The organism is Bradyrhizobium sp. (assembly GCF_028868675.1).
Lineage (GTDB): Bacteria > Pseudomonadota > Alphaproteobacteria > Rhizobiales > Xanthobacteraceae > Bradyrhizobium.
The window spans coordinates 1-53,126 of record NZ_JAGWUA010000006.1 but is presented as its reverse complement, the minus strand read 5'-3'; the positions used below and the strand labels follow the sequence as shown (position 1 = coordinate 53,126).

The following is a 53,126-nucleotide window of genomic DNA, read 5'->3' as shown; positions in this document are numbered from 1 at the left end:
GGTCGATGGGCATGCCGACCGCGTTCCAGGTGGCGCCGTTGTTCATCGCCGGCGGCGTGGTGCCGCCTTACTACCTGCTGCTGATCGGCGTCGCGCTGGCGGCCGCCGTCGTGCTCGGCATCGGTTTGTCGCGTACGCGGATCGGCAAGGTGATCCGCGCCGCCGCCCAGAATCCCGGCATGGTCTCGGCGCTCGGCGTCGACACCGGCCTGATCTACGGCGGCGTGTTCGCGCTCGGCGGCATGCTCGCGGGACTGGCCGGCGCGCTCGCCGCACCCGTGCGTTCGCTCACCCCCGGCATGGGATTTTCGGTGCTGATCGAATCCTTCATCGTCACCGTGATCGGAGGCATGGGCTCGATCCTCGGCGCGCTGATCGGTGCGCTCTTGCTCGGCCTGATCAGATCCTTCGGCTCGCTCGGATTTCCCCTGTTCACCGAAGGCCTGATGTATCTCTTCATGGTGGTCGTGCTGGTCTTGCGGCCCTCCGGCCTGTTCGGCAAGGAGGTGGCATGACCGAGCTTCAGGCCGGACGCGCCGGAGCACTGGCGCCCACGGGCGCGGCGCGGGCATGGGGTGCGCGCTATCTCGACGTTCTGGTCGCACTGCTCGCCTTCGTCGTGCTGGCGAGCCTGCCGCTGTTCACCGGCAGCAAGGCGCTGCTCGATTTCGTCATCCGCTGCTCGGCCTACGGCCTGTTTGCGACCTCGCTCAACCTGCTGGTCGGCTATACCGGCTTGACCTCGTTCGGCCACGGCATGTTCTTCGGCCTCGGCGCCTACGGTTTCGGGCTGATCATGCAGCGGCTCGCCGTGCCCATTCCGGTCGCCTTCGTGACGACGCTGGCCATCACCGCGGTGATCGCAACGGTCATCGGCGCGATCTGCGTGCGGCTGAAGGATATCTATTTCGCCTTCGTCACGCTCGCCTTCCAGATGCTGATCCACTCGACCATCCTGTCCTGGGCGTCGTTCACCGGCGGCGACCAGGGCCTGCGCGGCGGCATTCCGCGCCCCGCCTTCCTCGGCATCGACCTGTCCAACCACATCCATCTCTACGTCGCGGCCTGCGCGCTGCTGGTCCTCGGCCTGCTCGCGATGCGCCAGATCGCGCAGTCGCCGTTCGGCTATACGCTGCGCATGATCCGCGACAATGCGGGGCGCGCGAGCTTCCTCGGCATCGACGTCTGGCGCGCCAAGCTCACGATCTTCGTATTGGCGGCGCTGTTCGCGTCGATGGGCGGCATGGTGATGGCGTTGTTCGTGTCCGGCGCATACCCCGAGTTCGCCTACTGGACGATCTCGGGCGAGGCCATCTTCATCAACATGCTCGGTGGCGTCTCGACCTTCCTGGGGCCGATGGTCGGCACCGTGCTGCTGCTGCTGCTCAACGACACCGTGACGCGGTTCACCGAGTACCACGGCATCGTGCTCGGCGTCGTGATCCTGTTCTTCGCGCTGGGCCTGCGCAAGGGACTGCTGGACTTCGCCGTCGAATGGGTCGCGCACCGGCGTGACGCGGGCGAGGGGCGGGACTAGCCATGCTCGAGATCCGCAACCTCCAGAAATCCTTCGGCGGGGTGAAGGCGACCAATGACGTGTCGCTGGCGTTCTCCGACGGCTCGCTCACGGCGGTGATCGGCCCCAACGGAGCGGGCAAGAGCACCTTCTTCAACCTGATCACCGGCGCGCTGACCCCGGATGCGGGCGCGGTGCTGCTCGACGGCGTCGATCTTGCCGGCCGCTCGCCGCCGGAGATCGTGCGCCACGGCATCGGCCGCGCCTTCCAGGTCGCGAGCATCTTTCCCTCGCTGACGGTGCAGGAGACCATGCTGGCGGCGGTCGCCGCCGACCAGCGCAAGGCGTCTGTCCTGCACCGGCGCTTTCCGCTGGCCGAGACCCGCGGCCATGCCGAGCATGTGATGGAGCTGCTCGGCCTGTCCGCCAAGCGCGACCGCACGGCGGCGACGCTGTCGCATGGCGACCAGAAGCTGCTCGACATCGCGCTCGCGCTGGTGCTCGAGCCAAAAGTGCTGCTGCTCGACGAGCCCACCGCCGGCATGGGCCCGGAGGAGCGCTGGCGCATGATCGACAAGGTGCGCGAGCTTTGGGAAACGCAGAAGATCACCGTCGTCTTCATCGAGCACGACATGGACATCGTGTTCAAGATCGCGCCCAAGATCGTCGTGCTGTGCTACGGCCGCATTCTCGCAACCGGCACGCCGGAGGAGATACGCAACAACTCCGCCGTGATCGATGCCTATCTCGGCACCGAGCATGCGGGGGCGGCATGAGCACGCAGCCGATCATCGAGGTCGCCGACCTCGACGTCTACTACGGCACGAGCCAGATCCTGTTTGGCGTCGCGCTGTCGGTGCGGCAGGGCGAGACCATGGCGCTCTTGGGCCGCAATGGCGCCGGCAAGTCGACCACGCTGAAGGCGATCATGGGGCTGGCGCCGCCGAAGCGCGGCACCGTCAGCCTGCGCGGCGCTGTCATCTCCGGCTGGAAGCCGCATGCGATCGCGCGCGCGGGTCTCGGCTTCGTGCCCGAGGACCGGCAGATCTTCCCCGAGCACACGGTGGAGGACAATCTGGTGATCGGGCAAAAGAAGGGACCCGACGGCCAGGACGAATGGTCGATCAGGCGCATCTACGACGTCTTTCCGCTGCTCGAGCCGCTGCGCCAGCGTATCGCGGGGCGCCTCTCCGGCGGCGAGCAGCAGATGCTGGCGATCGCGCGAACGCTGATGGGCAATCCCGCGCTATTGCTGCTGGACGAGCCGAGCGAAGGGCTCGCGCCGATCATCGTGCAGCGGATCGGGGAACTCTTGCGGCAGCTGCGCAGCATCGGATCGACCGTGCTGATCGCCGAGCAGAACATGCACTTTTGCCTGGGCCTGGCGAGCCACGCCACCGTGATCGACAAGGGCCAGATCGTGTACGCCGCCGGAATCGACGAGCTGAAGGCCAACGAGGCGATCCGCCGCCGTTACCTGGCGCTGTAGTTCGCCGCTGTTGCCGCTTGCGATCGGCCCCGGCTTCACCCATCAAAGCCATGTGCTAGGGTCGACACCGACCGGCGCAATGAAATGGAGAGACGGCCATGACGACACTGACGGCGAGGGAGGTTCTGCCCGCGGACGGAACGGCGGGCACGCTGGCGGGGCGGGTCTGGCTGCCGCAGGTGCAGGGCCCCGCCGTGGTCGCGGTGCGCGGTGACGGCGTGTTCGACGTCAGCGGCCGTTTCCCGACCGTCAGCGCGCTCTGCGAGGAGGAGAATCCGGCGCAGGCCTTGCGCGCGACCAAGGGCGAGCGGATCGGCGATCTCGAGGCAATCGCGGCCAACACGCCGCCCGATCGCCGCGACCGGCAAAGGCCCTGGCTGCTCGCACCCGTCGACCTGCAGGCGTTGAAGGCCGCCGGCGTGACCTTTGCCGTCTCCATGCTGGAACGCGTGATCGAGGAGCGCGCGCGCGGCAATCCGGCTTCCGCGGAAACGATCCGGAAGGAGGTCACGCGCCTCGTCGGCGACGATCTGTCGCGGCTGAAGCCCGGCTCGGCGGAGGCGATGCGGCTGAAGCAGGTGCTGATCGAGCAGCAGGCCTGGAGCCAGTATCTCGAGGTCGGTATCGGCCCCGACGCCGAGGTCTTCACCAAGGCGCCGGTGCTGTCCTCGGTCGGCACCGGCATGGATGCCGGCCTGCATCCGAAATCGACCTGGAACAATCCGGAGCCGGAGCTCGTGCTGTTCGTCTCCAGTCGCGGCCGGATCGTCGGGGCCGCGCTCGGCAACGACGTCAACCTGCGCGACTTCGAAGGGCGCTCGGCGCTGCTTCTTTCGAAGGCCAAGGACAACAACGCCTCCTGCGCCATCGGCCCGCTGCTGCGCCTGTTCGACGACGGCTTCACGCTCGAGCACGCGCGCAGGATGGAGATCAGCCTCAACGTGAAGGGGCCGGACGGTTTCGTCCTCAACGGCCATTCCTCGATCGGCCGGATCAGCCGCGACCCGACCGATCTGGTCGAGCAGACCATCGGGCCCGTGCACCAATATCCCGACGGCTTCGTGCTGTTCCTCGGCACCATGTTCGCGCCGGTCGAGGACCGCGATACGAAGGGACAGGGCTTTACCCACAAGCGCGACGACGTCGTCACGATCTCGGCGCCGCAGCTCGGCCGGCTGGTCAACCGCGTGCGTTCCAGCGATGAATGCGAACCCTGGACCTTCGGCATCGGCGCGCTGATGAAAAACCTGGCACAGCGAAAACTGCTGTGACGGGGTCGCAAACGATGCCGGCGGCGACTGCGGCCATGCGTCTGCGGAAATGGACAGGCCGTCGGCGCGCTGGCAGGCTGCGCGTAGCGTCGATGGCGAGCCGGTTCCCGAAATGAGCGACGATCCCTGTCTTCTCACGGCCGTTGAACTGCGTGGCCGCATCGTCCGCAAGGAGGTGTCGCCGGTCGAGGTGACGCGCGCCGTGCTCGCGCGGGCCGAGGCGCTGCAGCCGAAATTGAACTGCTTCATCACGCTGTGCGGCGACGAGGCCATGGCCGCGGCGCAATCCGCCGAGCGGAAAATGATGGCCGGCGAGCCGCTCGGCCTGCTGCACGGCATTCCCGTCACCGTCAAGGACATCGTCAACACGAAAGGCATCAAGACGACCTTCGGCGCGGTTCCCTACAAGGACAATGTGCCGGACCAGGACGCCGTGGCGGTCGCCCGCCTGCGCGCGCAGGGCGCGATCCTGATCGGCAAGACCACCACGCCCGAATTCGGCAGCAAGTGCCTAACCGACTCGCCGCTGTTCGGCCGCACCCGCAACGCCTGGGACGCGACGCGGTCCTCCGGCGGCTCCAGCGGCGGGGCGGCGGTGGCGGTGGCAAGCGGCATCGCGCCTCTGGCGATCGCGACCGACGGCGGCGGTTCGACGCGAATCCCCGCCGCCTGCAACGGCGTCGTCGGGTTGAAGCAGAGCAACGGCGTCATCCCGCACAGCCAGGTGCAGGACGCCTTCGGCAACCAGACCTATGTGACGCCGACGACGCGCAACGTTGCCGATACCGCGCTGATGATGCAGGCGCTCGCCGGCGAGGATGCCTCCGACCCCTGGTCGATCGGCGTTCCCGTACCGGATTTCGTCGAAGCCGCCGCGCCGCGCGGCGATCTGCGCGGGCAGACCATCCTCTACTGCCTGTCGCCGCCGGGACGGCCGGTCTCCGCCGACGTGGCCGGCGCCTTCAGGGCGAGCCTCGACCGGCTGGCGGGCCTTGGCGCTGAGCTGGAGGAATTTTCCGGCGAGGGTCTTGACGTCGAGCCGATCTGGCGCGCCATCAACCACACCGTCTGGCGCACGCGCTTCGAGAAGCTGGTCGCGGAGCATAGGGACGAGCTGAGCGAGACCTTCGTCAGGCAGATCGCGCTCGCGACCAGGGTGACGGGCGTCGACTACCAGCAGGCGATGTTCGACCGCACGGCGCTGTTCCGCCGCGTGCAGGCGCTGCTCGCGCGCGGCAACCTCCTGGCCATGCCGACCCTGACGCGGACCGCGCTGCCGATCGACCAGGACCTCTTCGGCAGCATCGAGATCGACGGCCGGAACTACGACAGCGTCCGGCCGCACTGGTTTCCCTGGACCATGCCGTTCAACATGACCGGCCATCCCGCCATCAGCCTGCCCTGCGGCTTCGGCCGCGACGGATTGCCGATCGGGCTGCAACTCGTCGGCCGCTTCCGTGCCGATGCGGAGCTGTTGCGGGTGAGCGCGCTGTTCGAGTCGTCCTGCGATCTGTTGTCCCGTCGGCCGGCATGAGGAGCGGAGGCGTGCGGCAGGGGGCTTGCGTCGGGACGCGGGACGTGTTGATCGTGCCGCGAGGTCGGTCCAACGATCAATACGAGGCCGAATCCGAGCCAGAGCGCACGGCATGAGCGTGTTCCTCCTGCGGAGGCTTTTGACCCTGGCGGCGACGCTGGTCGGCGCGTCCCTGATCATTTTCCTCGTGCTCGATGCCTTGCCCGGCAACGCGGCGCAGATGCTGATGGGCGCCGACGCCTCGCCGGACGCCGTGCGCGCACTCACCGTCAAGCTCGGGCTCGACCAGCCGCTGACCTATCGCTACATGCTGTGGCTCAAGGGCATGGCGGTCGGCGATCTCGGCAGCTCCTATGTCTACGGCACGCCGGTCGCCGGCCTCATCGCGGAGCGGCTGGTGCTGACCATTCCGCTCGCGATCATGTCGATGCTCATCACGGTGGTGCTGGCGCTCGCCGCCGGCATCTACACCGCCGCCAATCACAACCGGCTCGGCGACGTCGGCGTGATGTCGCTGACTCAAATCGGCATTGCGCTGCCGAACTTCTGGTTCGCCATTCTCCTGATCCTGCTGTTCTCGGTGAAGCTGCAATGGCTGTCGGCGGGCGGCTTCGCCGGCTGGGACGACGGCATCTGGGCGGGCGTCAGGTCGCTGCTGCTGCCGGCGATCTCACTCGCGGTGGTGCAGGCCGCGATCCTAGCCCGCGTCACCCGCTCGGCGGTGCTGGAGGTGCTGCGCGAGGATTTTGTCCGCACCGCGCGCGCCAAGGGGCTCGGCAAGCGCGAGGTGCTCTGGAGCCACGTGCTGCGCAACGCGATGATCCCTGTCATGACGGTGATGGGCCTGCAATTCGCCAACCTGCTCGCCGGCACCATCGTGATCGAGAACGTGTTCTATCTGCCGGGCCTCGGCCGGCTGATCTTCCAGTCGATCGCCAACCGCGACCTGATCGTGGTCCGCAACTGCGTGATGCTGCTCGCGGCCATGGTGGTGGTCGTCAACTTCGCGGTCGACGTGCTCTATGCCTTCATCGATCCCCGCATCAAGGTCCACGACCTGTGAGCGATCCCTTGACCGCAGCCGTCGGGGGACCGGCGATCGCGCCGCCGTCGCGGCCCGCGACCAGCTTCTGGCCGCGCGCGTTGCGCCATCGCAGTTTCGTGCTCGGCGGCGCGCTCGTGCTTTTGGTGATCGGTTCGGCGCTGCTGTCGCTGGTCTGGACTCCCTGGTCGGCCTACGAGATCGACATCGCCGCCAAACTGAAGCCACCGTCGACGTCGCACTGGCTCGGCACCGACGCCTTCGGCCGCGACATCGTCTCGCTGCTCCTGGTCGGCGCGCGCTCGACCATCCTGGTCGGTATCATCGCGGTCGGCATCGGGCTGACCTTCGGCGTCTGCCTCGGGCTGATCGCGGCTGCGCGAAGAGGCTGGACCGAAGAGATCATCATGCGGCTGACGGATTTCACCTTCGCCTTTCCCGCCGTGCTGTCCGCGATCATGCTCGCCGCCGTCGTCGGCCCGGGCATGGTGACCTCGATCACCGCCATCGGCATCTTCCAGATCCCGATCTTCGTCCGCGTCACGCGCGGCTCGGCGAACGCGATCTGGGCGCGGGAGTTCGTACTGGCCGCGCGAGCGGCGGGGAAGGGCGGCTTCCGCATCACCATCGAGCACGTGTTGCCGAACGTCCTGTCGGTCCTGATCGTGCAGGCGACGATCCAGTTCGCGCTCGCGATCCTGGCGGAGGCGGCGCTGTCCTATCTCGGGCTCGGAACCCAGCCGCCGCAGCCCTCCTGGGGCCGCATGCTGAACGACGCGCAGACGCTGCTGTTCCAGTCGCCGATGCTCGCGGTCTATCCGGGCGTGGCGATCGCAATCGCCGTGCTCGGCCTCAACCTGCTCGGCGACGGATTGCGCGACCTGCTCGATCCCCGATTGGCGCGGGAGCGGTGAGCATGAGCGCGCCCCTGATCGAGGTCGAAAACCTCGGCGTCCGACTCAACACCAGCCGCGGCCCCGCGCAGGCCGTGCGCGGCGTCAGCTTTGCGTTGAAGCGCGGCGAGACGTTGGGGCTGGTCGGCGAATCCGGCTGCGGCAAGTCGGTCACCGCGCTCGCCCTGATGGGCCTCTTGCCGGACAGCGCCGTCGTCAGCGGCAGCGTCCGGCTCGACGGCCGCGAACTCGTCACCCTGCCCGATGCCGACTATTGCAGGCTGCGCGGCAATCGCATCAGCATGATCTTCCAGGAGCCGATGACCGCGCTCAATCCGATGCACACCATCGGACACCAGGTCGCCGAGCCGCTGCGGCGGCACAAGGACCGCTCGGCGGGAGAGGCGCGGCGCGAGGCCATCGCGTTGCTCGACCGCGTCGGGCTTCCCGACGCGGCGCGGCGGGTCGACGCCTATCCGCACCAGTTCTCCGGCGGCCAGCGCCAGCGCATCACCATCGCCATGGCGCTCGCCTGCGAGCCGGACCTCCTGATCGCCGACGAGCCGACCACCGCGCTCGACGTCACCATTCAGGGCCAGATCCTCGACCTCATCGCCGATCTCGTCGCGGAGCGCGGCATGTCGATGATCCTGATCTCGCACGATCTCGGCGTCATCGCCGAGAACGTCCGGCGCATGATGGTGATGTATGGCGGCACGGTGGTGGAGAGCGGGCCCAGCGATGAGGTGTTCCGGCGCATGGGCCATCCCTACACCCAGGGCCTGTTCCGCGCCCGGCCGCGGCTCGGCGCGCGCAAGGGCACGCGGCTGAAGACGATCGCCGGCACCGTGCCGGAGTTGGCGGATCTGCCTCATGGCTGCGTCTTTGCCGACCGCTGCCCACTGGTCGAGGAGCGTTGCCGCGCTGCGCTTCCCCCGCTGGTCGAGGTCGGTTCCGGGCACGGGGTTCGCTGCATCCGCACCGATGTCTCGATGGCGGAAGGAAGCGTTCCGGCATGACACCCGAGCAGCCGATTCTGGAGGTGACCGATCTCGCGCAGCGCTATCGGCTGCCGCGCGAGAGCCTGTTCCGCTCCGCGGGCGAGGTGCGCGCGCTCAACGGCGTCAGCGTCCGGATCGAGGCGGGCAAGAGCCTCGGCGTGGTCGGCGAATCCGGCTCGGGCAAATCGACTTTTGCGCGCCTCGTGATGGCGCTGGAGCGGCCGACGTCGGGGTCGGTGTCGCTTCTCGGTCGCGATCTCAACCGGATCGACGCGGCCGAGTTGCGCCGCGCCCGGCGCGATTTCCAGATGGTGTTCCAGGACCCCTACGGCTCGCTCGATCCGCGCCAGACCATCGCGCGCATCGTCGCCGAGCCGCTCACCGCGCTCGAGCATATCGACCGCGCCACGCTGCGCACGCGTGTCGCCGCCGTGCTGCGGCAGGTCGGCTTGCGCGACACCGACATGGACAAGTATCCGCACGAATTCTCCGGCGGCCAGCGCCAGCGCGTCGCGATCGCCCGCGCGCTCATCACCCAGCCCAGGCTGATCGTGGCCGACGAGCCGGTGTCCGCGCTCGACGTCTCCGTGCAGGCGCAGGTCTTGAACCTGATGCAGGACCTGCAGGAGCAGTTCGGCCTGAGCTACATCCTGATCAGCCACGATCTCGCGGTGGTGGATTATCTCTGCGACGAGGTCGCGGTGATGTACCTCGGGCAGATCGTCGAGCAGGGGCGGCCCGAGGATCTGTTCGAGCGCTGCGCCCATCCCTATACGCGCGCGCTGCTGGAGGCGGTGCCGCGCGCCCGGCCGGGCGGGGTGCGCCGCCGCCGGGGAGCCCAGCCGATCGCCTCGCAATCGGCCGCCGCGACCGGCTGCCCCTATGCATCGCGCTGTCCCCTGACCGACCAGCATTGCCGCGAAGCTGCGCCTGAGCTACGCAGGGTCGGCGAGACCCATCTCGCCGCCTGCCACAAGGTGGAGGCGGTGATGTCGCAGCCCGCCTCGTCGGCGGAGGGCGGTTAGCGTCTCGTGTCGGATTGGCCTAGACTGACAACGTGAATGGCCGGGGAGAAATGCGCATGTTCAAGAAACTCATCATCATCGCGGTCGCCGCCGCCTTTGCGTCGGCGCCGCTTCCGGCGCTGGCGCAGGGCAAGAAGGACAGCGTCGTCATGGGCATGACGCTGGAGCCGCCGGGGCTCGATCCGACCGTGGCGGCCGCCGCAGCGATTGCGGAAGTCACGCTCTACAACATCTACGAGACGCTCACCAAGATCAACGAGGACGGCACGGTCTCGCCCTTGCTGGCCGAGAGCTGGACGGCGGCGCCCGACCTGAAGACCTATACGTTCAAGCTGCGCAAGGGCGTGAAATTCCAGAACGGCGAGCCCTTCAATTCCGCCGCGGTAAAATTCTCGTTCGAGCGCAACGCGGTGGCGACCTCGACCAACAAGGACAAGAGCCTGTTCCAGAGCTTCGAGTCGATCGCGACGCCGGACGCCGACACCGTCGTCATTGCGCTGAAATATTCCGAGCCGAACTTCCCGTTCCTGATGGGGCAGGCGAGCGCGTCGATCGTCGAGCCGAAGAGCGCGCCGACCGACGCCACCCAGCCCATCGGCACCGGCCCGTATCAGCTCGGCGCCTGGGCCAAGGGCTCCTCGATCACGCTGAACAAGTGGGCCGACTACCGCAACGCCTCCGCGATCAAGCTCTCCAAGGTGACGATCCGCTTCATCTCCGATCCGGCCGCGCAGGTCGCGGCGCTGCTGTCGGGCGACGTCGATGCGTTTCCGCGCGTCACGGCCGCCCGCAGCCTCGCTCAGTTCAAGGCGGATGCGCGCTTTGCCGTGCTGATCGGCGGCTCCAAGGCCAAGACCATCGTCGGCATCAACGAGAAGAGGAAGCCGCTCGACGACGTGCGGGTGCGTCGCGCGATCCTGGCCGCGATCGACCGCAAGGCGATGATCGACGGCGCCGTCGACGGCTTCGGCACGCCGATCGGCAGCTTCTATACCCCGGGCTCGCTCGGCTATGTCGACACCACCGGCATCAACCCCTACGATCCCGAGAAGGCCAAGAAACTCCTGGCGGAAGCCGGCGTCACCACGCCGCTCGAATTGTCGCTGAAGCTGCCGCCGCCGCCCTACGCACGGCAGGGCGGCGAGATTCTCGCGGCCCAGCTCGCCAAGGTCGGTATCGTCGCCAAGATCGAGAACGTCGAATGGGCGCAATGGCTGTCGCAGGTCTTCGCGCCCAACGGCCCGCACAATTACGATCTCACCATCGTCTCCCATGTCGAACCGTTCGACCTCGTGAAGCTGACCGAGCCGGACTACTATCTCGGCTACCAGTCGCCCGCGTTCAACGATCTCTACAAGAAGATCATGTCGACGCCCGACGAGGCCGGCCGCGCGAAGCTGCTCGGCGAGGCCCAGAAGATGCTGGCGACCGACGCGGTGGCGGGCTTCCTGTTCCAGCCGCAATGGATCACCATCGCCAACAAGAAGCTGAAGGGCGTCTGGCAGCAGGTCCCGCAGTTCGAGAACGATTTTTCGGCCTGGTCGTGGGAATAGTGGTCGAGTGACAGCGTAGGGTGGGCAAAGGCGCGAACGCGCCGTGCCCACCTCTTCTGCGAGCGTTGAAGCAAGATGGTGGGCACGCTTTCGCTTTGCCCACCCTGCAATAAGTGCTGAGTGGCCATGCTACGTCGAAGCCCCGAACAGCCGGCGCACGGCCGGCAGCCATTCGCCGGTCATGGTGAATTCGAGGCCGAGCCGCGCGCCGCAGGCGATCGAGAGCATCGCGATCGGGGCCGACACCGCGAGGGTGGAGAACGCGGACAGACCCTGTCCGATGGTGCATCCCATCGACATGATGCCGCCGATGCCCATCAGCAGCGCACCGGTCATGTGGCGCTTCAGTTCGCGCGCGTCGTCGCAGGCCTCCCAGCGGAAGCCGCGTGCGAGCATGGCTGAGGCAAGCGAGCCGGCAACGACGCCGGCGACCGAGCCGATGCCGAAATTCAGCCGCGCGCCGGAGAAGGTGGCGATATAGAGGATGGCGTCGCCGAGCGGGGCGACGAAGCTCAGCGACGAGACGCGGACCGGATCGAACTCGTCGTCCGCAAGCCAGCCGGTGGCGAACCAGCCGAACGCGATCGCCGCGCCGACCGCAAGGCCGGAGGCGAACAGCCTCGGCGAGCGGATCAGCTTGCCGTCGGCGAGCGCCCACCACGCCAGTGCGGCGGCGATGGAGATGGCGAGGGCCGCGCCGAAACCGGGGCCGAGCAGCGACGTCAGCGTCTGGTTGGTGCCTTCGGGCAGCCGCAGCGACAGCGGCTCGATCAGCAGCACGCGCAGCATTCCGGTGATGCCGCGCATGGTCGCCAGCGCCGAGATACCGAGCACGAGGAAGACGACGATCGCGCGCAAGTCTCCGCCGCCGATGCGCACCAGCGTGCCGAAGCCGCAGGTGCCCACCAGCGCCATGCCGACGCCGAACATCAGCCCGCCGACGACGGCGCCGCCGAGCCCGATCGACGGCGTCAGATAGATCGACCGCGACAGGTCGACGATGCCGAACCGGGCCAGCGCCTGCGTTGCCAGCAGCGCCACCGCCGCGGCCAGTGCGAAGGATTTCAGGCGGCGAAAGTCCGATCCGAAGAACGCATCCTCGAGCATCGCAAGCGTGCAGAATCGGCCGGCCCGGCCGGCGACGCCGAGCAGGGCGCCGGCGGTAAGCCCGCACGCAAACGCGATGGTCGAAGGACTCAGCATTCCTCCCGGATGGGCTCGTTCCGTCTGGCGGGCAATGTGCGCCGGCGCGGCGCGAAAATCCAGTGCCGCAGCCTCACCTGCGGCGGCGACGGACCGGCTCGCAGAACACGTCGTAGATGGCGGTCAGGATCTTGCGCACCTCTTCGTTGGCGAGGCTGTAATAGATCGCCTTGCCGTCGCGGCGCGTCGTGACGAGGCGATCGAGCCGCAGCCGCGCGAGCTGCTGCGAGACCGTCGACTGCCGTTCGCCCAGGAACTGCTCGAGCTCGGTCACCGACTTCTCGCCCTCGGCGAGGATGCAGAGCAGCAGCAGGCGCGATTCGTGCGAGAGCGCCTTCAGCATGTCGCTGGCCTCGCGCGCCTTCTCGATCATCTGCTCGAGCTCGGCGGAGCCTTCGATCTCTTTCAGTTTCGGCAGTGACATTGCTCTGCAATCCCTGTGGTCACGACCGGCCGGACGCCGGTCCCGCGTTGGTCAGGATCCGGCCCAGGAGGCCGAAGAAGAAGGCGTCCCCCGGATAGCCGCGAATACGCCCGATCTCGCGTCCGTCGTCTAGCACGACGAACGTCGGTGTGAAGGCGCCCGGATCGATTCCGGCGAGGTCGGCGGGCAGGGGGCGGCCCAAATCGACACGGCGCAACGGCGCGGCCTGGCTCTCGTCGGTCTTGCCGTAGATCGGCGCGACCTCGGCGTCGAAACGCGCGCACCAGACGCAGCCGGCGCGCTCGAACATCACGAGCTCGGCGGCGGAAGCGGTCGTTGCGAGCAGCGCGAAAATCGCGGCAGCGGCGAGATGGATGGTGAACCGGGTCATCACGGCAAGGCTTCTGGTGGACTTCCTTCTGGACTTCTCGACCTCTTTATATCATTAAATTCGGATATGTGCTAGGGATGAGGGCGCGGGAATGGGTCTGGACGTCACGCTCGGGGCGGCCTTCGTCGCCGGTCTGTTGTCCTTTCTCTCGCCCTGCATCCTGCCCCTGGTGCCGCCTTTCCTCTGCTACATGGCCGGCGTTTCGGTCACGGAGCTGTCGGCCGACCGGCCGGAGCTGCGGCCGCGCGTGCTGGTCGCGGCGCTGGCCTTCGTCGCCGGCTTCTCGCTCGTCTTCGTCGCGCTCGGCACGACCGCATCGCTGGCGGGCCGCTTCATCACCGCGCATCTGTCGGCGCTCGGCACGGTCGCGGGCGTCCTGATCATCGTCATGGGCCTGCACTTTCTCGGCCTGATCCGGATTCCGCTGCTCTACCGGAGCGCAACCGTGCAGGTCGAGAACCGGCCGGCGGGGCTGGCGGGCGCCTTCGTCATGGGGCTCGCCTTCGCGTTCGGCTGGACGCCCTGCGCGGGCCCCATCCTCGCCGCGGTGCTGTTGATGGCGGGATCCGAAGACACGGCGGGCCGGGGCGCGCTCTTGCTGCTGGCCTATTCGGCCGGCACCGGCATTCCCTTCCTGATCGCGGCCGCCTTCACCGGCCGTTTCGTCGCGATGCTTGGCCGGGCGCGTCGGCATCTCGGCCTCGTCGAGAAGACCATGGGCGCGTTCCTGGTCGCGACCGGGCTGGCGTTCCTCGCCGGCCTGATGCCGTCAGTCTCGCAGTGGCTGCTGGAGCGCCTCCCCGGACTGACCAGCATCGGCTGATGCTAGCCGAAGCGGAAGTCGAGCAACTGCGCGTAGGACTGCAGCTCGATCAGATAGCGATGTACCAGCGGGGCGTCGCCGGCCATCGCCGCATGCGCGATCTCGCCTGCGCTGGCGGTCGCGCCGTCGATCAGCCGGCGGAATTCGGGCTGCGCGGAGATCTCGGCGCTCGCCCAATCGTTGCAGCGCTGCAGCCGGTCGCGAAACGCGGCGGCGGCGGAAACGGTGTCTTCGGCGCGTGCGCCGGCCGGCTGCTCGCCAAAGCCCGTCGCAGCCGCGCGCAGCCTCTCCATCGCGGGCGCGATCTCGAAGACGCAGTCGCCGAGATCGTAGAGTCCCGATTTGCGCCGGAGATCATGGAACGATTTGCGGACCGCGAAGAGGTCGCGGCCCGCCGCGACGTTGTCGCCGCCGCCGAGCGCGTCATTTATGCCCTTGAGCTGCGCGCGGCCCCTGGCGAGAAAATCCTGCAGCGCCGCCGGCGCGTAAGGGGGCAGGGGAGCGGCAGTTGCGCCGTCTTGCAGCGCCTGCCACGCGGTCTGCGCCTCCTCGGTCTCCATCTGGGCGAGCGCGATGTTGCCGGTGCGGGCGTAGCTTGCCGCCGTGCGCAGATTGGCCATGACCGACTGGACGGCGGACGGGAAATCAACGGGCTTTCCGGCCTCGGCGCCGAGGCCGGCTCCCGTTGCGACGAGCCATGCCAGCAGAGCGATGATGCAGCGCAAGATGGGAAATCCTTGTCACATTCGAGCATTTGAATATCATCATCAAATGACCGACACGCAAGCTTCTCGAATGCATGCCCCGCTGTTCTCGCGTCGCGGCTTCCTCGCGCTCACGTCGGGGGCTGCGGTCGTCGCAGCGGGCGGCGAAGCGCGTGCCGAGCCTGCGCCCGGCGAGGACGGCCTCTACCACGAACCCTGGTTCCTGCAGAGTTTTCTCGACTTGCGCGAGGATCTGGAGAGCGCGGCCGCGAGCGGCAAGCGCCTCGTCATCATGTGGGAGCTGCGCGGCTGCCCCTATTGCCGCGAGACCCATCTGGTGAACTTTGCCGACGAAGCGATCGCGAGCTACATCCGCGACAATTTCGAGGTGCTGCAGCTCAACCTGATCGGCTCCCGCAAGGTTACGGATTTCGACAAGCAGGAATTGTCGGAGAAGGACCTCGCCCAGAAGTACGGAATCCGCTTCACCCCGACGTTCCAGTTCTTTCCGCCGCAGGCTGCCGGCATCGAGGCGAAAGAGCCGATGGCGCGGGAGGTTACCCGCGCGCCCGGCTATCTCAAGCCGCAGCATTTCCTGGCGATGTTCCGCTTCGTGCGCGAGCGCGCCTATGAGCGCGGCTCGTTCCGGGAATTCCTCGCCACCAGCGGCTAGGTGACAGCGGTTCGCGAATTTCGCTTGACGCCGCCTTTTACATCAACATATCATGATAACTGAATTTGATGGTCCGTGAGTCCATCAGCGAGAAGGCGGGCGTCACCCCGCCATGAAGGGTAGGGAACATGCAGCGCTCGCGCGTCGCCGCGTTGGCATTGTGTCTGTGGGCGGCAGCCGCCTCCGCGCAGGAGCCGATCAAGCTCGATGTCGTCAACGACTCCCTGCCGAAATCGCTGACCGGCGCGCCCGGCAATGCGGGCGCCGGCAAGAAGGTGTTCCTGACGCGCACGCTCGGCAATTGCCTGGCCTGCCACCAGGTCACCAGCCTGAAGTCCGAGGAATTCCACGGCGAGTTCGGCCCGTCGCTCGACGGCGTCGCCGGCCGCTACAGCGAGGCGCAGCTTCGCCTCATCGTCGCCGACCCCAAGCGCATCTTCGCCGACACCGTGATGCCCGCGTTCTACCGGAACGACGGCTTGAGCCGGGTGCGCCCCGAATTCGTCGGCAAGACGATCCTGACGGCCGCGCAGGTCGAGGACGTCGTCGCTTATCTCAAGACGCTGAACTGACAGCGAGGAGGACAGGAATGAAAGCCATCAATCGACGGCAGGCATTCGCGCTCGGGGGCGGCTTCGTCATGCTGACCCTGATGCCGATGGCGGCCGATGCGCAAGTCACCAACGACGCCGCCAAGTGGATCGAGAAATTCACCGGCGGCAAGGCGCCGGTGAAGGGCAAGATCTCGCTCGACCTGCCGGAGATCGCGGAGAACGGCAACACAGTGCCGCTGTCGCTCAGCGTCGAGAGCCCGATGACGGAGCAGGCCTACGTCAAGGAGGTCATGATCCTCGCCGACGGCAACCCGAACGCCGGCGTCGCGACGCTGATGTTCACGCCGCTCTCGGGCAAGGCCGAGGCCTCGATCCGGATCCGGCTCGCGGCCACCCAGAACGTGGTGGCGATCGCGAAGATGAGCGACGGCAGCCTGTTCACGGAGCAGAAGACCGTGAAGGTCACCATCGGCGGCTGCGGCGGCTAGGAAGCGAGAGGAGAAACATCATGGCAGACAAACCGCGCATCAAGCTTCCCAAGGAAGCGGCCAAGGGCGACGTCATCCAGATCAAGACCCTGGTCTCGCACGTCATGGAATCCGGCCAGCGCAAGGACGCGCAGGGCAAGGCCATTCCGCGCAAGATCATCAACAAGTTCGCCTGCGAGTTCAACGGCAAACCGCTGTTCGCCTGCGCGCTGGAGCCCGCGATCTCCGCCAATCCCTACATCCAGTTCAATGCGAAGGTGGATGAGGCCGGAACGTTCAAGTTCTCCTGGACCGACGATGACGGCACGGTGATCACGGCCGAAGAGAAGATCGCGCTCAAGGCATGATGCCGCTGGGGCTTCGAGGGAGTGGTCGGATGACGTCTCGTTACGTTGGCCTGTTCGCCGTCGCCGCGGCGGCAATCGTCCTGACCGGCGCGGGCATTTCTGCGCAGGAGGCCGAACGCAAGGGCATTCCTGCGCCGCCCGGCCACGTCTTCAAGACCATCATCTCCGGCTACGAGTTCCGCAGCAAGGAGACGCGCGCGCTGCAGGACGACGACCTGGAGAATCCGGGCTTCCTCGCGGTGGAGCGCGCCGCCGACGCCTGGAAGAAGGTCGAGGGCAGCGAGGGCAAGTCCTGCGCGAGCTGCCACGGCGAGGCGGAGACGACCATGAAGGGCGTCGGCGCCGCCATGCCCAAATGGGACGACAGGCTGAAGAAGCCGGTCAATCTCGAGCAGCGCATCAACATCTGCCGCACCGAGAAGATGAAGGCGGAGCCCTGGGCGTTCAAGTCGCAGGCGCTGACCGACATGACCGCCTTCGTGCGCTTCCAGTCGCGCGGCATGCCGGTGGCGGTGAAGACCGACGGGCCGATGTCGCCGTGGTTCGAGCGCGGCAAGCAGATCTACTATACCCGGGTCGGCCAGCTCGATCTCGCCTGCGCCTCCTGCCACGAGCGCAACAACGGCAAGTTCATGCGCGCCGACTTCCTGAGCCAGGGCCAGACCAACGGCTTCCCGACCTACCGTTTGCGCGACCAGCGCCTGGTGCCGCTGCACGAACGCTTCGAGGGCTGCATGTTCGACGTGCGCGCCGAGCCCTACAAGCCGCTGTCGGACGAGTTCCTCGCGCTCGAGGTCTACGTCGCCTGGCGCGGCATCGGGCTGCCGGTCGAGACGCCCTCCGTGCGCAACTGAACGACGGTCTTGAGGAGAGCAGCGCATGATCTCGCGCCGTGAATTCATTCAGGTTGCCGCGGCGACCGCCGCGCTCACGGCCGGCCCCGGTGCCGGCCTGTCGCGGGCCTTCGCCCAGCAGCGCCTGAGCGAGAAGGAATTGCTGGCCTTCGAGCCGCTCGGCAACGTCACGCTGGTGCATGTCACCGACATCCACGGCCAGCTGATGCCGCTCTATTTCCGCGAACCCTCGACCAATCTCGGCGTCGGCGAGGCCAAGGGGCTGCCGCCGCACGTCACCGCGAAGGAGTTCCTCGCCCGCTTCGGCGTCGCGCCGGGCTCGTCGGCGGCCTACGCACTGACCTCTGAGGATTTCGAGGCGCTGGCAAAAACCTACGGCAAGATCGGCGGGCTCGATCGCGCCGCCACCGTGATCAAGGCGATCCGCGCCGAGCGCGGCGACAAGGTCGCGCTGCTCGACGGCGGCGACACCTGGCAGGGCTCGTGGTCGTCGCTGAAGACGCGCGGCCAGGACATGATCGACTGCATGGCCCTGCTCAAGCCCGACGCCATGACCGGCCACTGGGAATTCACCTACGGCACCGAGCGCGTCAAGCAGGCGATCGAAGGTCTCGGCTTCCCCTTCCTTGGCCTCAACATCCGCGACACCGAATGGAACGAGGCGGCGTTCGAGGCCTCCACCACGATCGAGCGCGGCGGCGTCAAGATCGCGGTGCTCGGTCAGGCCTTTCCCTATACGCCGGTCGCCAATCCGCGCTGGATGATCCCGAACTGGTCGTTCGGCGTGCGCGAGGAGGACGTCCAGGCGCAGGTCGACAAGGCGCGCAAGGGCGGCGCGCAGCTCGTCGTGCTGCTGTCGCACAACGGTTTTGACGTCGACCGCAAGCTGGCCTCCCGCGTCAGGGGCATCGACGTCATCCTGACCGGCCATACCCATGACGCGCTGCCCGAGGCTGTCAAGGTCGGCAAGACGCTGCTGATCGCGTCGGGCTCGTCCGGAAAATTCGTGTCCCGGCTCGATCTCGACGTCCGCGACGGCGAGGTCAAGGCGTTCCGGTACAAGCTGATCCCGCTGTTCTCCGACATCATCACGCCGGATGCGGAGATGGCCGCGAAGATCGCCGAGGTGCGCAAGCCATTTGCTGCCGATCTCTCGCGCGTGCTCGGCAAGACCGACTCGCTGCTCTACCGGCGCGGCAATTTCAACGGCACCTTCGACGATCTGATCTGCCAGGCGCTGCTGACCGAGCGCGATGCCGAGATCGCGCTGTCGCCGGGCTTCCGCTGGGGCACCAGCGTGCTGCCGGGCCAGGACATCACCTTCGAGGACGTCACCAACGCCACCGCCATCACCTACCCGGCCGTCTACCGCATGGGCATGACGGGCGCACGGCTGAAGGAGATCATCGAGGACGTCGCCGACAACCTCTTCAACGTCGATCCCTACTATCAGCAGGGCGGCGACATGGTGCGGATCGGCGGGCTGTCCTACGCGATCGACATCGCCAGGCCGCAAGGCAGCCGCATCTCCGACATGCAGCTCGCCAGGACCGGCGCGCCGATCGACCCGAACAGGGAATACCAGGTGGCCGGCTGGGCCAGCGTCAACGAGGGCACGGAGGGGCCGCCGATCTGGGACGTCGTTGCGAACTATTTGACGCGGCAGAAGACGGTTCGGCTCGAGCCGAACCGCGCCGTCAAGGTGACCGGAGCGTGAGAGCGATGTCGAAGATGGACGAGCAAGGCCAGTCCCGCCGCAACTTCCTCGCCGCAGGCGCAGGCGTTGCCGCGACGATGCTGGCAAGGCCGGCGGGGGCCGGCGGCAATCCCGCGAACCAGCCGCCCAACGTGCCGGAATGGACCAGGGCGCTCGGCGAGGGCGTCGCGGTGCGGCCCTACGGCAAGCCCTCGAAATTCGAGAAGGACGTCGTCCGCCGCGACGTCGAATGGCTGACCGCCTCGCGCGAATCGTCCGTCAGCTTCACGCCGCTGCACGAGCTCGAAGGCATCATCACGCCCAACGGCCTCTGCTTCGAGCGCCATCACGGCGGCATCGCCGAGATCGACCCGGCCGACCATCGCCTGATGATCCATGGCCTGGTCGAGCGTCCGCTGATCCTGACGCTGGAGGAGCTGAAGCGCTATCCGCGCGTCAACCGGATCCACTTCATGGAGTGCGCGGCCAATTCCGGCATGGAATGGCGCGGCGCCCAGCTCAACGGCTGCCAGTTCACCCACGGCATGATCCATTGCGTGCAGTACACCGGCGTGTCGCTGCGCACGCTGCTCGAGGAGGCCGGCGTCAAGACCAACGGCAAGTGGCTGCTGGTCGAAGGCGCGGACGCCGCCGCGATGGATCGCAGCCTGCCGATCGAGAAGGCGCTCGACGACTGCATCATCGCCTACAAGATGAACGGCGAGGCGCTCTATCCCGAGCAGGGCTATCCGATGCGGCTGGTCGTTCCGGGCTGGCAGGGCAATCTCTGGGTCAAGTGGCTGCGCCGCATCAAGGTCGGCGACCAGCCCTGGCATACCCGCGAGGAGACCTCGAAATACACCGACCTCCTGCCGAGCGGAAAGGCGCGCCGCTTCACCTGGGCGATGGACGCCAAATCCGTGATCACGAGCCCGAGTCCGCAGGCGCCGATCAGGCACGGCAAGGGCTTTACCATCATCTCGGGGCTCGCCTGGAGCGGCAACGGCAAGGTCAAGCGCGTCGACGTCTCGCTCGACGGCGGCCGCAACTGGCGGCCGGCGCGGCTCGACGGGCCCGTGCTCGACAAGGCGCTGGCGCGCTTCTACTACGAGTTCGACTGGAATGGCGAGCCGCTCCTGCTGCAATCGCGCGTGCAGGACGAGACCGGCTACGTGCAGCCGAGCAAGGCCGAGCTCCGCAAGATCCGCGGCGTCAATTCCATCTATCACAACAATGGCATCCAGACCTGGCACGTGCAGGCCAATGGTGAGGTCGAGAATGTCGAAGTTGCCTAAGCTCGTCGCCGCGGCGCTGCTCGCCGGCGCGATCGCCTCCCCGGCGCTGGCGCAGAGCAAGCCGGACGCCAAAACGGAGGCAAAGTCCGCTCCGCGCTACGACATCGGCCGCGCCCCGACGGCGGAGGAGATCCGCGGCTGGGACATCGACGTGCGTCCGGACGGCCAGGGCCTGCCCGAGGGCAAGGGCACGGTCGCGCAGGGCGAAAAGCTGTTCATGGACAATTGTGCATCCTGCCACGGCGAGTTCGGCGAGGGCAACGGCCGCTGGCCCGTGCTCGCCGGCGGCAAGGGCTCGCTGACCTCCGACAACCCGGTGAAGACGGTCGGCTCCTACTGGCCCTATGCCTCGACCGTGTTCGACTACGTCCGCCACGCCATGCCCTACGGCAACGCGGAGGCCTTCAAGGTCGACGAATATTACGCGCTGGTCGCCTACGTCCTCTATCTCAACGACGTCATCACCGACCAGGATTTCGAGCTGAACAACAAGAATCTCGCCGCGATCAAGATGCCGAACGAGCAGGGTTTCGTCATGGACGACCGCGCCGCCGCGGAGAAATCGTTCTGGCAGAAGGATCCCTGCATGAAGAATTGCATCGCGCCGGTGAAGATCACCGCCCGTGCCGCCGCCATCGACGTGACGCCGGAAGACAAGGACAAGAAATCGCGGGGCGTGGAGTGAACCGCGGCGGGGCAAGCCGCCGCGCATTGCTTAGGGCTTGTGCGGCCGCCGGCTTGCTCGTCGCGGCGTTCGCGATCCCGGCCTTCGCCGCCGATCCGCACCGCCTGGTGCTGCAGATCAGCGATGACGAGCCCGCCAAGATGCGCGCCGTGCTCGATGTCGCGGCCAACGTCTCGCGGCACTATTCGGGGCAGGGCGAGGACGTCGAGATCGTCGTGATCGCCTTCAACGGCGGCCTCGACATGCTGCTCGACGACCGCTCCCCGGTGAAGGAGCGCATGACCAATTTCCTGAAATCGATGCCCAATGTGAGCTTCATCGCCTGCGGCAATACGCTGGAGACGCTTGGCGTGAAGGAGGGCAGGCGGCCGCCGCTGATCGAGGGCGTCAACGTCACCCAGGTCGGCGTCGCCGCCCTGATGGAATTTGCGGAAAAGCACTGGACGATCGTTCGTCCCTAGGGAGATGGCGACTGATGCGATGGTTGGTGGGACTTTCGATCCTGCTCGCGTTGGCCGGAACGGCTGCCGCTGCCGAGCAGGACATCGAGCTGTCGGTCGGCGGCCGCACGGTTCTCGCCACGCTGCGCACGCCGGCGTCGATGCAGGCCGACACGCCGCTGGTCGTGATGACCCACGGCACGCTGGCGCACAAGGACATGGACGTGATCCGGACGCTGGCGCAGGCGCTGGCCGAGCGCGGCATCGCCTCGCTCGCCCACACGCTGGCGCTCGGGCAGGACCGCCGCAAGGGCATGTACGACTGCGCGACCCGCCACGACTACGTCACCGATGACGCCGCAGCCGAAATCGATGCCTGGGTGCGACACGCAAAGGGCCTGTCGCGGCGCATCTACGCCTTCGGCCATTCGCGCGGCGGCAACCAGGTAGCGCGTTATCTGGCGGCGAACGGCGGCGCGGTCGCGGCCGCCGTACTGCTTGCGCCGGTCACCGCCACGGCCGAAGCGAGCCTTCGCGCGTCCTATGCCGCAACCTACGGCAGGCCGCTCGAGCCGTTGCTGGAGCAGGCGACCAGGGCCGTTGCGGCCGGGCGCGGCGGCGAATGGATGACCGTGCCCGGTTTCATCTACTGCCGCGACGCCACGGTGACGGCGCGCGCCTTTGCCTCGTTCTACGCGGCCGATCCCGGCCAGGACACCGTGGCGCTGGTGGCGCAACTGAAGATGCCCGTGCTCGTGCTGGCGGGAACGAAGGACACGGTCGTGCCTGATGTGGCGACGTCCTTCGCGAAGCTCGCGGGCGCGAGCGGCGGCCGGGTGCAGCTCGACACCATCGAGGACGCCGACCATTTCTTCCGCGACCTCTTTGCCGAGGACGCGGCCGATCGCATCGCCGAATTCATCAAGCAGACACGATAGGAGGAGACATGCAGCGTCGATCCATGCTTCGCGCGGGCCTTGCCGGACTGTTGGGGGCGTTCGGCGCAGGCGGCGCCGCTGCGGCCGCCGAACCGGCCGCGCGCCAGCGCGTCGTCTATCACCTCGCGGATGCCGATCGTGTCGTCTTCGTGCTCGGCAATCTGCAGAACCACGTCGATGGCGTCGGCGGACCCGGCAAGGCCGACATCAGGCTCGTCGTTCACGGCCCGGCGCTGCGTGCGTTCCATGCGCTCGCCGCCCAGGATCACACCGTGGCGGCGATGCAGAAGCTGGCGCAGGAAGGCGTCGGCTTCGACGCCTGCGCCAACACCATGAAGGCGCAGGGCGTCAAGCTCGACGACCTCATCCCCGGCTTCGTGGTGGCCGAGAAGGGCGGCGTGGTGCGGATTGCGGAGCTGCAGCAGCAGGGCTTTGCGTACTTGCGGCCCTGAGCCGTGCGCGGCCTTGATCTGGCTCATGGGGCGGAATCGCGACGTCGCTAGACTTGCCGGCTCTGACGAAAACTGAGCGCGCCGTGCTGACATCGGTCATCGATCTCCTGGGTGAAGACCGGCTCTCCTGGCTCGGCGGCCTCGTGGTCGGCGGCCTCTTCGGCTTCTTCGCCCAGAGGAGCCGGTTCTGCCTGCGCGCCGCCGCGGTCGAATTCTCGCGCGGCGAGGGCGGGCCGCGCCTTGCGGTCTGGCTGCTGACCTTCGCCGCGGCGCTCGTCGGCACGCAGGCGCTCGTCGCGATCCGCTGGCTGGATGTCTCCGAGGCGCGCCAGCTCGCGCAGCAGGGCAGCATTTCCGGCGCCATGATCGGCGGCGTGATGTTCGGCTGCGGCATGATCCTTGCCCGCGGCTGCGCGAGCCGGCTGCTCGTGCTGTCGGCCAACGGAAACCTGCGCGCGCTCTTGTCCGGTCTCGTCTTCGCGGTGACGGCGCAGGCCGCCTGGCACGGCCTGCTGTCGCCCGCGCGCGAATGGCTGACCAATCTGTGGCTGGTCGACGGCGGACCGTCGCGCGACATCATGGCGGTGTTCGGCGGCGGCACGCCGGAGAAGCTCGCCTTCGGCGGCCTGTGGCTGATCGCGGGCCTCGCCTTCGCCTTTCGCAGCCGCCTGCCGCGGCGCCTGATCCTGTCGGCGCTCGCGACGGGAGCGGCCGTCGTCGCCGGCTGGCTCTTCACCTATCAGCTGTCGCAGTCGTCCTTCGCCCCGGTGACGCTGAAGAGCCTGACCTTTTCCGGCCCGTCGGCCGAATTGCTGATGCTGGTGCTCAACTCCTCGCAGATCAGGCTCGGCTTCGACCTCGGCATCATTCCCGGCGTGTTCCTCGGCTCGTTCGTCGCCGCGGCGCTCGCGCACGAACTGAAGCTCGAGGGATTTTCCGACGGCCTCGGCATGCGCCGCTACCTGTTGGGTGCGGTGCTGATGGGCTTTGGCGCCATGCTCGCCGGCGGCTGCGCGGTGGGCGCCGGCGTCACCGGCGCCTCCGTGTTCGCGCTGACGGCCTGGCTCGTGCTCGGCGGCATGTGGCTGGGCGCGGGCCTGACCGATCTGCTCGTCGACCGCGCCGGCGCGGCGCAGCCGGACGCCCGCCCGGCCGCGTCGAAGGCGTGAGCTGATATCCGGTGACCGCCATCAGGCGAGTGCGGCCACGATCTGCTTCTTCCGCCGATACGCCATGAAGCCGAGGCCGCAGAAGCCGAGCATCATCATTGCCCAGGTCGAGGGCTCGGGGACCCCTGCGACAGAGGCGAAAACTTCGCTGACGCCGGCGCCGTACGCGTTGGTGCCAGTAGCAGAGCCGAAAGAGTATTCGACGTACAATGCCGAGAGAGGCGCCGTCGTGACGAGGGTGGAATTGCCGCCGCTGAACGATGAATTCGGGTTGAGCAACGTTCCGACGGACGTGAAGTGAACGCCATCCAGCGACGTGGCTACCGAGAACAGCCCTGGAATTCGATCGGTCGCGCTGAAGGTGGCACCGAAGCTGACGAGCGTGCTGATGCTGCCCAACCTGATGATGAGAGAGGCGACGCTGTCGTTATCGTCGAAGATGAAGCGCTCGTCGCCGTTGGCAAGCCACGGGATCGGGGTCGTCGTCAGCAGATTGTCTTGCGCCGTGGTCAAGCCACCGTTCACGAAACCGCCGCAGCACGGTGAACTGCTGGAGAAGATCTGGGATGTTGCGCTCACGAAGCTTGCCCCGTCGCTTGAGAGTGCGACGTTGACGGTGGAAGCCTGCGCGACACCGACGCTCAAAGCGACAGCCAGAACAACACTGCCCAGGATGGATGGGATCCTCAAAGCGCATCTCCTCTGATCTTCGTCAAAAAACCACAGGGGTTGGCCTGCCAAGGCAATATTCGCGAGGGCGACGAATCATCCGATTTGTCGATGGAACCCGTACCGTCGGCGGTGGCGAAGGCGCCAAAACCATCCCGGTCCCATTGCGTGAGCGCGTCGTCGGTTGCGGACTCATCGCGCGCCGCGGTCGTTATTCGGATTTGTGGAATGTGCCATCATGCCCCTGATTTGCCCGACGAGTCAAGTCATATTTCGACAAAAAAGAAATTCGTGTCGCGTCAGATGCTTGCCCACTGTGCATGGGGTTGAACCGCGTGTTTCGAATCCGGCCCGCCGCCTGTTTGACAATGGGCGGATAGGCTATAGATCAGGCCCGAGAGCTCAGCCCCAGCATCGCCCCGCGGGAAAGTCTGCAAAATCAACATGTTGGACCGCCGTTTTTCCGTCGCGCCGATGATGGACTGGACCGACCGGCACTGCCGTGTGTTCCACCGCCATCTGACCCGGCGCGCGCTGCTCTACACGGAGATGCTGACCACCGGCGCCGTCATCCATGGCGACCGCGCGCGGCTGCTCGGCTTCGACGCGCGCGAGCATCCGCTGGCGCTGCAGCTCGGCGGCTCGGAGCCCGCCGAACTCGCGGAGGCCGCGCGGATCGGCGAAGGCTTCGGCTATGACGAGATCAATCTCAATGTCGGCTGTCCGTCCGACCGGGTGAGGGATGGCCGCTTCGGCGCCTGCCTGATGGCGGAGCCGGAGCTGGTCGCCGATTGCGTCGCGGCGATGAAGCGCGCGGTGCGCATCCCCGTCACCGTGAAGTGCCGCATCGGCATCGACGACCAGGATCCGGAGCTCGCGCTCGACCGGCTTGCGCGCGCGGTGGTCGCCGCCGGTTCGGACGCGTTGATCGTGCATGCGCGAAAGGCCTGGCTCGACGGGCTGTCGCCGAAGGAGAACCGCGACATCCCGCCGCTCGACCATGATCGCGTCTACCGCCTCAAGCGCGCGATGCCGAACGTGCCCGTCATCATCAACGGCGGCATCCTCGGCATCGAGGAGGCGAGGGCGCATCTCGTGCATGTCGATGGCGCCATGCTCGGCCGGGCCGCATATCAGGAGCCGTGGCGGCTGCTCGCCGTCGACCCCGACATCTTCGGCGAGGTAGCGCCGCAGGCCACCATGCAGCAGGCGCTCGAGGCGATGACGCCCTATATCGCCGATCAGCTTGCGCGCGGCACGCGGCTGCACGCGATCACCCGGCATTTCGTCGGCGCGTTCCATGCCGTTCCCGGCGCGCGCGCCTTTCGCCGTCATCTCGCCGAGCACGGCGTGCGGACTGGCGCCGGCCTCGATGTGCTGCGCGAGGCGATCGCGCGGGTCGGCAGCCGCGCGCCGGCAGAGGCTGCGGCCTGAGGGTTTTACGGATAGCCGTGCAGCATCAGCCGGTCGGCGCGGACTTCCCAGCGCTCGAGGCGATCGAGGAAGCTCATGCCGAGCAGATTGGTCTTCATCGTGCCGTGCGGCACCACCAGCGCCGGCACCGAGCGTTCGACCAGCGAGCCGATCGCGAGACGGTCGAGCGTCAGCCTGGCCGCCTTGGTGCGGCCGCCGGCGGTCTCCACGTCGACGTCATAGGCGAGCAGCTCCAGCGGCAGGCCGGCGGCCTTCGCGGTCTCGTAGGTGAGCACCACCGAGGTCGCGCCGGTGTCGACCACCATCGGCGCTCTCACGCCGTTGATCCTGGCCTGCAGCGAGAACTCGCCGCCGCGGCCGCGCTGGATCTCGACCGCGCGCGCCTTGGCGCTCGCGCGATGGCGCAACAGGTCGGAGACGGTGTCGCTGGCGCGCGCGACCTGTTCGGGGTCCTTGTAGGCGACCACCGCGCCGGCGGTCGCGATCAGCAGGATCAGCACCAGGGCGAGACGGCTCATCGCACGCCTCCCGCAGCCTGCGTCAGGCCGGATCCTGCCGCGCCGCAACGGGCGACAGTCCGGCATCCGCCATGCGCGCGGCCAGCTCTGCCATCACGGCGCGACGTTCCGCGCTCGTCATGGAGGGCCAGCGCGCGATCTCGGGCAGCGTGCGGCCGCAGCCGAAGCACAGGCCGCTCTTGGGGTCGATCTGGCAGACGTCGATGCACGGGGTGTCTTTGCTCATCCGGACATGGTGAAGGACGATCGGGCTTTTCTGCAAGCATGTCAGGAACCCGTGCCCGCGCTCATGATCGGCTTGTGCCGGGGCCGCCGCTTGTCGTCGGCGACGTCGATGGGTTCCGGCTGCAGCGGCGGCGCGTCATCGGCCATCGGCGCCAGCGCCGACATCACGCGCTCCGGCGGGAAGGTGACGATCACCTCGGTGCCGATGCGCAGCTTCGATTTCAGCGTAAAGGTGCCGCCGTGCAGGTCGATCAGGTTTTTTGCGATGGGCAGGCCGAGACCGGCGCCCTGTTCGGCCGACTTGATCGAGTTCGAGCCCTGCCCGAAGGAGGCCAGCACGATCGGGATCTCGTGCTCCGGGATTCCCGAGCCGGTGTCCTTGACGCTGAGATATTGCCCGCCCGAGGCGGTCCAGCCGACCTTGAGCCAGATATCGCCGCCCTGCGGGGTGAACTTGATGGAGTTGGAGAGCAGATTGAGCACGACCTGCCGGATCGCGCGCTCGTCGGCCCACAGCCGCGGCATCGCGTGCTCGTAGACCTCGTGGATGGTGATGCCGCGGTTGGAGGCGCGCAGCTTCATCAGATGATGGCAGTCGGCGACCACGCCGACCAGCGAGACCGCTTCCTCGTTCAATTCGTAGCGACCGGCCTCGATCCGCGACAGGTCGAGGATCTCGTTGATGAGGTTGAGCAGGTGCACGCCGGAATTGTGGATGTCGGCGGAATATTCCTTGTAGACCGGCACGGCATGCGCGCCGAAGATCTCGCTCTTCATCACCTCGGAGAAGCCGAGGATCGCGTTCAGCGGCGTGCGCAGCTCGTGGCTCATCTGGGCGAGGAAGCGCGATTTCGCGACGTTGGCGGCCTCGGCGCGGTGGCGGGCCTCGTCGGAAATCGCCTTGGCCTGCTCGAGCTCGCCGATCAGCGCGTCCTTTTCCGCGCGCGCTTCCAGCGTCGCGAACGTGGTCTGGTGCAGCCGGTGCGCCAGCAGCACGAAATAGCCCTCGGCGGCAAGCGCCAGCGCCGCCAGGATGTAGTTGTCGAGCGCGCCGGTCACGGCAAAACTCAGCGCCATCGCCACCGCGACCGGTGCGGTTGCGGCGAGCGCCGCGATCGGCAGGTTGGCCGCGACCATGCTCGACACTGCGATCACCAGCAGCATTAGGAACATCATCAGCGTTTCCGTGACCATGTCGAGCGCGGGATGGATCAGGATCGCCATCCAGCACAGGCCGTAGAGCAGGTCGAGCATGACGAAGCGCGTGCGCCACTTGCGCGTCGCGGCGGGGGAGGCGGCTTCCGCGAGGAAGCGGCGGCAGCTGTTGATCGTCGCGGCGTGGATGCAGAGCATGCCGCAGGTCCAGGCCGCGGCGGGGATCGGCTGCATCCAGAAGCCGAACAGCAGCCCGGTCGCGACCACCAGCAGCAGCACGACATAGGATGCCGACAGACGTGTCTGGGCATGTTGCCGCAGCAGCTCGCTGTCGAAGGCAGGCCGCGTTCCGCTCGTCGACGTTAACTTGTCGCGCGCCTCGCGCACCCGCTTCGCCGCGGCCCGGCGATGGCTCGCCGATGGCACAGGCAGCGGCACGGCCGGAACCTGCACGACCTCTGGCTTTTCAGCGGGGTTACTCATCGAACAACACAAATCCTGCCCGCGCGGAACGCGGGCCTTCTGCATTGTCTATCTGTGGCAATAAATCCTTAAGAGCTGCCTTAAGGAGCTAAAGAATTACGTTAACGCCGGGTTAAGCGGAGCCGATCAGGCCGGGTCGGAAAAGCCGCGGCTTGAGCTCCGGTCTGGGATCCGATGTCGCCTTGTCATTTCGAGACCCCTCAGGCAGCATCGTTCGGGGGCGCGAACCGATGCAGAGGACGAGGCGCGCCGATGTCCGTCGTTCGGGGAAGGAAGCCGAAGGGGTGAGCGCGATCGAGCTTGCGAAGGAGACGCTGCTTTCGAGCGGACTGATCCTGGCCATCGGAATCCTGACCGCATTCGTCGCCCAGAAGATCCGGGTGCCTGACGTCGCGGTGTTTCTCGTCGTCGGCATGGCGGTGGGACCGGCCGCGCTCGGGCTCGTCGACATCAAGGCGGATTCGGCCCTCAACCAGATCATCCTGCTGTTCGGCGCAAGCTACATCCTGTTCGACGGCGGCGCTTCCCTGCGGCTCGAGGTGCTGAAGCAGACCTGGATCACCATCGTCGTGATCGCCACCGTCGGCGTCGCGATCACGGCCGCGCTGACCGGACTTGCCGCCCATTTCATTCTCGGCGTTCCCGTGATGGTGGCGCTGCTGCTCGGCGCCACCATCGCGTCGACGGATCCGGCGACGCTGGTCCCGATCTTCCGCCAGGTGAGAATTCGCGACCGCGTGGCGCAGACGGTGATGAGCGAGTCCGCCTTCAACGACGCCATGGGCGCGATCATCACCTTCGGCATTCTGGCGGCGGCGACCGGAGGCGGCAGCTTCTCGCTGACCTCGTCGCTCGTCGATCTGCTCTGGCAGTCGGTCGTCGGCATCCTCGGCGGCCTGGCGCTCGGATATCTGGCTGCGCTCCTGATCGCGCATGAGCGATGGGCGTTCCTCGCCGAATACGCGCCGGTCATCACCCTGGTTGCCGTGATCGGCGCCTATTTCGCCGCCGACGGCTTCCATGCCAGCGGGTTCATGGCGGTCTTCGTGTTCGGCATCGTGCTCGGCAACAAGGATGCCTTCGGCTTCGCGATGGAGGCGGGGGAGGCGCAGAAGCTCGACGAGTACGTGGCGACCACCGCGTTCATCATGCGCGTGTTCATCTTCATCCTGCTCGGCGCCCAGGTCGACTTCGCGCTGATGGGGCAGCATGTGTGGGGCGGCGCCGCCGTGGTGGCCGTCTTCATGCTGGTGGCGCGGCCGTTGACGGTCTTCCTCTGCGCGGCGCCCGACCGTCGCGCGAAATGGAGCTTCAACGAAATGCTGTTCATGTCCTGGACGCGCGAGACCGGCGTCATTCCGGCGGCGCTCGCCGGCCTGTTGATCGGGATGAAGGCGCCCGGCGCGCACATCATCGCGTCGGTCACCTTCATCGCGGTCCTGATGACGATCCTGATCCAGGCGCCGACCACGAAATGGCTGGCGGGCAGGCTCGGACTGCTGGAAAAGTAGCTTGCCCCGTCAGCGTTCCAGCCGCGCCAGCAGGCTCGAAGTGTCCCAGCGCTTGCCGCCCATCTTCTCGACCTCGGAATAGAACTGGTCGACCAGCGCGGTGACCGGCAGGTTGGCGCCGTTGCGCCGCGCTTCCGCGATGCAGATCGAGAGGTCCTTGCGCATCCATTCGACGGCGAAGCCGAAATCGTACTTGCTGTCGTTCATGGTCTTGTAGCGGTTCTCCATCTGCCAGGACTGCGCCGCGCCCTTGGAGATGGTGTCGATGACGGACTGGACGTCGAGGCCGGATTTCTTGGCGAAGTGGATGCCCTCGGAAAGGCCCTGCACGAGGCCGGCGATGCAGATCTGGTTGACCATCTTGGTGAGCTGGCCGGATCCGGCGGGTCCGAGCCGCTTGCACATCCGCGCATAGGCCGCGATCACCGGCTCTGCCGCCGCATAGGCGTCCTCGGCGCCTCCGCACATCACCGTCAGCACGCCGTTCTCGGCGCCGGCCTGTCCGCCGGACACCGGCGCATCGACGAATTTGAAGCCGGCCTTGGCGGCCGTGGCGTCGAGTTCGCGCGCGATCTCGGCGGAGGCCGTGGTGTGGTCGACGAAGGTCGCGCCCTTCTTCATGCCGGAGAAGGCGCCGTCGGGACCGGTCGTCACCGTGCGGAGGTCATTGTCGTTGCCGACGCAGCACATCACGAAATCCTGGCCTTCGGCCGCAGCTTTCGGCGTCGCGGCGGTCTTGCTGCCGAACTTGTCCGCCCATTCCTTCGCCTTCGCCGCGGTGCGGTTGTAGACGGTGACCTCGTGGCCGCCCTTCTTCACGAGGTGTCCGGCCATCGGGAAGCCCATCACGCCGAGACCGAGGAAAGCGACTTTAGCCATGTGTGTAACCTTGTCTGTGCCTTGGGTTCTTGCTGCGCGCCGGATTGGGGACTCCGGCCGTATTGCTTCGGTTCCGCCCTGGAAGCGGACCGGAGGCGCACCATAACCCCTGCCGCAGCGAGGGCAACGGCTTCGTTTCGCCGCCCCGTATGCTAGGATCGCGGGACAAGACACAAAAAAGGGAGTGAGGAGCATGGGAGTGAGCGTGGGCGTCCTGGATCATTTCAACATCAGGACCCGGAAACTGGCCGAGACGGTTCGCTTCTATGAGGATGTGCTGGGGCTCGAGAAGGGCGCCCGGCCGAACTTTGCGTTCCCGGGGGCCTGGATGTACAGCGAGGGCAAGGCGGTGGTGCATCTCGTCGACATTTCCGGAACCGACGAGGCGCAAAAGCCGGATTCCGGCGTTGTCCATCACGTCGCCTTCGTCAGCAGCGGTTTCGACGGCATGGCGCAGCGGCTGAAGTCCAGGGGCATGACGTATGAGGCGCGCCAGGTGCCCGGCGGCGCGCTCTGGCAGATCTTCGTCAACGACCCCAACGGGGTGATGATCGAGCTGAATTATGATGCGGCCCAGGAAAAGGGGGCGGCGCCGGCCGAGATGGCGGACGATATGGCGAGACGGTAGCCTTTTGCGCGTTTCCGCTCTATGGGTCGCATCGAAATCTTCAGGAGATGCGCTTTGAGTGTGACACAACAACAGGTTCTCGACACCCTTGCCAAGGTCAAGTCCCCGCGCGGGGTCGCACTCAGCAACGCCAACGTGCTGAGTGCGGTCACCGTCAACGACGGCAAGGTGTTCTTCTCGATCAACGTCGATGCCACCGAGGCGCGGGCGTGGGAAAGCGTCCGCGCCGCGGCCGAGGCTGCGGTGCGCGCCATTCCCGGCGTGAGCACGGCCATGGTGGCGCTGACCGCCGAGCGCAAGCCGGGTGCGGCTCCCGCCGGCAGTGGCGGCGGGGTCAAGCCGGCCGCGGCCCATCGGCCGCCGCATGGCGGCGCCTCGCCGATGGCGCGGCAGGCGGAGCTTCCCGGCGTTGCCGCCATCATCGCGGTCGCCTCCGGCAAGGGCGGTGTCGGCAAGTCGACCACCGCGCTCAACCTGGCGCTCGGCCTGCGCGATCTCGGACTGAAGGTCGGGCTTCTGGATGCCGACATCTACGGTCCCTCGGTGCCGCGGCTGACGGGCCTGCGCGACAAGCCCGAGCTGAACAGCGAGCGAAAGATGATTCCGTTGAAGCGCTTCGGCCTCGCCATCATGTCGATCGGCTTCCTCGTGGAGGAGGAGACCGCGATGATCTGGCGCGGTCCGATGGTGATGTCGGCGGTGACGCAGATGCTGCGCGACGTCGACTGGGGCAAGCTCGACGTGCTGGTCGTGGACATGCCGCCGGGCACGGGCGACGCGCAGCTCACGCTGGCGCAGAACGTGCCGCTGAAGGGCGCTGTCATCATCTCGACCCCGCAGGATCTGTCCCTGATCGACGCGCGGCGGGGCCTTGCCATGTTCCAGAAGGTGAACGTGCCGGTGCTCGGCATCGTCGAGAACATGAGCTACTTCCAGTGCCCGAATTGCGGCACCCGGTCGGACATCTTCGGCCATGGCGGCGCCCGGCACGAGGCCGAGCGGCTCGGGGTACCGTTCCTGGGCGAGATCCCCCTGCACATGGCGATTCGCAGCACGTCCGACGCCGGAAACCCGGTGGTCGAAAGCGAGCCGGACGGGCCCCATGCGGCGATCTACCGCGCCATCGCCGGCCGCGTCCGCGACCAGCTCAAGGGCGTGATTTCCGCGGCTTGAGCGGGCCGGCGCAGCCATGCGACTTTCGTACGGTCCCGTCATGCCAATGTTGCGTTCCGCCACGGGGACTTCCGTGTTAAAGGCCCCCGGCGGTCAAGCGCCTACGGTTCGACGCGGATGGTTCATCGCATCGCCGGACCGAGCGGCAGCAAAGAGTTAAAAGCAAGAGTTAGGGGAAACGCCCCAGCAAGGAGAGACCTTAAGATGAAGCGTCGTGATTTCTTGAAAGTGTCGGCAGCGGGCGCGGCGGCGACCGCGGTGGCCTCGCCGGCGATTGCGCAGTCCTCGCCCGAGATCAAGTGGCGGCTGACGTCGAGCTTCCCGAAATCGCTCGACACCATCTATGGCGGTGCCGAACAGGTGGCGAAATACGTCGCCGAAATGACCGACAACAAGTTCCAGATCCAGGTCTTCGCCGCTGGTGAAGTCGCCCCCGGCCTGCAGGCGCTGGATGCGACCTCCAACGGCACGGTCGAGATGAGCCACACCGTCTCGTACTACTATGTCGGCAAGGATCCGACCTTCGCGATCTACGCCTCGGTGCCGTTCGGCCTCAATGCCCGCCAGCAGAACTCCTGGCTCTATGCCGGCGGCGGCAACGAGCTCGCCAACGAGTTCTTCAAGAAGTCGAACGTGATCGGCTTCCCCTGCGGCAACACCGGCACCCAGATGGGCGGCTGGTTCCGCAAGGAGATCAAGACGGTTGCCGATCTCTCCGGCCTGAAATTCCGCATCGGCGGCATCGCCGGCCAGGTCCTGCAGAAGGTCGGCGTGGTGCCGCAGCAGCTCGCCGGCGGCGACATCTATCCGGCGCTGGAGAAGGGCACCATCGACGCCGCCGAGTGGGTCGGCCCCTATGACGACGAGAAGCTCGGCTTTGCCAAGGTCGCCAAGTACTACTACTACCCGGGCTTCTGGGAAGGCGGCCCGACCGTCCATGCCTTCGTCAACCTGGACAAGTGGAATTCGCTGCCGAAGAACTACCAGGCGATCCTCACCAACGCGACCATCAACGCCAACACCTGGATGGCCGCGCGCTACGACATGGTGAATCCGGCCGCGCTGAAGCGTCTGGTGGCCGGCGGCACCCAGCTTCGGCCCTTCACCAACGAGGTGCTCGAAGCCTGCCTGAAGGCGACCAACGAATTGTGGGCGGAGATTTCGGCCAAGAACGCCGACTTCAAGAAGTCGATCGACACCATGCAGGCCTACCGCTCCGACGAATATCTGTGGTGGCAGGTCGCCGAATACACCTACGACAGCTTCATGATCCGCTCGCGCACCCGCGGCTGATCGCGTCAGCCTAAAGTCTAAGATCGGAAAGCCCGGCCTCTCGCGAGGCCGGGTTTTTTTATGTCCGCAGCCCCGGGCCATATGGCAATCGGGAACCGGATGTTCCATGCTTGACGCCAAGCCTCGCCAAGAAGGTTTTTCGCGTCACAATCCACAGGGTAGGAAAACATGAAAAGAAGAGACTTCCTCAAGGCCACAGGGCTTGCCGCCGCGGGCAGCGCAACGCTCGCCGCGCCGGCCATCGCGCAGTCGATGCCCGAGATCAAATGGCGGATGCCGACGAGCTGGCCCAAGTCGCTCGATACGCTGTATGGCGGCGCCGAGATGATGTGCAAGATGGTCGGCGAAGCGACCGACAACAAGTTCCAGATACAGCCCTTTGCGGCCGGCGAGATCGTGCCCGGTCTGCAGGTGCTCGATGCCGTGCAGAACGCCACCTGCGAGATCGGCCACACCGCGTCCTACTATTATTTCGGCAAGGACCCGACCTTCACCTTCGGCTCGTCGGTGCCGTTCGGTCCGAACCAGCGCATCAACCAGGCCTGGTACGTGCAGGGCGGCGGACGCGACGTGCTCAACGAGTTCTACAAGAGCTACAACGTCATCTCGCTGTTGGCCGGCAACACCGGCTGCCAGATGGGCGGCTGGTTCCGCAAGGAGGTCAACTCGGTCGACGACCTCAAGGGCATGAAATTCCGCATCGGCGGCTTCGCCGGCCGCGTAATGCAGAAGCTCGGCGTGGTGCCGCAGCAACTCGCCGGCGGCGACATCTATCCGGCGCTGGAGAAGGGCACCATCGACGCGGCCGAGTGGGTCGGTCCCTACGACGACGAGAAGCTCGGCTTCTACAAGATCGCGCCGCACTACTACTATCCCGGCTGGTGGGAAGGCGGACCGATGCTGCTCGCCTACGTCAACCTGGACAAGTGGAATGCGCTGCCGAAGTATTATCAGAGCGTGCTGGAGCAGGCCGGCCACTACGCCAACAACTACATGATGGCGCGCTACGACCAGGCCAACCCGATGGCGCTGAAGAAGCTGCTCGCCGCCGGCACCAAGCTGCACGCCTTCTCGCCGCCGATCATGGACGCCTGCTTCAAGGCGGCGAAGGAGCTGCACAGCGAGGTCAGCGCGACCAATCCCAACTTCAAGAAGGTCTATGAAAGCCTGACCAAGTTCTCCAACGACGGCTACCAGTGGTTCCAGGTCGCCGAGGTCGGCTACGACGTCTTCATGGCGCGTCACTCGCAGGGGTGAGCGGGAAGGGCTGATCGCAACCGCGGCTGCGCGGCAAAGCAGAACCCCGGAAGCGGCATCCGCTCCGGGGTTTTCTGTGTGTGTGCGCTCGCCGCTACTGCTTGGGCGGCCCGAGGTCGAGCGGCGGCAGCTCGATCTGCGGCACCTCGATCTTGACCTTGTCGAGGTCGACGTTGAGCGGCTTGTCGAGCAGGCCCGTGACCACGGAGGGGATGGCGATCACGAGCAGCACCATGATCATCTGCAGTCCGATCCAGGGGACCGCGCCCCAATAGATGTCGGAGCTCTTCACCGAGCGCGGCGCCACGCCGCGGAGATAGAACAGCGCGAAGCCGAACGGCGGATGCAGGAACGAGGTCTGCATGTTCACGCAGAGCATCACGCCGAACCAGATCAGGGCAGCGTCCGGGCCGACGACGGGAGCCAGCACCTTCTGCGCGATCGGCGCGATCATCGGCAGGATGATGAAGGCGATCTCGAAGAAGTCGAGGAAGAACGCGACGAAGAAGATGAAGATGTTGATGAAGATCAGGAAGCCCCAGGCGCCGCCGGGCAGCGACGTGAGCAGGTGCTCGAGCCAGACGCCGCCGTTGCAGCCGAGGAACACGATCGAGAAGCAGGTCGAGCCGATCAGGATGAAGGTGACCATGCAGGTGATGCGCATGGTCGTCTCGTAGCCCTGCTTGATCAGGTCGCGGAGGTCCGGGATGCGCGCCGCCTCGATGCAGATCCACGTCACCGCGAGATAGGTGATCGCGAACGCGATCTTGAAGACGATGTTCTCGCTGTAGAGCATGGCGACGATCACGCCGATACCCGCCGCGATGATGCCGGCGATCAGAATTTTTTGACCGGTCGTCGAGAAGTCCTTGTGATGGATCGCCGCGAGCACGATCGCGCCGACTGCGCCCATCGCGCCGGCTTCGGTCGGGGTCGCGAGCCCGAGCATCATGGTGCCGAGCACGACGAAGATCAGGACCGCGGAGGGAATGATGCCCATCAGGCACTTCTTCCACAGCGGCCAGCCGGTCAGTGTGCGCGCCTCCTTCGGAACGGCGGGCACGTGGTGCGGCTTGATGATGCCGAGCACGAAGGTGTAGCTGGCGAACAGCACGATCTGGAAGATCGAGGGGCCCCAGGCGCCGAGATACATGTCGCCGACCGACTTGCCGAGTTGGTCGGCGAGCACGATCAGGACGAGCGAGGGGGGCACGAGTTGGGTGATGGTGCCGGAGGCGGCCAGCACGCCGGTGATGTAGCGGATGTTGTAGCCGTAGCGGATCATCACCGGCATCGAGATCAGCGCCATGGCGATGACCTGGGCGGCGACCGTGCCGGTGATCGCGCCGAGGATGAAACCGACGATGATGACGGAGTAGCCGAGGCCGCCGCGGATCGGGCCGAACAACTGGCCCATGGAATCGAGCATGTCCTCCGCAAGTCCGCAGCGTTCCAGCACCGATCCCATGAAGGTGAAGAAGGGAATGGCGAGCAGGAGCTCGTTGGCGAGCACGCTGCCGAACACGCGGCCCGGAATGGCCTGCAGGAAGTTGAGGTCGAAGAATCCGAGGTCGATGGCGAGGAAGCCGAACGACAGGCCGAGCGCCGCCAGAGTGAAGGCGACGGGATAGCCGATCAGCATCGCCAGAACCAGGCCGCCGAACATCAGCGGCGGCATCATTTCCAGCGTAATCATTGCGTCGGCCTCTCGTACTTGGCGTCGATCGTCACATAGCCGTTGAGAGCCGCGATACGCTTGATCACTTCGGAGAGGCCCTGCAGCGCCAGCATCACGAACCCTGCGGGGATGACGAACTTGATCGGCCAGCGAACCAGGCCGCCGGCGTTGCCGCTCATTTCGCCGACGTCATAGGACTGCATGAAGAACGGCCACGACAGATAGGAAAGCAGCAGGCAGGCGGGAATCAGGAAGAACAGGGTGCCGATCAGGTCGAGCCAGAGCTGCCCGCGCTCGGACAGCATCAGGTAGAAGATTTCGACGCGCACATGCTCGTTGCGCTTGAAGGTGTAGGAGGAGCCGAACATCACGAGGATTGCGAACATGTACCATTGCAGCTCGAGCCAGCCGTTGGACGAGTAGCTGAAGGCATAGCGGATCATGGCGTTGGCCGCACTGACCAGGCACGCCAGCAGCACGAGCAGATTGCAGACGTAGCCGATCTTCTCGTTGAGGAGATCGATGGCGTTGCTCACCGCCAGCAATGGACGCATCTTATTGTTCTCCGCCGCGACCGTGGTTCGTTGGGGCGCGTTTGCGCGCATCGCCCGGCCGGCGCACGTGATGCACGCGACCCTTGCGGCTCGTTGTCCGAAGCGATTGCAGCGACTCTCCTCCCCTCGCGCCTTGCCGTCTTGAACGCGACCATCGGGGCGCGCCGGCTTATGTTGCCGTGCATGCAAAGGCGGATGCACCATTTCAGCGGGCTGCGGCGCCGTCAATCGGAAAATGGACAAATTGACGCGGCGTCAGCAGCTTAGTTGGCGGCCGCGTCGCGCGAGTCAGCCCCCGGTCACGCTCATGTGCCGGCTGACGCTCGGGCGGTTGTGCCTGCGGTCGATGATGAAGTCGTGCCCCTTCGGCTTCAGCCCGATGGCGCGATCGATCGCAGCCGAAAGTAGCGCATCGTCCGCCGATGCGCGCAGGGGTTTGCGCAAATCGGAGGCATCCTCGTGGCCGAGGCAGGTGTGCAGCGTTCCCGTGCAGGTGATGCGCACCCGGTTGCAGGACTCGCAGAAATTATGGGTCATCGGCGTGATGAAGCCGAGCTTGCCGCCGGTTTCGCCGACGCTGGCATAGCGCGCCGGTCCGCCGGTGGTCTCCTCGAGGTCGGTCAAGGTGAACTGCTGGGCGAGCCGGGCGCGGATCAGCGACAGCGGCACGTACTGGTCGAGGCGGCCGGTGCCGACCTCGCCCATCGGCATCACCTCGATCAGCGTCAGCGCCATGCCCTTGCCATGGGCCCACCGCATCAGCGACGGGAGTTCGTCCTCGTTGAGGCCCTTGAGCGCCACCGCATTGATCTTCACGGCAAGCCCCGCCGCCCGTGCGGCCTCGATGCCCTCCAGGACCTTGTCGAGTTCGCCCCAGCGGGTGATGTCGCGAAATTTTTGCGGATCGAGCGTGTCGAGCGAGACGTTGATGCGCCGGACGCCGCAGTCGGCGAGTTCGGCGGCGTGGCGCGACAGCTGCGTGCCGTTGGTCGTCAGCGTCAATTCGCCGAGTGCGCCGCTCGCCAGATGGCGCGACAGCGAGCGCACCAGCGACATCACGTTGCGGCGGACCAGAGGCTCGCCGCCGGTCAGGCGCAGCTTCTTCACGCCCTTGGCGATGAAGGCCGAGCAGAGCCGGTCGAGTTCCTCGAGCGTCAACAGGTCCGCCTTGGGCAGGAACGTCATGTCTTCCGACATGCAGTAGAAGCAGCGCAGATCGCAGCGGTCGGTGACCGACACCCGCAGATAGGTGATGGTCCGGCCGAACGGGTCGATCATCGGACTGGACGGCGGGGAGAGGGATCCGTTCATTCAGCAGGCCTTGTCACTGGCAATCACCGCACTCTGTGCGGCAAGAACGCGTGAAAGGCAATCTAAGCATCCCTCGCGGGGCGGACAATCGTGCGCCGCACCGTCAGCGCTTGGGTGTGGGGGCTGCGGGTGCGGGACCCGCGGCCGGCGGCGGCGGAGCCGCGTTGGGGTCGGGGAACGGCGAGGCCGCCGGGGCGGCCGCCGCCGGTTTCGGCCTCTTCGGACGATGCGGCTTCTTCACCGGCTTCGGCGGCGGCGCCGGCTGCAGTTCCGCGAACACCGGGTTCGGATCGGTGGTGACGCTCGCCGGGGTCGTGAAGTCGCCGGGGTGCCTCAGCACGTTCACCGGAACCGTGGCCGGCAGGTGCTTGGCGAGGGTGTAGCTGACCGAGAACGACGCATCGGGCAGCGGCACCGTGACCGAGCAGGGGGTCTTGCAGCCCGGCCCGAGCGACGTGTGGGCCTCAGCGCCCGGCGGCGTGGAATCGAGCTGGATCTGGACGGTGGGCGGCGTCGACTTGAACATGTCCCACGAAACCGAGGAACACCCCGCCAGACTCATTCCCGCAACGGCAATCGCGATCACACGACGCATGATCATCCACCTTACTGCGGCGAACTGCCACAATCCCAGGGGGTTGACCATAGGTGTGAAGGTCCGGCCGCGCAATCAGCCGGGGTCACATAGTTAATTGATGGTTAACGCAGTGAGGAAGTGAGATTCACTGCAACGTCAATATGTTGCAAGAAGGTTCAAGCCGCCGTCAGGCTGCTCACGGCGTCCGGCAGGTCCCGCATATGGTGGATCAGGCGGTCCGGCCTGAGCTCGGCGATCGGGACGTCCGTATAGCCGAAGCCGACTCCGATGACGGGAACGCCGGCCCGGCGGGCGACGCCGACGTCGGTTCCGGCATCCCCGACCATGATGCTGGTGGCCAATTGCCCGCCGGCGCGGGCGACCGTCTCGCGCAGGATGGCCGGGTCCGGCTTCTGCACGCCGAACGTGTCGGCGCCGCAGATCGCGGCAAACCGGCGGCTCAGGTCGAGCCGGTCGAGCAGGCGCTTGGACAGCCATTCCAGCTTGTTGGTGCAGACCGCGAACTGATGACCGCGGGCCGCCAGACGGTCGAGCGCCGTTTCGAGCCCTTCGAAGGGGCGGGATTCGTCGGCGATGTGCTCGGCATAATAATCGATGAAATCCGCGGTCATCCGGGCGATGTCCTCGATCCCGGCGACGCGGCCCTCGGCCTCCAGCCCGCGCTCGATCAGCTTGCGGGCGCCGGCGCCGATCATGTTGCGGGCCGATTGCAGCGGCACGGGCGGCAGGCCCTCGCGGTCCAGGACGTGGTTGAGGGCATTGATCAGGTCGGGCGCGGTATCGACCAGCGTGCCGTCCAGATCGAACACGATCGTGTGGGCAGATGTCATGACCAAGCGCTATCGGGCCGGCCGCGCTTGCGCAAGCGGAGGCGCCATAAGATCGGCTTATGGGCCTGTTCCCGGCGGCAAATCGAGGCTAGACAGGCCGCCTGACACGTCATCCGGCGGGATATTGAGGACGAGTTCAACGTGAACATGGACCAGTTGAAGCGACAGGCCGCGGCGCGCGCCCTGGAAGAGGTGCGCGACGGCATGCAGCTCGGGCTCGGTACCGGCTCGACCGCCAGGCATTTCGTCGAGCTCCTGGGCGAGCGCGTGCGCGCCGGGCTGAAGGTGATCGGGGTGCCGACCTCGGAGGCGACCCGCGCGGACGCCGCGCGCTGCGGTGTGCCGCTGACCACGCTGGACGAGATTGACCGCCTGGATCTCACCGTCGACGGCGCCGACGAGATCGATCCCGCGCTCAACCTCATCAAGGGTGGGGGCGGCGCGCTGCTGCGCGAGAAGATCGTGGCGGCGGCGTCCGATCGCATGATCGTGATCGCCGACGACACCAAATGGGTCGCAACCCTCGGCCGCTTTCCGCTGCCGGTGGAGGTGATCCCCTTCGGGCTCGGCGCGACCCGGCGGGCGATGGACAAGGCATTTGCAGAATGCGGCGTTTCCGGGCAAATGGCGCTCCGCAAGTCCAGGGACGGCCACGTTTTCGTCACCGACGGGGGCCACTGGATCGCCGATGCCCATCTCGGCCGGATCGAGGATCCCGCGCGGCTCGCCAGGGCGCTCGGTGCGATCCCCGGCGTGGTTGAGCACGGGCTGTTCATCGGCTTGGCCAGCTCGGCCGTTCTGGCGGGGGGCGAGGGAATCCGCGTGGTTGAACGGCGGTGAGCCGCCAAAGGAGACTAGGAATGAAGAGCGTATTGAAGATGTTGCCCGCCGCCGGCCTCGCGCTGGGACTGGTTCTCGGCGCCCTGCCTGCGGCCGCGCAGCAGCCTCCGAAGCCGTCTCCGGCGGCGATCGCGGCGGCCAAGGAGATCCTGACGCTGAAGAACGCCAGCGCGATGTACGCCAACGCCGTGCCGGGCATGGTGGAGAAGACCAAGGTCACGCTGATCCAGCAGAACCTCAACTACCAGAAGGATCTGAACGAGGTCGCGCCGATCGTCGCGAAGCAGCTCTCCGGCCGTGAAAGCGAGATCGGCGAGGGCATGGCCCAGGTCTATGCCAGCGAGTTCACCGAGCAGGAGCTCAAGGATCTCGTGACCTTCTACAAGTCGCCGCTCGGCCAGAAGCTGATCAACAACGAGCCCAAGGCCATCGGGCTCAGCATGCAGTACCTCAATTCTTGGGCGCAGAACTTCACCGAGACCGTGATGGGCGCCTTCCGCGCAGAGATGCGCAAGCGCGGCAAGGAAATCTGACGAACACGGTCCGACGCCGCGCGAGAGGTCGAGGTGGAGCATGGCTGAATTCGACGTCGACCTCTTCGTCATCGGCGGCGGCTCGGGCGGCGTGCGCGCCGCCCGCATCGCGGCCGGCCACGGCGCGCGCGTGATGATCGCGGAAGAGTACCGCATGGGCGGTACTTGCGTGATCCGCGGCTGCGTCCCGAAGAAGCTGTTCGTGATCGGCTCGCATGTCCGCCACGAGATCGAGGACGCTGTGGGTTTCGGCTGGACGATCCCGTCGGCGACCTTCGACTGGCCGACGCTGGTCGCCAACAAGGACAAGGAGATCGCGCGACTGGAGGCGGCCTACACCGCCAATGTCGAAAAGTCCGGCGCGCGCATCCTCAAGAGCCGCGCGGTGATCGAGGACGCCCACACCGTGCGCCTCGTCAAGGACGGGCAGACGGTCAGGGCCGGATACATCCTGATCGCGACCGGCGGTGCGCCCAACCACGGCGCCGCGATCCCCGGCATCGAGCACGTGATCTCGTCGAACGAGGCGTTTCACCTGGAAAGGCTGCCGCGGCGCATCGTGATCCAGGGCGGCGGCTACATCGCGCTGGAGTTCGCCGGCATCTTCGCCGGCTTCGGCTCGGACGTCACCGTGATCTATCGCGGCGACAACATCCTGCGCGGCTTCGACGACGACGTCCGCGCCCATGTCCGCGACGAGATGGAGAAGAACGGCATCACGGTTCTGACCGGCTGCACGGTGGACCGCGTCGAGCGTCATGGCGATGAATTCACCACGCATCTGTCGAACGGCTCCAGCGTCGCCTCCGACCAGGTGATGTTCGCGATCGGCCGCCATCCCAACGTCGCCAATCTCGGTCTGGAGAAGGCGGGTGTCGCCATCAATCCGAAGAACGGCGGCATCGCGGTCGACGGATTCTCGAAGAGCTCGGTCGACAGCATCTACGCGATCGGCGACGTTACCCATCGCTTCAACCTCACCCCGGTCGCGATCCGCGAGGGCCACGCCTTCGCCGACACCGTGTTCGGCAAGCGCGAGGTCAGGGTCGATCACGCCGACATCCCGACCGCGGTGTTCTCGCAGCCGGAGGTCGGCACCGTCGGTCTGACCGAGACGCAGGCGCGGGCGCAGTTCAGCCGCGTCGACGTCTACAAGGCGACGTTCCGCCCCATCAAGGCGACGATGTCGGGGCGCGACACAAGCGTGCTGATGAAGCTCGTGGTCGACGGCGCCTCCGACCGCGTGCTCGGCTGCCACATCGTCGGCGACGCTGCCGCCGAGATCGTCCAGGCGGTCGCGATCGCCGTGAAGATGAAGGCGACCAAGGCCGACTTCGACGCGACCATCGCGCTGCATCCGACGGCCGCGGAAGAGCTCGTCACCATGCGCACGCCGACCGCGCGTCACGTGCGAGAGGCTGCGGAGTAGCGGTCCGCGCGTATCCGGCCCTGGACTAGGCGGTGCGAACCGTACCCAGGAACTTGCCGACTTCGAGCTTGAGGCGATTGCTGTCGCCGGACAGCGATTGTGCGGCCGATAGCACCTGCGCCGAGGCGGAGCCGGTCTCGCCGGCGCCGCGCTGCACGTCGGCGATGTTGGACGAGACGAGGGTGGTGCCGTGGGCTGCCTGCTGCACGTTGCGGGAAATTTCCTGCGTCGCCGCCCCCTGTTCCTCCACCGCCGCGGCGATCACCGCGGAGATCTCGGACAGCTTTTCGATGGTGCCGCTGATTTCCTTGATGGCGTTCACGGAGTCCTGGGTTGCGGACTGAATGCCGGTGATCTGCTGGCCGATCTCGCCGGTCGCCTTGGCGGTCTGCTCCGCGAGCGCCTTGACCTCGGACGCCACCACGGCGAAGCCGCGGCCGGCTTCGCCGGCGCGGGCCGCCTCGATGGTGGCGTTCAGCGCCAGGAGATTGGTCTGCCCGGCGATGGTGTTGATCAATTCGACCACGTCGCCGATGCGGGCGGCGGCCTTCGACAGTTCGCTGACGCGATCGTTGGTGGTCCGGGCCTGGTCGACCGCCTCGTTCGCCATCCGCGCCGATTCCTGCACCTGGCGGCTGATCTCGTTGACCGATGATGCCATTTCTTCCGTAGCCGAGGCCACCGACTGCACGTTGGTCGAGGCTTCCTCGGATGCTGCGGCCACGGCGGTCGTGACCTCCTTCGCGCGTTCGGCGGTGGAGGTGAGCGTGCCGGCCGACAGCTCGAGCTGAGACGAGGCCGAAGACACCGCCTCGACGATTCCGCCGATCGCGGCTTCGAAGTCGTCGGCCACCTTGTGCATGTCCGCCCTGCGCCGGGCGGTCGCACGGCTTTCCGCCTCCTTCCGCTCGGCCTCGAGACCCTGGCGGGCGACCGCATTGCTCTTGAAGACCTCGACGGCCTCGGCCATCTCGCCGACCTCGTCGCGCCGGCCGATGCCGGGCACTTCGACATCGAGCTTGCCGCCCGCGAGCTCCTTCATCGCACCCGTCATGCGCTGCAGCGGCTTGGTGATGCCCCGGGCGACGAGCATCGACACCGCGAGCGTCAGCACCAGCACCAGCCCGGCCACGATCATGGAGCGCTGCGCCGAGGCCCAGACCTGGGCGTCCAGGTCGTCCACATAGACGCCGTCCATGATGCCCCAATTCCACGGCGTGAACCCGACCATGTAGGAGAGCTTCGGCTGCGGCTTGTCGGATCCCGGCCGCGGCCAGTAGAAGTCGACGAAGCCGCTGCCCTTCTGCTTCACCTGATTCGTCACTTCGGCCAGGAAGGCTTTCCCGTTCGCGTCCTTGATCGCGGTCACGTCCCGGCCGACCTGCTGCGGCGCGACCGGATGCATCAGCACCACGCCGTCGATGTTCTGGATGACGAAATAGTCGTTGTTGCCGTAGCGAAGCGCCTTGACCCGCTCCTGCGCCCGCTTCTGCGCGTCGGCGACCGCGATGTCGCCCTTCTGGGAGGCTGCGTATTCCTCCTTGACGATGCTGAGGGCAAGGTCCGCGAGATGCTGCAACTCGATCTGCTTCTGTTGCTTCAGGCTCGACGCCAGCTCGCGCGAATCGAGGGTCGCAATTCCCAGAAGACCCGCGAAACAGAGGGCAATGAGTGCATAGAGTTTCCGGCTGATGGTCATGTTGAACCGGCGCAGCATTGCAAACGACATTGTCAATCCTCGTGAAATCATCCTTGTGAAATCGCGGACATCGGCTCAACCGGGAACGTCATCTCCGATCATCTTCGGTCGATGAGTCCTCGTCCCCGTGAGACCTATGGCCCGCGCCTTCAATCCAAGTTAAATTTCGAGTCAGTAGATATACGGATGGCCCGCCGGTCCCGGAGCCTTCCGTTACCGCCGGCCGCGGTTGCGGCCTCCATCGTCGCGGTGCCCTTTCAGGATGCGCCGTCGAGGCGGCGGATCTCGGCGCGTGCCTCGTCGCCCTCGGGAATCGGCCGGCCGCTGTCGCGCCATTCGACCGCCGCCTTGAAACCGTGGTGCTGCGCATAGCGGCGGAACCACAGCCCTTCCGGATTGTGGCGCGAGATGCCGTCGAACACGGTCGCCAGCATCTGGGTCTGTTCCAGCCCCATGGTCAGCATCACCTGGTTGACGACCATCTTGTGCATCGCGAGGTGGCTCCTGGGCACGCCGGCGATGCGCTGCGCGAGCTTCATGGTGGCGGCGTCGAGCTCGCTCGCGGGCACCGCGAGGTTCGCAAGTCCCCAGTCGGCCGCGGTGCGGCCGTCGATCACGTCGCCGGTGAACATCAGCTGCTTGGCGCGCGTCGGGCCGAGGCGAAACGTCCACATCGCCGTGGTCGGGCATCCCCACACCCGCGTCGGCATGTAGCCGATGCGGGCATCGTCGGCCATCACGATGAGATCGCAGCACAGCGCGATGTCGCTGCCGCCGGCGACCGCGTGGCCGTGGATGCGGGCGATCGTCGGCTTCGGGCAGCGCCACAGGCTCATGAAGTCCTCGGTGTTGCGCTTCATCGCGGCGTAGTCGACGAGCGGATCCCAGGGGAAGCTCTCCTGCTGGCAGGGCCGGTCGGCGGTGCTCTCGGCATAGCCGACGAGATCGTAGCCGCCGCAAAAGCCCTTGCCCGCGCCCTCGACGATGATGACGTGGATGTCGTCGTTCTTCTCAGCCCATTCCACGGCGGCGCGGATCTCGCGCGGCGTCTGGTCGTTGATCGCGTTGAGCCGCTCCGGCCGGTTCAGGAGCAGGCGGGCCACGCGCGGCGCGGCGGGGTCCGGCTCGATCGTCAGCGTCGAAAAGCTTGGCATCCCTGGTTCTCCCGGCTGGTTTCTCGCGGTCAATGTTGACGGTATCGGCCCGGCTGGCAAGGCGGAGAGCGACAAGCGTCATTGACGCACCCGCAAAGCCGAGATCACGGCGGGAGTCCCCTTCCAGGCAGACGCGGTACGGAGCTCGTGCCCCAGGCTCGTACACGCGTTGTTGAGCGGCGTGAGCGAACTCCCGACCTGGACAGCGGTTGAGACCGGTTGCCTCTTGCGAAGGGGGATTCCCGCATGGACGGCCATGACGACCGGTACGCCACCAAGGTGCCGGAGGTGTCCCTCGGCTTCTGGGTCATCAAGATCGCTGCCACCACGTTGGGAGAAACCGGCGGCGACACGGTCACGATGACGTTGAACTGGGGTTATCTGGCCGGCACGGGCCTGTTCCTGGTTGCGCTGATCGCGCTCGTCGCCGTCCAGATCGCCGCCCGCACATTCCACCCGGCCCTCTACTGGGCGACCATCGTGGCTTCGACCACCTTCGGGACGACGATGGCCGATTTCGCCGACCGCTCTCTGGGCGTCGGATATGCCGGCGGATCGACGCTGCTGCTGATCTGCCTGATGACGATCCTGGCCCTCTGGTACGCAACTGAGGGAACCATTGCGGTCGATACCGTCAACACGCCGAGGGTCGAGGCCTACTACTGGACCGCGATCACATTCTCGCAAACGCTGGGCACGGCGCTCGGCGACTGGATCGCGGATACCGGCGACATTGGCTATCGCGGCGGCGCGCTCATCTTCCTGGCCGCGCTGGCGGTGGTCGCGGGGCTCTATGCCTGGACCAATGCGTCGCGGGTCGCCCTGTTCTGGGCGGCGTTCATCCTGACTCGCCCGCTGGGCGCGACCGTCGGCGATTTCCTCGACAAACCCGTCGGCCAGGGCGGCCTGGCCTGGAGTCGTCCGTTGGCATCTGCGGCGATCGCGATCTTCATCATTGCGTGCCTGTTTCTCATTCCGCAGCGTGCCGGTCGGCACCCGCGCGGCGAGCTTGGCCTGAAGCAAGGCAGGGGCTGACCTCGCGGCGGGTTATGTTACTAGACGGGTCCAACGAAGAATGGACCTGCCTGGCATGCAGACCGCCGTCATCCTCAAGCTGCTCGTGCTCCTCGCGGTGGCCAACGGCATGCCGGTGATTGCCAAGCGTCTGCTGGGCGAGCGTCTGGCCCGGCCGCTCGATGGCGGCGCGACCTTTGTCGACGGTCGACCGCTGTTCGGCGCTTCCAAGACGCTGCGCGGCTTCGTGTCCGCGGTTGCGGCGGCAAGCCTTGCGGCGCCGCTGCTTGGTCTGACGCCCGGCACGGGGTTTGCGATCGGCGCCGGCGCGATGGCCGGAGACCTGCTGTCGAGCTTCATCAAGCGCCGGCTCGGCTTTGCGCTGAGCAGCCGCGCCACCGGTCTCGATCAAATTCCGGAATCGCTGATCCCGGCGCTGTTGTGCTGGCGGGACCTGTCGTTGACGGCGATCGATGTCGCCGTGGCGGTCGGCATCTTCCTCGTCGGCGAGATCCTGGCCTCGCGCCTGTTGTTCTGGATGCACATTCGCGACCGGCCCTATTGAGGCCTCAGGCGCAATGCAGCCGGTGCAGCGCGATCTCGGGCGGACAGTTGAGGCGGATCGGCACCACCGAGGATCCGACGCCGACCGAGGTGTATCCGACCATGTCGTGATATCGCCACAGCCCCGATCCGAACCGCCGCGGCAGCGCCGAGTCCAGCGTGATCGGGACCGGGCCCGGCAGGCAGATCTGGCCGCCATGGGTGTGGCCGCTGAGCAGGAGGTCGAAGCCGGCATGCGCGGCATGGCGGTAGATCTCCGGCGTGTGCGACAACAGGATGGTGAAGCTCTCCGGCGGAATGTCGGCCGCGGCCTTCTCGATGTTGTCGACGCGATAGAAATGCGCGTCGTCGATGCCGCAGAGATGAATGCGCTCATCGCCCCGCGTCAGCGCCGTGCATTCGTTCAGCAGCATGCGGACGCCGAGATCTTCCAGGCCGGGGACCAGCCGAATCGTGTCGTGATTGCCGAGCACGCCGTAGACCGACGACGTCAGCAGCGCGCAGATTGCCTTCATGCCGTCGAGCGCGGCGTCGAACGGTCCGTAGGTCGCGCCGCGGAAGTCGCCGGTGAGCACGCAGACGTCGTAGGCGAGCGCAGGCAACAGCTCCGCCAGGCGCCGCATCGCCGGCGCGTTCATGTCGACATGCAGGTCGCTGATGTGCAGCAGGGTGAAGCCGTCGAAGGCTTTTGGTAGGGCCGCGAACGCGAGGTCGGTGGTTCTGACCTGCACGTCGGCCGCGTTCTTCAGTCCGCGCCGATAGAGGCCGGAGAACCTGAAGGCGGTGCGGATGACGGAGTGAACCGAATACCAGTTCTCGATGTGGAAGAAGTTGAGGCCCTGGCCGAAGATTTGCGCCTCGTGGTCGGCCTCGATGCCCAGCCGCTGTCGTGCATGCAGCCGCCCGAGCCGGTTTTCCAGGCGATTCACGACGGAGAGTTCGGTTGCGTCCACCGCCAATTCCTTTCCACGCGGCGGCTGGCGTCGGTGACGCAAGCCGCGGGTGGGCCGCGACGGGCTTCGGCAGAGGTATGACGTCTGATCTGGAAGCGCAACAACCGAATGGAGGGTAGGCGCGGGGGCTAGAGATGCCGGCCTCGCGCCAGCGTCTCCGAAGGCATCTCCCCGAACGCCGATCTGTAGTCCTTCGAGAAGTCGCCCATGTGGCAGAAGCCGTTGCCGAGCGCGGCGGCCTTGACGGTGAGGCCCGTGCTCCCGGTGGTGAGTTGCTTGCGCGCCGACCACAGTCGCTTGAGCCGGAGATAGTGATGCAGGCTGACGCCGTGGACGGTCCGCGTCGCCGATTGCAGCGTGCGGACGGAAACGCCGAGCGCCTGCGCGAGATCCTCGCTGTAGAGCGGCGTGCCGCCGAGTAGCGTCACCTGCTCGTCCAGCCGGTCGACCAGCCGGCGGTGCCTGTCGTAGGATCCGGGGCGCGCCCGGTGCGCGCCGTCGGGGACCAGGGCGTCGTCGAGGGCGGCGACGAACCTTTCCTGGATCGGCCGGTTGAGCGTCTCGAACTGCCGTGGGTCGTCGCATGCCGAGGCCAGGCTGAACATGTCCAGGATCGCTGCGCGCAGGCTCTGGATGCTTTCGGTCGGGGCCCGGACGAGGTGCAGCGCCTCGTCGTCGTCGAGCCAGCCGCGATGGCGCATGTCGGAGTTGAAGCGCAGCATCAGATACGTGTTCGGATGCTGCTCGATCACCTTGGCCGGAGTCCGGCCGCGCATCAGCCCGATGGTCGAATTATCGGCATCGTGGCCGTTGATGTTGCAGTGGAACGCGATGGGAATGAACAGGCCGACACCCTGATCGGTTCCGAGATCCGCTTCGAGATGCCGGGCGAAGGAGCGCTGCAGCACGAAGATGCCGTCCTGAAGCGGGAGAATGGCGCGCGATACGCAAAACTCGCGCGGCCGCAGCGCAGTCGAGGTGCCGCCGCCGAGGACCTCATGGGCGCGGTATGCGTCGGCATCGTAGTAGTGCTCGGTGCTCAGGATTCGCGATGGCTTCAGCCAGCGGGCGGGCATCTTCGTGTCCTATGGTGTCGCGGGTTCGAGCAGCTGCCACGGCCTCGGAAGAAGTCGACGCGCGGTGGCGGCACCGCGCGCCGTATCGTCTGAAGCGAACACCGGGGGGATATTTCGCTTCGGCTCTTCAATGCGCCCGGCAAGGTCGTGCGATCGAACAGTCTTCTTGTTGGCAGTCACTTGGGAGACTGCGCCGGAAAGCAACATATGGCCCGAAATGACAGCACGGGCTCGGCGCCGCCGGTCCAGGCAAGTCGGCAATTCTGCCATCAAATCCCTACGTCGGGTGCCGTCCCTGGGTAACTCGGGCGATCCCCAGCTAGTAGATTTACGGGGGTCCGGCTGCCGAATTCCGAGCTTCGGCTTGGATAATTGATCTCGATCAAGCCCGGGGGAGATGAGGCGGTATGCTGCGTCGATTCGCAGGGGGACGGCGCTTTGCCCGGGTGCGTGCATGTCGTGGAGGACGACCGGCCGATGCGGGAATCGCTGGTCGAACTCCTGGAGGAGGCCGGGTACACCGTTCGCGCCTACCCGAAGGCGGAGGACCTGCTGGCGCGGGGCCCCGGTCTGGAGCCCGGCTGCATCGTCAGCGACGTGCGGATGCCGGGCATGGACGGGCTCACGCTGTTGCGCCACCTGCGCTCCGCCGGGTCCGCGCTGCCGCTGATCCTGATCACGGGGCACGGCGACGTCAGGATGGCCGTGGCGGCGATGAAGGCCGGCGCCGCCGACTTCCTGGAAAAGCCTTTCGACGCCGACACGCTGCTCGACGCGGTCGAGACGGCGCTGCGCCCCGGTGCGAACGGCGCTGGAGCGGAAGACGGCGAAGCGCGCCACGGCCTCCAGAAGCTGACGGCACGGGAGATCGAGGTGTTCGAGCATGTGGTGGCCGGCGAGTCCAATAAGGAGATCGCCGTGCGCCTCGGCATCAGCCCGCGCACCGTGGAATTCCATCGCGCCCACATCATGGAAAAGACGAACGCAAGGGGATTGCCGGATCTCGTCCGCCTCTGGCTCTCCCGCGGCGCGTAGGCAGGCATGCCGGGCCGCGCCGACCCCAAGCACGCGAGCGGCGAATCCGAGGTCGGTCCGGTCACGCTCGACGAAAGGTCCGGCGCCAGCGTCGAACTGATCGATCTGGAGCCGACCGCGCTCGAGAAGCGCATCGCGCTCGGCGCGGTTGCTCTCCTCGCGGCGGCGGTCGCCTGTGTGGCGCCGATCGCGGCGACGCCGCTGCCGCAATTCGCGGCCTTCATTCCCTTTCTCAACGCGACCATCCTCGTCACCGACCTCGTCACCGCGATCCTGCTGTTCGCGCAATTCTCGATCTCGCGCTCGCGCGCGCTCCTGGTGCTGTCGGGGGGATATCTCTTCACCGCGCTGATCGTCGTGCCCCATGCGCTGACGTTTCCGGGCGCGTTCTCGCCGACGGGGCTGCTCGGCGCGGGTCTGCAGACCACGGCATGGCTCTATATCTTCTGGCACTCCGGCTTTCCCACGGTCCTCACCGTCTATGCGTGGATGAAGGACGGCCAGCGCAAGGTCCACGCGTCGATCAAGTCTGCGATCACCTGGTGTGTCGCGATCACGGTTGCGGCGGTGACCGCGCTGGTCTGGCTCGCCATCGGGGGCGATGCGTATCTGCCCCATCTGTTCGTGAGTGCCTCGGGCCTCACGCGGCTCGGCAGTTTCGCTCCCACCTTCGACCTCCTGCTCTGTGCGGTCGCGCTCGTCTCCCTCTGGCTGCGCCGGCGCTCCGTTCTCGATCTGTGGCTGATGGTGGTCGCCTGCGCGCTGGTCGGCGAACTCGCGCTGACTCTGGTCCGCTTCAGCCTCGGCTTCTATTTCAGCCGCGTGCTCTCGCTCGCCACCTCGACCATCGTGCTGGTGATCCTGCTGGTCGAGACGACCGGGCTCTATACGCGCCTTGCGCGCACCAACATGATGCTGAGCCGCGAGCGCGACAACAAGCTGATGAACCTGGAGGCCGTGGTGGCCTCGATCTCGCACGAGGTGAAGCAACCGCTGGCGGCGATCGTGATGCGCGGAAGCACGGCGCTGCGCTTCCTCGCGCATGCGCCGCCCGACCTCGACAAGGCCCGCACGGCGCTCAACAAGATCGTCAGCGACGGGCACCGCGCCAGCCAGATCTTCGACAACATCCGCGATCTGTTCCGGGCCTCGGACGAGGAGCGGATTCCGGTCGACGTCAACGCGATGGTGATCGGCGTGCTCGATGCACTGCAGGGCGAACTCGCCGAGCACCGCATCGCGGTGCGCACCGAGCTGACGGCCGGCGATCCTTCGGTCATCGTGCATCCCGGACAGTTGCAGGAAGTGCTCCTCAACCTCGTTCGCAACGCGATCGAAGCAATGGCCGGGCACGAAGATGGACCGCGGATGCTGCGAGTGAAGACCGAGCGGCGCGAGCCTGACGGGATCGCGATCAAGGTCATCGACACCGGTCCCGGAATCGAGCCGGCGAAGCTCGCCGGCATCTTCGATGCCTTCGTCACGACCAAGTCTCACGGCATCGGGTTGGGACTTGCGATCTGCCGCATGATCGTCGAGCGGCACGGCGGGCAGCTCTCGGCCTCGCCCGCTCCGGAGGGCGGCGCGCAATTCGAGATCATGCTGCCGGGGCGACCGCTGATCGCGCGTCGCGGTTAGCGGTTGCGGCTATTTCAGCCGATAGCCGGCGTGACAACCGGCGCAGGCGCGCATGACCTCGGCCAGCGCGCCCAGCGCGGGCTTGAGCTCGCCGGTGACGCCCACATTTTGCGCCTCAATGGCGAAGCGGCTCGCCGCGCGATGCATGGTGGTGCCGGCGTCCTGCATGCCCTTCGGCATGAACGCGGCGACCTCGTCGGCGCCGTGCAGTGGCAGTGAACTCATGCCCAGACGCTGCTCGGCGATTCTTGCGGCCTTGTCCGGCTGATCGTTCGCCAAGGAGTCACTGATCTCCTGGAGCGCCAGGAGGTGGTCGCGCATGTTGGCCATGGTGTGCACGACGAGTTCCGGAGGAAAGCTGACGAACTCGCGCGTGTCGGCCGCCCCAGCGCCGTGGTCCATGTGGCCGTGATGGCTGTGCTGGGCGGCGACCGATCCGGCCAGAAGCACGACGAGAGCCGGGATGAGGAGACGGATGCGCATGCGCCGTTTTCGATTGGCTGACGTGGCACGATAGACGTGGCGGACGGCGAAG

At 66.7% G+C, this 53,126-nt stretch carries 55 protein-coding genes and 1 pseudogene; 37 read left to right on the top strand and 19 right to left on the bottom strand.

The features are described 5' to 3' along the window. From KGM94_RS01910 to KGM94_RS01860, 11 genes and pseudogenes are all read left to right on the top strand, one after another. Positions 1 to 515, top strand: a pseudogene (locus KGM94_RS01910) (branched-chain amino acid ABC transporter permease); the annotation flags it as partial. Continuing rightward, positions 512 to 1,537, top strand: a complete 1,026-nt coding sequence (locus KGM94_RS01905; protein ID WP_300254306.1) for a branched-chain amino acid ABC transporter permease — start codon at positions 512 to 514, stop codon at positions 1,535 to 1,537. The pseudogene KGM94_RS01910 and the gene KGM94_RS01905, both read left to right, overlap by 4 nt. 2 nt (positions 1,538 to 1,539) lie before the next feature. Next, entirely contained in the window at positions 1,540 to 2,292 is a 753-nt protein-coding gene (locus KGM94_RS01900) for an ABC transporter ATP-binding protein (protein ID WP_300254303.1), read from the top strand. After that, complete coding sequence (locus KGM94_RS01895; protein ID WP_300254300.1) at positions 2,289 to 3,005, top strand: ABC transporter ATP-binding protein; 717 nt, start codon at positions 2,289 to 2,291, stop codon at positions 3,003 to 3,005. Before KGM94_RS01900 ends, KGM94_RS01895 begins: the two co-directional genes overlap by 4 nt. Positions 3,006 to 3,103: 98 nt before the next feature. Further along, complete coding sequence (locus KGM94_RS01890) at positions 3,104 to 4,276, top strand: fumarylacetoacetate hydrolase family protein (RefSeq protein ID WP_300254298.1); 1,173 nt, start codon at positions 3,104 to 3,106, stop codon at positions 4,274 to 4,276. Between the two features lie 112 nt (positions 4,277 to 4,388). After that, entirely contained in the window at positions 4,389 to 5,810 is a 1,422-nt protein-coding gene (locus tag KGM94_RS01885) for an amidase (protein WP_300254296.1), read from the top strand. A 112-nt stretch (positions 5,811 to 5,922) separates the two neighbouring features. Next, positions 5,923 to 6,873 carry an ABC transporter permease gene (locus tag KGM94_RS01880; protein ID WP_300254294.1) on the top strand — a complete coding sequence of 317 codons (951 nt, stop codon included), beginning with the start codon at positions 5,923 to 5,925 and terminating at the stop codon, positions 6,871 to 6,873. Beyond that, positions 6,870 to 7,766 (top strand): ABC transporter permease, encoded by an 897-nt coding sequence (locus tag KGM94_RS01875; RefSeq protein WP_300254292.1) that lies wholly within the window; start codon positions 6,870 to 6,872, stop codon positions 7,764 to 7,766. The genes KGM94_RS01880 and KGM94_RS01875 overlap by 4 nt, the downstream gene beginning before the upstream one ends. 2 nt (positions 7,767 to 7,768) lie before the next feature. Next, the gene (locus KGM94_RS01870; RefSeq protein ID WP_300254289.1) at positions 7,769 to 8,764 is read left to right on the top strand and encodes an ABC transporter ATP-binding protein; all 996 of its coding nucleotides are present in this window, start codon (positions 7,769 to 7,771) and stop codon (positions 8,762 to 8,764) included. Further along, on the top strand, positions 8,761 to 9,771 hold the full coding sequence (locus tag KGM94_RS01865; protein ID WP_300254288.1) for an oligopeptide/dipeptide ABC transporter ATP-binding protein: 1,011 nt from the start codon (positions 8,761 to 8,763) through the stop codon (positions 9,769 to 9,771). The genes KGM94_RS01870 and KGM94_RS01865 overlap by 4 nt, the downstream gene beginning before the upstream one ends. A gap of 56 nt (positions 9,772 to 9,827) precedes the next feature. Next, the gene (locus tag KGM94_RS01860; protein ID WP_300254286.1) at positions 9,828 to 11,324 is read left to right on the top strand and encodes an ABC transporter substrate-binding protein; all 1,497 of its coding nucleotides are present in this window, start codon (positions 9,828 to 9,830) and stop codon (positions 11,322 to 11,324) included. A 129-nt stretch (positions 11,325 to 11,453) separates the two neighbouring features. Here the strand turns inward: KGM94_RS01860 and KGM94_RS01855 are convergent, their stop codons facing one another. The 3 genes from KGM94_RS01855 to KGM94_RS01845 all read right to left on the bottom strand — a co-directional run bounded on the left by KGM94_RS01855 (position 11,454) and on the right by KGM94_RS01845 (position 13,342). Next, positions 11,454 to 12,527, bottom strand: a complete 1,074-nt coding sequence (locus KGM94_RS01855) for a YeeE/YedE family protein (protein WP_300254283.1) — start codon at positions 12,525 to 12,527, stop codon at positions 11,454 to 11,456. A gap of 73 nt (positions 12,528 to 12,600) precedes the next feature. Then, the gene (locus tag KGM94_RS01850; protein ID WP_300254281.1) at positions 12,601 to 12,951 is read right to left on the bottom strand and encodes a metalloregulator ArsR/SmtB family transcription factor; all 351 of its coding nucleotides are present in this window, start codon (positions 12,949 to 12,951) and stop codon (positions 12,601 to 12,603) included. 19 nt (positions 12,952 to 12,970) lie between these two features. Further along, a complete protein-coding gene (locus KGM94_RS01845; RefSeq protein ID WP_300254278.1) occupies positions 12,971 to 13,342 on the bottom strand; it encodes a thioredoxin in 372 nt (123 codons plus the stop codon). 91 nt (positions 13,343 to 13,433) lie between these two features. Between KGM94_RS01845 and KGM94_RS01840 the strand changes: the two genes are divergently transcribed. Next, the gene (locus KGM94_RS01840; protein ID WP_300254275.1) at positions 13,434 to 14,165 is read left to right on the top strand and encodes a cytochrome c biogenesis CcdA family protein; all 732 of its coding nucleotides are present in this window, start codon (positions 13,434 to 13,436) and stop codon (positions 14,163 to 14,165) included. Positions 14,166 to 14,167: 2 nt separating this feature from the next. On the opposite strand, the gene KGM94_RS01835 is transcribed toward KGM94_RS01840, so the two are convergent. Continuing rightward, positions 14,168 to 14,890 (bottom strand): hypothetical protein, encoded by a 723-nt coding sequence (locus KGM94_RS01835; protein WP_300254273.1) that lies wholly within the window; start codon positions 14,888 to 14,890, stop codon positions 14,168 to 14,170. 46 nt (positions 14,891 to 14,936) lie between these two features. Here KGM94_RS01835 and KGM94_RS01830 point away from each other — a divergent pair, with 46 nt between their 5' ends. The 12 genes from KGM94_RS01830 (at position 14,937) to KGM94_RS01775 (ending at position 24,460) form a co-directional block, all read left to right on the top strand. After that, on the top strand, positions 14,937 to 15,542 hold the full coding sequence (locus KGM94_RS01830; RefSeq protein WP_300254272.1) for a thioredoxin family protein: 606 nt from the start codon (positions 14,937 to 14,939) through the stop codon (positions 15,540 to 15,542). 128 nt (positions 15,543 to 15,670) lie between these two features. Further along, entirely contained in the window at positions 15,671 to 16,114 is a 444-nt protein-coding gene (gene soxX / locus KGM94_RS01825; protein ID WP_300254271.1) for a sulfur oxidation c-type cytochrome SoxX, read from the top strand. A gap of 17 nt (positions 16,115 to 16,131) precedes the next feature. Beyond that, positions 16,132 to 16,584, top strand: coding sequence for a thiosulfate oxidation carrier protein SoxY (gene soxY / locus KGM94_RS01820; protein WP_300254270.1), 453 nt, complete (start codon positions 16,132 to 16,134; stop codon positions 16,582 to 16,584). Positions 16,585 to 16,604: 20 nt separating this feature from the next. After that, positions 16,605 to 16,931: a thiosulfate oxidation carrier complex protein SoxZ gene (gene soxZ, locus KGM94_RS01815; RefSeq protein ID WP_300254267.1), complete on the top strand. Its 327-nt coding sequence runs from the start codon at positions 16,605 to 16,607 to the stop codon at positions 16,929 to 16,931. Between the two features lie 29 nt (positions 16,932 to 16,960). Continuing rightward, on the top strand, positions 16,961 to 17,785 hold the full coding sequence (gene soxA, locus KGM94_RS01810) for a sulfur oxidation c-type cytochrome SoxA (protein WP_300254264.1): 825 nt from the start codon (positions 16,961 to 16,963) through the stop codon (positions 17,783 to 17,785). A 25-nt stretch (positions 17,786 to 17,810) separates the two neighbouring features. Next, complete coding sequence (gene soxB / locus KGM94_RS01805; protein ID WP_300254262.1) at positions 17,811 to 19,502, top strand: thiosulfohydrolase SoxB; 1,692 nt, start codon at positions 17,811 to 17,813, stop codon at positions 19,500 to 19,502. A gap of 5 nt (positions 19,503 to 19,507) precedes the next feature. Beyond that, entirely contained in the window at positions 19,508 to 20,776 is a 1,269-nt protein-coding gene (gene soxC, locus KGM94_RS01800) for a sulfite dehydrogenase (protein WP_300254260.1), read from the top strand. Then, on the top strand, positions 20,715 to 21,461 hold the full coding sequence (locus KGM94_RS01795; protein ID WP_300254256.1) for a cytochrome c: 747 nt from the start codon (positions 20,715 to 20,717) through the stop codon (positions 21,459 to 21,461). Before soxC ends, KGM94_RS01795 begins: the two co-directional genes overlap by 62 nt. 53 nt (positions 21,462 to 21,514) lie before the next feature. Next, positions 21,515 to 21,922 carry a DsrE family protein gene (locus tag KGM94_RS01790; protein ID WP_300254253.1) on the top strand — a complete coding sequence of 136 codons (408 nt, stop codon included), beginning with the start codon at positions 21,515 to 21,517 and terminating at the stop codon, positions 21,920 to 21,922. 14 nt (positions 21,923 to 21,936) lie between these two features. Continuing rightward, the gene (locus tag KGM94_RS01785; protein WP_300254251.1) at positions 21,937 to 22,839 is read left to right on the top strand and encodes an alpha/beta fold hydrolase; all 903 of its coding nucleotides are present in this window, start codon (positions 21,937 to 21,939) and stop codon (positions 22,837 to 22,839) included. An 8-nt stretch (positions 22,840 to 22,847) separates the two neighbouring features. Beyond that, entirely contained in the window at positions 22,848 to 23,291 is a 444-nt protein-coding gene (locus KGM94_RS01780) for a DsrE family protein (RefSeq protein ID WP_300254248.1), read from the top strand. Positions 23,292 to 23,374: 83 nt separating this feature from the next. After that, the gene (locus KGM94_RS01775; protein WP_300254245.1) at positions 23,375 to 24,460 is read left to right on the top strand and encodes a YeeE/YedE family protein; all 1,086 of its coding nucleotides are present in this window, start codon (positions 23,375 to 23,377) and stop codon (positions 24,458 to 24,460) included. Between the two features lie 21 nt (positions 24,461 to 24,481). Here the strand turns inward: KGM94_RS01775 and KGM94_RS01770 are convergent, their stop codons facing one another. Then, positions 24,482 to 25,150 carry a PEP-CTERM sorting domain-containing protein gene (locus tag KGM94_RS01770; RefSeq protein ID WP_300254243.1) on the bottom strand — a complete coding sequence of 223 codons (669 nt, stop codon included), beginning with the start codon at positions 25,148 to 25,150 and terminating at the stop codon, positions 24,482 to 24,484. A gap of 423 nt (positions 25,151 to 25,573) precedes the next feature. On the opposite strand from KGM94_RS01770, the gene dusA reads away from it, so the two are divergent. Further along, a complete protein-coding gene (gene dusA / locus KGM94_RS01765; protein ID WP_300254240.1) occupies positions 25,574 to 26,563 on the top strand; it encodes a tRNA dihydrouridine(20/20a) synthase DusA in 990 nt (329 codons plus the stop codon). 5 nt (positions 26,564 to 26,568) lie between these two features. Here dusA and KGM94_RS01760 read toward each other — a convergent pair whose 3' ends face one another. The 3 genes from KGM94_RS01760 to KGM94_RS01750 are packed head-to-tail and all read right to left on the bottom strand — an operon-like array spanning position 26,569 to position 28,944. Continuing rightward, positions 26,569 to 27,081 carry a TIGR02281 family clan AA aspartic protease gene (locus KGM94_RS01760; protein WP_300254238.1) on the bottom strand — a complete coding sequence of 171 codons (513 nt, stop codon included), beginning with the start codon at positions 27,079 to 27,081 and terminating at the stop codon, positions 26,569 to 26,571. A 22-nt stretch (positions 27,082 to 27,103) separates the two neighbouring features. Then, complete coding sequence (locus KGM94_RS01755) at positions 27,104 to 27,307, bottom strand: DUF1289 domain-containing protein (RefSeq protein ID WP_300254236.1); 204 nt, start codon at positions 27,305 to 27,307, stop codon at positions 27,104 to 27,106. A gap of 41 nt (positions 27,308 to 27,348) precedes the next feature. Next, the gene (locus KGM94_RS01750; RefSeq protein ID WP_300254233.1) at positions 27,349 to 28,944 is read right to left on the bottom strand and encodes an ATP-binding protein; all 1,596 of its coding nucleotides are present in this window, start codon (positions 28,942 to 28,944) and stop codon (positions 27,349 to 27,351) included. 284 nt (positions 28,945 to 29,228) lie between these two features. On the opposite strand from KGM94_RS01750, the gene KGM94_RS01745 reads away from it, so the two are divergent. Then, complete coding sequence (locus KGM94_RS01745; protein WP_300254231.1) at positions 29,229 to 30,455, top strand: cation:proton antiporter; 1,227 nt, start codon at positions 29,229 to 29,231, stop codon at positions 30,453 to 30,455. A gap of 9 nt (positions 30,456 to 30,464) precedes the next feature. Here KGM94_RS01745 and KGM94_RS01740 read toward each other — a convergent pair whose 3' ends face one another. After that, positions 30,465 to 31,334: an NAD(P)-dependent oxidoreductase gene (locus KGM94_RS01740; protein ID WP_300254230.1), complete on the bottom strand. Its 870-nt coding sequence runs from the start codon at positions 31,332 to 31,334 to the stop codon at positions 30,465 to 30,467. A 193-nt stretch (positions 31,335 to 31,527) separates the two neighbouring features. Here KGM94_RS01740 and KGM94_RS01735 point away from each other — a divergent pair, with 193 nt between their 5' ends. The 4 genes from KGM94_RS01735 to KGM94_RS01720 all read left to right on the top strand — a co-directional run bounded on the left by KGM94_RS01735 (position 31,528) and on the right by KGM94_RS01720 (position 35,685). Then, positions 31,528 to 31,962, top strand: a complete 435-nt coding sequence (locus KGM94_RS01735; RefSeq protein WP_300254228.1) for a VOC family protein — start codon at positions 31,528 to 31,530, stop codon at positions 31,960 to 31,962. 54 nt (positions 31,963 to 32,016) lie between these two features. Continuing rightward, on the top strand, positions 32,017 to 33,135 hold the full coding sequence (locus tag KGM94_RS01730; RefSeq protein ID WP_300254227.1) for an Mrp/NBP35 family ATP-binding protein: 1,119 nt from the start codon (positions 32,017 to 32,019) through the stop codon (positions 33,133 to 33,135). A 204-nt stretch (positions 33,136 to 33,339) separates the two neighbouring features. Then, complete coding sequence (locus KGM94_RS01725) at positions 33,340 to 34,428, top strand: TRAP transporter substrate-binding protein (protein WP_300254226.1); 1,089 nt, start codon at positions 33,340 to 33,342, stop codon at positions 34,426 to 34,428. A gap of 168 nt (positions 34,429 to 34,596) precedes the next feature. Next, a complete protein-coding gene (locus KGM94_RS01720) occupies positions 34,597 to 35,685 on the top strand; it encodes a TRAP transporter substrate-binding protein (RefSeq protein ID WP_300254224.1) in 1,089 nt (362 codons plus the stop codon). A 94-nt stretch (positions 35,686 to 35,779) separates the two neighbouring features. On the opposite strand, the gene KGM94_RS01715 is transcribed toward KGM94_RS01720, so the two are convergent. The 5 genes from KGM94_RS01715 to KGM94_RS01695 all read right to left on the bottom strand — a co-directional run bounded on the left by KGM94_RS01715 (position 35,780) and on the right by KGM94_RS01695 (position 40,656). Beyond that, positions 35,780 to 37,381 (bottom strand): TRAP transporter large permease subunit, encoded by a 1,602-nt coding sequence (locus KGM94_RS01715; protein WP_300254223.1) that lies wholly within the window; start codon positions 37,379 to 37,381, stop codon positions 35,780 to 35,782. Then, complete coding sequence (locus KGM94_RS01710) at positions 37,378 to 37,917, bottom strand: TRAP transporter small permease subunit (protein WP_300254221.1); 540 nt, start codon at positions 37,915 to 37,917, stop codon at positions 37,378 to 37,380. Before KGM94_RS01710 ends, KGM94_RS01715 begins: the two co-directional genes overlap by 4 nt. Before the next feature lie 288 nt (positions 37,918 to 38,205). Then, entirely contained in the window at positions 38,206 to 39,228 is a 1,023-nt protein-coding gene (moaA, locus tag KGM94_RS01705) for a GTP 3',8-cyclase MoaA (RefSeq protein WP_300254220.1), read from the bottom strand. 103 nt (positions 39,229 to 39,331) lie between these two features. Continuing rightward, entirely contained in the window at positions 39,332 to 39,823 is a 492-nt protein-coding gene (locus tag KGM94_RS01700; protein ID WP_300254218.1) for a hypothetical protein, read from the bottom strand. A 158-nt stretch (positions 39,824 to 39,981) separates the two neighbouring features. Continuing rightward, on the bottom strand, positions 39,982 to 40,656 hold the full coding sequence (locus tag KGM94_RS01695; RefSeq protein ID WP_300254216.1) for an HAD-IA family hydrolase: 675 nt from the start codon (positions 40,654 to 40,656) through the stop codon (positions 39,982 to 39,984). A gap of 141 nt (positions 40,657 to 40,797) precedes the next feature. Between KGM94_RS01695 and rpiA the strand changes: the two genes are divergently transcribed. From rpiA to gor, 3 genes are read left to right on the top strand one after another with little or no spacing between them, the layout of a single operon-like run. Further along, positions 40,798 to 41,496 (top strand): ribose-5-phosphate isomerase RpiA, encoded by a 699-nt coding sequence (rpiA, locus tag KGM94_RS01690; protein ID WP_300254214.1) that lies wholly within the window; start codon positions 40,798 to 40,800, stop codon positions 41,494 to 41,496. Between the two features lie 20 nt (positions 41,497 to 41,516). Next, positions 41,517 to 42,029, top strand: coding sequence for a DUF2059 domain-containing protein (locus KGM94_RS01685; protein WP_300254213.1), 513 nt, complete (start codon positions 41,517 to 41,519; stop codon positions 42,027 to 42,029). Between the two features lie 40 nt (positions 42,030 to 42,069). Then, positions 42,070 to 43,458 carry a glutathione-disulfide reductase gene (gene gor, locus KGM94_RS01680; RefSeq protein WP_300254211.1) on the top strand — a complete coding sequence of 463 codons (1,389 nt, stop codon included), beginning with the start codon at positions 42,070 to 42,072 and terminating at the stop codon, positions 43,456 to 43,458. A gap of 25 nt (positions 43,459 to 43,483) precedes the next feature. Here the strand turns inward: gor and KGM94_RS01675 are convergent, their stop codons facing one another. Beyond that, positions 43,484 to 45,187, bottom strand: coding sequence for a cache domain-containing protein (locus KGM94_RS01675; protein WP_300254209.1), 1,704 nt, complete (start codon positions 45,185 to 45,187; stop codon positions 43,484 to 43,486). 227 nt (positions 45,188 to 45,414) lie between these two features. After that, positions 45,415 to 46,311, bottom strand: a complete 897-nt coding sequence (locus KGM94_RS01670; RefSeq protein ID WP_300254207.1) for a crotonase/enoyl-CoA hydratase family protein — start codon at positions 46,309 to 46,311, stop codon at positions 45,415 to 45,417. Positions 46,312 to 46,557: 246 nt separating this feature from the next. Here KGM94_RS01670 and KGM94_RS01665 point away from each other — a divergent pair, with 246 nt between their 5' ends. Further along, positions 46,558 to 47,346, top strand: coding sequence for a hypothetical protein (locus tag KGM94_RS01665; protein WP_300254206.1), 789 nt, complete (start codon positions 46,558 to 46,560; stop codon positions 47,344 to 47,346). Positions 47,347 to 47,401: 55 nt separating this feature from the next. Then, positions 47,402 to 47,890, top strand: coding sequence for a CDP-archaeol synthase (locus KGM94_RS01660; RefSeq protein WP_300254205.1), 489 nt, complete (start codon positions 47,402 to 47,404; stop codon positions 47,888 to 47,890). Positions 47,891 to 47,894: 4 nt separating this feature from the next. On the opposite strand, the gene KGM94_RS01655 is transcribed toward KGM94_RS01660, so the two are convergent. After that, positions 47,895 to 48,842 carry a metallophosphoesterase gene (locus KGM94_RS01655; RefSeq protein ID WP_300254204.1) on the bottom strand — a complete coding sequence of 316 codons (948 nt, stop codon included), beginning with the start codon at positions 48,840 to 48,842 and terminating at the stop codon, positions 47,895 to 47,897. A gap of 128 nt (positions 48,843 to 48,970) precedes the next feature. Continuing rightward, the gene (locus KGM94_RS01650) at positions 48,971 to 49,918 is read right to left on the bottom strand and encodes an AraC family transcriptional regulator (protein ID WP_300254203.1); all 948 of its coding nucleotides are present in this window, start codon (positions 49,916 to 49,918) and stop codon (positions 48,971 to 48,973) included. Between the two features lie 372 nt (positions 49,919 to 50,290). Here KGM94_RS01650 and KGM94_RS01645 point away from each other — a divergent pair, with 372 nt between their 5' ends. Both KGM94_RS01645 and KGM94_RS01640 read left to right on the top strand, forming a co-directional pair. Further along, the gene (locus tag KGM94_RS01645; protein WP_366526204.1) at positions 50,291 to 50,953 is read left to right on the top strand and encodes a response regulator; all 663 of its coding nucleotides are present in this window, start codon (positions 50,291 to 50,293) and stop codon (positions 50,951 to 50,953) included. A gap of 6 nt (positions 50,954 to 50,959) precedes the next feature. Further along, complete coding sequence (locus KGM94_RS01640; protein WP_300254201.1) at positions 50,960 to 52,591, top strand: MASE4 domain-containing protein; 1,632 nt, start codon at positions 50,960 to 50,962, stop codon at positions 52,589 to 52,591. Between the two features lie 9 nt (positions 52,592 to 52,600). Here the strand turns inward: KGM94_RS01640 and KGM94_RS01635 are convergent. Next, a partial coding sequence (locus tag KGM94_RS01635; RefSeq protein ID WP_300254199.1) for a hypothetical protein occupies positions 52,601 to 53,126 on the bottom strand: 526 nt, incomplete at its 5' end.

Excerpts from the sequence above, each read along its gene's own strand:
- KGM94_RS01905 (WP_300254306.1), top strand. The coding sequence starts at position 512 with ATGACCGAGCTTCAGGCCGGACGCGCCGGAGCACTGGCGCCCACGGGC.
- KGM94_RS01900 (WP_300254303.1), top strand. The coding sequence starts at position 1,540 with ATGCTCGAGATCCGCAACCTCCAGAAATCCTTCGGCGGGGTGAAGGCG.
- KGM94_RS01895 (WP_300254300.1), top strand. The coding sequence starts at position 2,289 with ATGAGCACGCAGCCGATCATCGAGGTCGCCGACCTCGACGTCTACTAC.
- KGM94_RS01890 (WP_300254298.1), top strand. The coding sequence starts at position 3,104 with ATGACGACACTGACGGCGAGGGAGGTTCTGCCCGCGGACGGAACGGCG.
- KGM94_RS01885 (WP_300254296.1), top strand. The coding sequence starts at position 4,389 with ATGAGCGACGATCCCTGTCTTCTCACGGCCGTTGAACTGCGTGGCCGC.
- KGM94_RS01880 (WP_300254294.1), top strand. The coding sequence starts at position 5,923 with ATGAGCGTGTTCCTCCTGCGGAGGCTTTTGACCCTGGCGGCGACGCTG.
- KGM94_RS01870 (WP_300254289.1), top strand. The coding sequence starts at position 7,769 with ATGAGCGCGCCCCTGATCGAGGTCGAAAACCTCGGCGTCCGACTCAAC.
- KGM94_RS01865 (WP_300254288.1), top strand. The coding sequence starts at position 8,761 with ATGACACCCGAGCAGCCGATTCTGGAGGTGACCGATCTCGCGCAGCGC.
- KGM94_RS01860 (WP_300254286.1), top strand. The coding sequence starts at position 9,828 with ATGTTCAAGAAACTCATCATCATCGCGGTCGCCGCCGCCTTTGCGTCG.
- KGM94_RS01855 (WP_300254283.1), bottom strand. The coding sequence starts at position 12,527 with ATGCTGAGTCCTTCGACCATCGCGTTTGCGTGCGGGCTTACCGCCGGC.
- KGM94_RS01850 (WP_300254281.1), bottom strand. The coding sequence starts at position 12,951 with ATGTCACTGCCGAAACTGAAAGAGATCGAAGGCTCCGCCGAGCTCGAG.
- KGM94_RS01845 (WP_300254278.1), bottom strand. The coding sequence starts at position 13,342 with ATGACCCGGTTCACCATCCATCTCGCCGCTGCCGCGATTTTCGCGCTG.
- KGM94_RS01840 (WP_300254275.1), top strand. The coding sequence starts at position 13,434 with ATGGGTCTGGACGTCACGCTCGGGGCGGCCTTCGTCGCCGGTCTGTTG.
- KGM94_RS01830 (WP_300254272.1), top strand. The coding sequence starts at position 14,937 with ATGACCGACACGCAAGCTTCTCGAATGCATGCCCCGCTGTTCTCGCGT.
- soxX (WP_300254271.1), top strand. The coding sequence starts at position 15,671 with ATGCAGCGCTCGCGCGTCGCCGCGTTGGCATTGTGTCTGTGGGCGGCA.
- soxY (WP_300254270.1), top strand. The coding sequence starts at position 16,132 with ATGAAAGCCATCAATCGACGGCAGGCATTCGCGCTCGGGGGCGGCTTC.
- soxZ (WP_300254267.1), top strand. The coding sequence starts at position 16,605 with ATGGCAGACAAACCGCGCATCAAGCTTCCCAAGGAAGCGGCCAAGGGC.
- soxA (WP_300254264.1), top strand. The coding sequence starts at position 16,961 with ATGACGTCTCGTTACGTTGGCCTGTTCGCCGTCGCCGCGGCGGCAATC.
- soxB (WP_300254262.1), top strand. The coding sequence starts at position 17,811 with ATGATCTCGCGCCGTGAATTCATTCAGGTTGCCGCGGCGACCGCCGCG.
- soxC (WP_300254260.1), top strand. The coding sequence starts at position 19,508 with ATGTCGAAGATGGACGAGCAAGGCCAGTCCCGCCGCAACTTCCTCGCC.
- KGM94_RS01795 (WP_300254256.1), top strand. The coding sequence starts at position 20,715 with ATGGCATCCAGACCTGGCACGTGCAGGCCAATGGTGAGGTCGAGAATG.
- KGM94_RS01785 (WP_300254251.1), top strand. The coding sequence starts at position 21,937 with ATGCGATGGTTGGTGGGACTTTCGATCCTGCTCGCGTTGGCCGGAACG.
- KGM94_RS01780 (WP_300254248.1), top strand. The coding sequence starts at position 22,848 with ATGCAGCGTCGATCCATGCTTCGCGCGGGCCTTGCCGGACTGTTGGGG.
- dusA (WP_300254240.1), top strand. The coding sequence starts at position 25,574 with ATGTTGGACCGCCGTTTTTCCGTCGCGCCGATGATGGACTGGACCGAC.
- KGM94_RS01760 (WP_300254238.1), bottom strand. The coding sequence starts at position 27,081 with ATGAGCCGTCTCGCCCTGGTGCTGATCCTGCTGATCGCGACCGCCGGC.
- KGM94_RS01755 (WP_300254236.1), bottom strand. The coding sequence starts at position 27,307 with ATGAGCAAAGACACCCCGTGCATCGACGTCTGCCAGATCGACCCCAAG.
- KGM94_RS01750 (WP_300254233.1), bottom strand. The coding sequence starts at position 28,944 with ATGAGTAACCCCGCTGAAAAGCCAGAGGTCGTGCAGGTTCCGGCCGTG.
- KGM94_RS01740 (WP_300254230.1), bottom strand. The coding sequence starts at position 31,334 with ATGGCTAAAGTCGCTTTCCTCGGTCTCGGCGTGATGGGCTTCCCGATG.
- KGM94_RS01735 (WP_300254228.1), top strand. The coding sequence starts at position 31,528 with ATGGGAGTGAGCGTGGGCGTCCTGGATCATTTCAACATCAGGACCCGG.
- KGM94_RS01725 (WP_300254226.1), top strand. The coding sequence starts at position 33,340 with ATGAAGCGTCGTGATTTCTTGAAAGTGTCGGCAGCGGGCGCGGCGGCG.
- KGM94_RS01720 (WP_300254224.1), top strand. The coding sequence starts at position 34,597 with ATGAAAAGAAGAGACTTCCTCAAGGCCACAGGGCTTGCCGCCGCGGGC.
- KGM94_RS01715 (WP_300254223.1), bottom strand. The coding sequence starts at position 37,381 with ATGATTACGCTGGAAATGATGCCGCCGCTGATGTTCGGCGGCCTGGTT.
- KGM94_RS01710 (WP_300254221.1), bottom strand. The coding sequence starts at position 37,917 with ATGCGTCCATTGCTGGCGGTGAGCAACGCCATCGATCTCCTCAACGAG.
- moaA (WP_300254220.1), bottom strand. The coding sequence starts at position 39,228 with ATGAACGGATCCCTCTCCCCGCCGTCCAGTCCGATGATCGACCCGTTC.
- KGM94_RS01700 (WP_300254218.1), bottom strand. The coding sequence starts at position 39,823 with ATGCGTCGTGTGATCGCGATTGCCGTTGCGGGAATGAGTCTGGCGGGG.
- KGM94_RS01695 (WP_300254216.1), bottom strand. The coding sequence starts at position 40,656 with ATGACATCTGCCCACACGATCGTGTTCGATCTGGACGGCACGCTGGTC.
- KGM94_RS01685 (WP_300254213.1), top strand. The coding sequence starts at position 41,517 with ATGAAGAGCGTATTGAAGATGTTGCCCGCCGCCGGCCTCGCGCTGGGA.
- gor (WP_300254211.1), top strand. The coding sequence starts at position 42,070 with ATGGCTGAATTCGACGTCGACCTCTTCGTCATCGGCGGCGGCTCGGGC.
- KGM94_RS01675 (WP_300254209.1), bottom strand. The coding sequence starts at position 45,187 with ATGTCGTTTGCAATGCTGCGCCGGTTCAACATGACCATCAGCCGGAAA.
- KGM94_RS01670 (WP_300254207.1), bottom strand. The coding sequence starts at position 46,311 with ATGCCAAGCTTTTCGACGCTGACGATCGAGCCGGACCCCGCCGCGCCG.
- KGM94_RS01665 (WP_300254206.1), top strand. The coding sequence starts at position 46,558 with ATGGACGGCCATGACGACCGGTACGCCACCAAGGTGCCGGAGGTGTCC.
- KGM94_RS01660 (WP_300254205.1), top strand. The coding sequence starts at position 47,402 with ATGCAGACCGCCGTCATCCTCAAGCTGCTCGTGCTCCTCGCGGTGGCC.
- KGM94_RS01650 (WP_300254203.1), bottom strand. The coding sequence starts at position 49,918 with ATGCCCGCCCGCTGGCTGAAGCCATCGCGAATCCTGAGCACCGAGCAC.
- KGM94_RS01640 (WP_300254201.1), top strand. The coding sequence starts at position 50,960 with ATGCCGGGCCGCGCCGACCCCAAGCACGCGAGCGGCGAATCCGAGGTC.